Consider the following 56,330-nt stretch of genomic DNA (forward strand, 5'->3'; position numbering starts at 1 on the left):
CCTGGCCGGAATTGATGAGGAGCGTGGGTAATTCTGCGGCCCATTTTATTCCCGGCCAACCGCTGTTTGATTGGAGTCGCCCGGGTATTATGCTCTACGGTGGATCGCCGATCGTCGGCAAGACAGGCCCGGAGCTGGGTCTGGAGCCCGTTATGAGTCTGGAGGCGCCGCTCATTACAACGCGGGTAGTGAAGGCCGGTGAGACCGTTGGTTACGGTGGTGCCTGGGTTGCTGATCAAGACACGCCTATGGGCATGGTTGCCGTTGGCTACGGAGACGGTTATCCCCGTCACGCCGGCACTGACACGCCCGCGGCAATTGGCGGGCGAAGAATTCGACTGATTGGACGTGTCTCTATGGATATGCTGGCGGTGGATCTGAGTGATGCTCCAGCCGCCAGGGCCGGCGATAACGTTGAGCTGTGGGGGAGGACGGTGGGCGTGGATGAAGTGGCTTCCTGTGCAGGTACAATCTCTTATGAGCTACTAACGGGCATTACCCGCCGGGTGCCACGTAACTATCTGAAGGCGTTAGCATGAATTATTTCCGGGGGTATTGAACTCTAGTGCATGTACTTGTTGTTCACGATTACGGTCCATTGGGGAAAATTCTTCTTGAGCGGCTCAGGGAGACTTCTCTGGATGTCAGCCCCCTGCTGGTCAGCGATCTTGTCAGCGCTAACCTCAGTGCGCTGGAGAGCTGGATTCCGGAAGACATCGATCTCATCGTCAATGCATTGTGGCTGGCAGATCCCGAAGTTGCAGAACGAGATCCGGAGGGCACACATAAAGCGGCATTCTCCCTGCCATTAGCCATTGCGGAGTTTGCCCGCGACAGACGCATGGCGTTGTTCCAGTTATCGTCGTGCTATGTGTTTGATGGTCGTAAGCAGAGCGGTTACATCACGTCAAACCCCGGCCATCCCGTCAATGAGTTAGGCAACTGGCAGTGGGAGTGTGAACAGGCGTTGCGCACGCTTTTACCCAGGCACATCATTTTGCGTACCGGCTGGAGCCTGAGTCGTTTTATCCGGAAGGTTCAGGCCAGCACAGCCTTCGATGAAGCCCTGTCACTGCCCGGACGGGGTGTAGGCCAGCCGGTGTCCATGAAAGACCTTGCACGGGTAATAACCGCCGTTATTCAGCAGTTGGACTGTGGCACCGAGGTGTGGGGTACATTTCAGTATGCCGGCGCAGAAGAGATCAGTCTGTATGAGCTGGGTCTGGCCATTGTCGGCTTACCGGGTATTCCGGAAGATCTTCACGTGGTGGACGACATGCCGTCATGGGGCGCGTTGGAGCCGCCAAATACCACGCTGAACTGCACGAAAATCCGCAATACGTTTGGTATCAAGCAGTTCCCCTGGCGTTCCGGGCTGGTCGACGAGCTGGCCATGCTGAGGAACGAGGTGAAACATACCGAATCCGAAGTGCCGACAGAGTAGTGCCGACCGCCTAGTACCGGACGAATAGTGCCGACCGAATAGCGGCAACCGGTTTTGCAACGAACAGACGGGGCCTCACTATCGGGCCCCGTTTGCCTTGTCGTTAAACTGGCAGTCTTTCAAACACCAGAGAAGCGTTTGTTCCGCCAAAGCCAAAGCTGTTGGACATCACCGTGTTCAGCGTTGCCTCCCGGCCTTCAGGTCCCACGATCGGCATATTGCCAATGGCCTCATCCACCAAGGTCAGATTTGCGGTGCCAGCAATGAAACCGTGCTGCAGCATCAGCAGGGAATAAATCGCTTCATGAACGCCTGCAGCGCCAAGGGAGTGCCCCGAGAGCGATTTGGTCGATGAAATGGCGGGAATATCCGAGCCGAAAGTGTTCTTCACGGCGCCCATCTCGGCGGCATCGCCTACCGGTGTGCTGGTTCCGTGGGCGTTGATGTAGTCAATTTTTCCGCGAACGGTCGCCATGGCCTGCTGCATGCAGCGTTGGGCGCCTTCGCCGGAGGGCGCTACCATGTCGTAGCCATCGGAAGTGGCACCGTAGCCGGTGAGCTCAGCAATAATGTTGGCGCCGCGCTTTTTCGCGTGTTCCAGTTCTTCAAGCACCACCATGCCACCACCGCCGGCGATAACAAACCCGTCGCGCCCCGAATCGAATGGGCGAGATGCGGTGTCGGGCGCATCGTTGTATTTTGTGGAAAGCGCGCCCATGGCATCAAACATCATGGTGAGGCTCCAATCTTCCTCCTCGCCGCCGCCGGCAAACACAACATCCTGTTTGCCATACTGGATCTGTTCCATGGCGTGGCCAATGCAGTGCGCGCTGGTGGCACAAGCAGAGGACATGGAGTAGTTTACGCCGCGGATCTTGTAAGCCGTGGCAAGGCACGCAGAAACGGTACTCGTCATGATGCGCGGCACCATGTAGGGCCCAATGCGCTTCACACCTTTTGCTCGCATGATGTCGGTTGCTTCTACCTGACTTGAGCAGGACGAACCGCCGGAACCGGCAATCAGCCCCGTTCGATCATTGGAGATCTGGTCTTCCGTCAGCCCGGCCTGGGCAATGGCCTGCTCCATGGCAAGATAACTATACATGGCAGACGGCCCCATAAAGCGCCGCGCCTTGCGGTCGATGACCGTGGTATCCACGATGGGGGAGCCCGAAACCAGGCTGCGAAACCCGTTTTCTTTGTATGCTTCGTTGAAGCGTATGCCGGATGTTCCGTTTTTTAGGCTTGCGTGTACCTCATCCAGCGAATTTCCAAGACAGGAAACGATACCCATACCGGTGATGACAACTCGTCTCATAGTGTTCTCCTCTAAATACGGCGGCCAGAATGTCTTGCTTTGGAAGCGGCCTTCTTGACTGCAAGTTTAGACTCTTTTTCAGCTTCGGTCGCGGCGGACTCCTGAATTTCCCGCTCAACCATCTCTGGCGTCTCCAGAGAAATGCGCCCCAGAGTGCCGGCGCGAAACTCATTGAGCAATACTTCAGACACTTTGTTCAGGTCGGGCACGCCACCGCGCCCCAGGAATCGGCGCCTGGCAGCGATTCCATCCATGACGGCCAGGCCATCCACGGGTATGTCATCAAAACCGTAACGGGCTTTCAGCAATTCCGGGTAGGCCTCTCGCAAATAATCTGCCTCAAACAGGGCGATGTCTTCGAAATCCAGAACCGCGCTGCGAATGGCCCCGGTGATCGCCAAACGGTAGCCGCAGGCTTCCGGTGAGAGCTTCGGCCAGAGGAATCCCGGCGTGTCGTAAAGAAGAATGTTGTCCGGCAGTTTAATGGTTTGCTGGGACTTGGTTACAGCAGGCTCGTTACCGGTTTTTGCAGCTGGACGCCCAGCCAGAGTATTGATCAGAGTTGATTTTCCGACGTTAGGGATGCCGAGAATCATTACCCGAAGCGCACTTTTCTGGCGATCGTGGTTTGGTGTCATTTCACCGGCTAACCGGAGAATATCCAAGGCTTCACCGCGCTGATTCTGGGTGAGGGTGATGGTCCTTACACCGCGCTCTTTCTCCAGCCATACCTGCCATTTTGCAGTGACTTCCGGATCGGCCAGATCGCGTTTGTTAAGAACCCTGATCAAGGGCGTTTCCCCACGCAGGGCGGGCACCAGCGGATTTTCGCTGCTGAATGGGATGCGCGCGTCCAGTACCTCGATGATGAGATCCATCTGAGGCATAATCTGTTTGATCTCCTTGCGGGCTTTGTGCATGTGCCCTGGAAACCAGTTAATAGCCATTTTTTACTCCGGCGGTGGATGAACCGCGCCATTATGAAGGGGAATGACTAAACTTTCACATTTGTTTCGATTCGCTCATGCGGCGGGTTGGAGGCGGGAATGACGCGCAATGTGTACAAAAAAAAGGGATACCGGGGTGAAAAACGGAGTCAGGATGCTTTAGGGTATTGCGTTAGCTCGTTCTCACAATCAAATCGGTAATGGAGACTTCTATGAAACTTGCAAAACTGTTCGGTACCGCTCTTATCGCAGCGAGCCTGTCAGCACCCGCTTTCGCCCAACAAGCTGCGGGCGGTAAACCGGATCAGGTTGGCCAGTTGGCACAGATGGTCGGGCTCTCAGAAGATCAGCAGGAAGAGATTCGCGGCATTCTCGAGGACATGCAGGGTGAGATTGGTATGTTGCGCGAAGAAGCTCGCGCTTTGCAAAAGCATATGCAGGATGAAATCAAAGCGGACTACGATGAAGACGCCATTCGCGGACACGGTGAAGAGTTGGGTGATGTGACCGGAGAGATGGCCGTGCTTTCAACTCTGATGCAGGCAAAAGTAGACGGAGTATTTACTCAAGAGCAGCGCGACAAGCTGAAGCAGAAAATGCAGCAGATGCGTCAGCAAATACAGCAGCAACAGCAGATGCAGCAACAGCAGCAGAGTCAGTAATTGCCAGAATCTGAGTTAATTTGACAAAACGCCGCCTTCTGGACAATCCAAGAGGCGGCGTTTTGGTAAGGGCTGACAGGTTTTGCCTGATCAGTCCAGAGCTTTTACTGGAATCTGCATGGCGTCAGGCGCAGGTACTTTGTGCACTGCGGGGGGAACCGCGAGCCCCAGATTATTCCTGTCGAACACTTTATCTGCGCGGTAACTGGAACGTACCATCGGCCCGGAGGGTACCTCCATAAAGCCTTTCTCAAGGCCAATATCGCGGTACCGGTTGAACGCTTCCGGCGTTACGTATTGCTCTACGGGTAAATGATTGGGTGTTGGGCGCAGGTATTGGCCCAAAGTCAGGATGTCTACGCCAATGGCGCGCAGGTCGTCCATAGTGGCGAGTATTTCTTCCTCGGTCTCGCCCAGGCCCAGCATCAGGCTGGTTTTGGTAAGCACGTCGGGCCGATACTGTTTGGCATGCTCCAACACGCTGAGCGTTTTATGGTATCCGGCACGTGGGTCACGTACACGGCGCGTCAACCGCTCCACGGTTTCCACATTTTGCGCAAACACCTCAAGACCCGAATCCAGCACTTTCTCAACATTGGACATCACCGCATCAAAGTCTGGCGTCAAAGCTTCTACCGCGACCTGGGGCGTTCGTTGTTTGATGGCCGATACGCAGGCGGCATAATGGGCGGCACCGCCATCCTCAAGGTCGTCCCGATCTACTGAGGTCAATACGATGTAACGCAGGCCCATGAGCTCAACGGATTTTGCCGTGTTTTCCGGCTCTTCTTTATCCAGCCAGCCGTTGGGATTTCCCGTATCCACCGCACAGAAACGGCAGGCGCGGGTGCACACCGAGCCTAACACCATGATGGTTGCGGTGCCGGCGGTCCAGCATTCACCTATATTGGGGCAGTGGGATTCCTGGCACACCGTGCTCACCCTGTGTTCGCTGACGTTTTTACGAACCGCTTCGTATCGTTCGCCGCCGGGCATCCGTGCTCTCAACCATTTGGGCTTGCGCTCAACCGGAACTGACTCCTGATTTGCCGAACGCTTTACGCCATCCTTGATAGCCGAAAAACCATGCTCGTTGCGGAATTTGGAACCACTGGTGACGCGGGGCTTTGCGCTTTCGCTCATTGCAACCGGACTCTCGTTAAGACTTGGGTAGCCCTAAAGAATAATAGGCTGGCGGGGTAGTTACAAGGCAGGTAAGGGCAATCACGAGGATACCGGGCACGATTTTGGTCGCGCCCGGTAAACGGCGATCAAGCCTGGGCTTTTTCCAGGGCCTGAGTGATGTCTGCAAGTATGTCGTCCACGTGTTCAATACCAATCGACAGGCGCACGAGATCGTCGCTGACGCCGGCACTCTTCAGTTCTTCCGGGTTCAACTGGCGGTGAGTGGTGGTTGCCGGGTGACAGGCAAGGGATTTGGCATCGCCAATGTTTACCAGGCGTAAAATCAGATTCAGCGCATCGATGAACTTTGCACCTGCGTCACGCCCGCCCTTGATGCCAAAACTCAGAATGCCCGATGCCTTGCCGCCGCATATTTTTTCGCAGGTAGCCTTGAACGGACTGTTTGCCAGCGTTGCATAGTTCACCCAGCTCACGGCGGGGTGATTTTGCAGAAAATCAGCAACTTTCTCGGCGTTCTCACAGTGGCGTTCCATGCGCAGCCCCAAGGTCTCCAGGCCCTGCATAATCAGAAACGAGTTGAATGGCGAGAGCGCAGCACCGGTATTGCGCAGAGGCACAACGCGACAGCGCCCAATAAACGCCGCAGCGCCCAGAGCCTCTGTGTAGACCACGCCGTGATAGGACGGGTCAGGCTCACTCATCATCGGGAATTTGCCAGCGTTGGCTTTCCAGTCGAATTTGCCGGAATCTACCACAGCGCCGGCCAGGGTGGTTCCGTGGCCGCCAATGTACTTGGTCAGAGCGTGAACAACGATATCGGCGCCGTGTTCGAATGGGCGGCAGAGGTAGGGCGTGGCGACCGTGTTGTCGACAATCAGCGGAATACCGTGCTTGTGGGCAATCTCGGCCCACCGTGTGATATCCACAACGTTGCCAGCCGGGTTACCAATAGACTCGCAGAACAGCGCGCGGGTCTGATCATCGATGGCCTCTTCGATAGCGTCGAAATCGTCGTGTTGAGCCATGCGACACTCTATGCCCTGGTTGGGCAGTGAGTGCGCGAACAGGTTGTATGTGCCGCCATAGAGCTGGCTGGTGCTCACAATGTTATTCCCGACCCGGCAAATGGTTTGTAACGCGTAGGTAATCGCAGACATGCCAGAGGCAACGGCCAAAGCGCCTATGCCGCCTTCAAGTGCGGCCATACGCTCTTCCAGAACAGAATTGGTCGGGTTGGTGATTCGGGTATAAATGTTGCCTGCAACCTTCAGATCGAACAGATCTGCACCGTGTTGGGTGTCGTCAAACGTGTAGGACGTGGTCTGGTAGATGGGTGTGGTAGCGGCTTTGGTGGTCGGGTCGCTTTTGAAGCCGGCGTGGAGGGCTAACGTGTCGAATTTCATGCTAACGTCCTTGCGAATGCATAGTCGGTGTTGTCAGGTTAGGGCAACATTATGGCATAGAGATTTGGCGGGGCTTATAAGGTATGCAATCGTGACATGACTAAAGATAATATGCTTTCTGAGCAATCGGTTAGTGACCTGGATGGGGGCGTGTATCCGTATCCGGGAAAATAGAGTCGTAGCACCATGTGAATACAAAGGCGTACACCAGATAGAACAGCGCAAACGAAACGTCAACCAGTAGCGCCTCCAGCAACTCGATGTTCATCCACCACGCAATGATCGGAAGGAAGACGATTAACAACCCTGACTCGAAGCTGATTGCGTGCAGGAAGCGGATTTTTATGGATTTGCGAGTGGAGCCCGTAAAGCGCTTCAGGGCGTGATCGAAGCCCAAATTGAAGATATAGTTCCAGAGTGTGGCAAGGCTAGCGCCAATCAGTCCCAGCACACCGGTTTTTTCCAGAGAATAGCCGAACGCCAAGGCTGCGAGGGGAACAGAAATCAGTAACCCGATAACTTCAAAAGAAATCGCTTGCCGGATTCTGTCGCCAGTGGTTCTCATGAGATGTCTCCGCAGAGGCAGGGTATGGTGCTTTTTTCTGCCCGGAGAAATAAAAAAGGCCGCGACCTGAATCGCGACCTTTTTCGAATAATGGTAGCAAGGGGCGGAGTTGAACCGCCGACCCCAGCATTATGAGTGCTGTGCTCTAACCAACTGAGCTACCTTGCCATCGCTCACCAAAGGAAGCGGCGCGTATATTATGTACGGAGGGTAAAAGTGTCAAGTGGCGACCGGTCATTCTCGCCTGAAAATCGCATTATTGGAGATGTATTTTTTACAAAAATGCTTTTAAAACATAACCTTGAATATATTTTGAGAGTGAAAAAAACTGTTCCGGTTTCGTGAACGATTGTCCCGTTTTTATAGGTATGCTGTTGACAGGGTTAACACGAACGCCCCGGAGGGTTGTTGTGAATGTTGAAGAAATCGGTTAATTTTCAGGGAGAAAGACAATAAAATTCCTATGAGTCAGCTATGACGCTGGCACTTGTGGGGACAATTTTTTCACTGGTTCTGCTGTCCCGATATCACGATCGGCAAATCAGAATTGTAACGAGCGAGTCAAAATAATGTGCGAAGAGATGCGACAATGATCGGAACGGTCGCAAAACTTTGCCTCGAATACATCTTCCAAGGAGACGATTTTTTTGCCTGAACTGAAGGCGGTTGGCCTTTTCATTATCACTGCGTTAGCGGAAATTGTGGGCTGCTACCTGCCCTATCTCTGGCTCCGGGAGGGCAAGACAATCTGGCTGCTGGTGCCAGGCGCTCTGAGCTTGGTTGCTTTCGTGTGGTTGCTGTCGCTGCATCCAACTGCGGCAGGCCGGGTGTATGCGGCTTATGGCGGTGTTTATATCTTCATGGCTATTTTATGGCTATGGGCCGTCAACGGCATTCGGCCGACAACATGGGACCTGGTGGGGTCCTCAGTGGCGCTTCTCGGCATGGCCATTATCATGTTTGCGCCGCGCACGGCTTAGCCGCGGGCCATACAATGACGACAAACCGAAAAATTCACGACAACGACCATTGAAATGTCCAGCCGTCTCGATCGCTTCATTAGCCAAAACAGTGTTTTTTCGCTTTCAGATACGCGCCTTCTGATTGCACAAAAGCGAATTGTTTTAGACGGGCACCTGGCGCATTCAATTCAACAAAAAGTGACGAAATTCACGCAGGTTGTATTGGATGGTAAGTGTCTGACATATAAAACCCCCGTTTATCTCATGCTGAATAAGCCTCGGGGGGTGGTCAGTGCGACCAAGGATCTCAAGCACCCAACGGTTTTGGATCTTATTCAGCATCCGCAGAAAAACGAACTGCACATCGCCGGACGCCTGGATTTCAATACGACCGGATTGATGTTGTTGACCAACGATGGAGCCTGGTCGCGCAAAATGAGTTTGCCCGAGACAAAGCTCGAGAAAACCTATGAGGTTACACTGTCCAAGCCTTTAAATGATGACTATGTGGCTGTCTTTCGAGAGGGTATCTATTTCAGTTATGAAAACATTACAACCCGGCCCGCAGGCTTGGAGATTCTATCCGAGTACACTGCCAGGCTATCGTTGGTTGAAGGTAAGTATCATCAAGTGAAGCGGATGTTCGGTTTTTTTCAAAACCAGGTGTTATCACTGCATCGGGCCTCTGTCGGGAATCTTTCCCTCGAGGCGCTTGAGGTGGGGAAAAGTCGTGCGCTTACAGAAGAAGAACTGGACCTTACATGCGAAGGGGCAGCGCAGTAAAAAACTGCGCTGCCTTGCTCTGCTGCCTAAACGTTAAAGCGGAAGTGGATGACGTCGCCATCTTTAACAATGTATTCCTTGCCTTCCAATCGCCATTTTCCGGCATCTTTGGACCCGGCTTCGCCATTGTATTTCACAAAATCGTCATACCCCACAATTTCGGCGCGAATAAAGCCGCGTTCGAAGTCGGTATGGATGACAGCGGCCGCCTGAGGCGCAGTAGCGCCGGTTTTAACCGTCCAGGCGCGCACTTCTTTTACCCCTGCCGTAAAGTAGGTTTGCAGGCCCAGCAAGCTGTATCCGGCGCGAATGACCCGATCAAGGCCTGGCTCGTCCATGCCCATTTCACCCAGGAACATGCTCTTCTCGTCGTCTTCCAGTTCGGAGATTTCAGATTCAATTTTGTTGCAGATCGGAACGACGATCGCGTTCTCGGCGTTCGCAATGTCGCGCACAGTGTCCAGGTACGGATTGTTTTCAAAGCCGTCCTCGCTGACGTTTGCGATGTACATGGTTGGCTTGATGGTGAGAAGGCACAATTCACGGATCAGCAACAGCTCGTCTTTGTCCAACCCCATACTGCGCACCGGCTTGCCTTCGTTCAGAACGGGCAGCAGGCGCTCAAAGATTTCGATCTGGGCCTTGGCTTCTTTATCGCCGCCCTTGGCAATCCGTTGCACACGCTTGATGGATTTTTCAACGGTATCCATGTCTGCCAGTGCAAGTTCGGTATTGATGATCTCGATATCGGCTGCCGGATCTATTTTGTTGGCAACGTGAATCACATTGGGGTCGTCAAAGCAGCGCACTACGTGTGCGATGGCTTCGGTCTGGCGGATGTTGGCCAGAAACTGATTGCCCAGGCCTTCGCCTTTGGATGCGCCTGCGACCAGGCCGGCAATGTCTACGAATTCCATGGTCGTGGGCACGATGCGCTGCGGTTTGACGATATCGGCCAGCTTATCAAGCCGTGGGTCCGGCATGGCCACCACGCCGGCATTGGGCTCGATTGTGCAGAACGGGAAGTTTTCGGCACCGATGCCGGCTTTGGTCAATGCGTTGAACAGGGTGGACTTGCCGACGTTAGGTAGGCCGACGATGCCGCAGTTAAAACCCATGGAATGCCTCTGCTGGTACTGGGAAATTTGGCAGGATTATACCGGTGTCCGCCAGCGTGTGCGAGTAAGGGATATCTGGGGTGGCCGATTGGCGGGGAGTATTGTCTTGCAGGTTCAGGCGATGGTGGGTTTGAAGCTGTGCAAACGATTCATTGCGGCGGCAAGATTGCCCGAAGCTGCATCGGGCAAAACCCGCATGGTTTCGTCAAATACCGCATTCAGATCTTCAGCTTCTCTCTTGCCCAGGCGGCCCAGCACGTAGCCGGTAACCTTACGGCTGTCTCCGGGGTGGCCGATGCCAATGCGAAGTCTCTGAAATTCGTTGGTGCCCAGATGAGCGATCGTGTCCCTCAGGCCATTGTGCCCGCCGTGTCCTCCGCCTTTTTTCAGCTTTGCGGTACCGGGGGGAAGGTCGAGCTCGTCGTGAGCGATCAGGATCTGGTTGGGCAGTATTTTGAAAAAGTCTGCGAGGGCTTTAACCGATATGCCGCTGCGATTCATGAAGGTGGCGGGGTTCAGCAGATGAAGCTCAAGGCCTTGCCACTGAATGCGGGCGTAGTGCCCGTGGTATTTCTTTTCGGGGCGGAGCGGCTGGCCCGCATCGCGGGCCAGTGCTTCGACGAACAGAGCGCCGGCATTGTGGCGGGTATTCTCGTAGTCGGCACCGGGATTACCCAGTCCAACCACCATGACAATATCCTGTGCCATTTGCCAACGCCTCCGGAGTTGTTACTCCTTGCTTTCGCCTTCTTCGTCTTCAGCTTCGTCTTCGGCTACGTCTGCCTTGACGCCTTTCGGTTTGCTGACAGACACAACAGCTTGGTCGTGCTCGCCGTCGTGCTGCAACGCAGGAATACGAACGCCTTTCGGAAGTTTCAGGTCGCTCATGTGAACGATCTGATCCATCTCTACATCAATCATATCGATTTCGATGTACTCAGGCAGATTGCGCGGCAGACACGCTACTTCAACTTCGGTCATCAAACGGAATGCAACGCCACCAAAGGTCTTGATCGCAGGAGCTGAGTCTTCGTTAACCAGGTGCAGTGGAACGTGAACAAAGATTTCCTGGTCTTTCTCAACGCGCTGGAAGTCAGCGTGCGTCAGCAGCAGCTTGTACGGGTGCCGCTGAAGGTCCTTCATGATAACGCTTTCTTTTTTGCCATTCAGATCTATGGTCAGAATGTGTGAAAAGAACGCTTCGTTTTCCAGAGCTTTTTTCAGCTCGTTGTGCCAAATGGAAATCGGAGTGGCTTCTTTGCCGGCACCGTAAATGATGGCCGGAATTTTACGTTCTTCGCGACGCAGGCGGCGGCTCGCACCTCTCCCCTTGTCGTCACGAGGAAATGCTTCAATAACAAAGTCCTGAGACATGGTTTTTACCTCAATCGTCACCTGAGCTGCCCGCGACCAGGCGTTGGAACAGGTGATGTTTCCGAAAAGCCGGATTTTTCCGGCTGACTAAAAGAGTCGGGAGCCTGATTAGGCTCCCGACTCGGTGTTTTTTCAACAGCGTCCAACGTCCTGTTTTTTCTGATATTAAGGCTTTCCGCCTATTCAGACATTCTCAAACAGGGCACTGATGGACTCTTCGTTGCTGACGCGACGAATGGATTCTGCGAGCAGTCCAGCCATACTGAGGGGGCGGATTCTAGCACAGTTCTTCGCTTTGTCACCCAATGGAATGGTGTCACATACCACGAGCTCATCCAGGTCCGAGGCATTGATATTCTCAATCGCAGGGCCGGAGAGGACGGGGTGGGTGATGTATGCCACGACCCGGGACGCGCCACGCTCTTTGAGCGCATTGGCTGCTTTGCACAAGGTGCCAGCAGTATCCACAATGTCGTCGACCAGAATGCAGGTCTTGTTTTCCACGTCACCAATGATGTGCATTACTTGGGATACGTTTGCTTTCGGCCGGCGCTTGTCGATGATTGCCAGATCGGCATCGTCCAGTCGCTTGGCAACAGCGCGGGCGCGCACCACGCCGCCAACATCTGGTGAAACCACAACAAAATTTTCAAATCTCTGCTTTTCGATATCTTCAAGCAGAACAGGCGTGGCGTAAATGTTGTCTACCGGCACGTCGAAAAAACCCTGAATCTGGTCTGCGTGAAGGTCTACGGTTAATACGCGGTCAACGCCAATACTGGAGATCATGTCCGCAACAACTTTGGCGCTTATGGCAACCCGGCTTGAGCGCACACGGCGATCCTGCCGAGCATAGCCGTAATAGGGTATGACGGCGGTGATACGCGATGCAGAAGCGCGGCGCAGGGCGTCGGCCATCACGATCAGTTCCATCAGATTGTCGTTGGTGGGGTAGCACGTGGGCTGGATGATGAAAACATCGTGGCCGCGCACATTTTCGTTGATTTCGACGGTCGTCTCGCCATCGCTGAATCGGCCTACAGTGGCCTCGCCCATCGGGATGTGCAGTTTTTTAGCGATTGCGTGGGCAAGCTCTGGATTTGCGTTGCCTGTGAAAATCATCAATTTGGACACGACGGCATCCTTCTCTTTTTCGGCGTTTGAGTCAGAGGAAGCGGGAGGAAGGTGGCTGGGGTGGCAGGATTCGAACCTGCGCATGACGGGATCAAAACCCGTTGCCTTACCACTTGGCGACACCCCAGTATCGTGCTTTTTTGGCATCATTCCAGCTCTGTCAGCTTTTGGTGAAGAGGTGATACGTTCACCCCTTTAGCGACGAACCCGATGATGCCGGAGGGTTTGCTTTCCCAGATAATCCGGGCTGCGGATTCTGTAGGGAAACGTCCAAATATGCAAGCCCCGGTCCCGGTTAATCTTGCAGGTCCGAATTTTTTGAGCCATTCCATGCTCTGATCGACTTCAGGATACAGTCTTCTTACGACGTCCTCGCAGTCATTTCGGTACCTCGAGGCGTCTCCCTCAAAAGCGGGCGCTATTCTGATTCTCGAGGTGTTTCTTGTCAACCCTTGCTCTGAAAATATCTTACCTGTGTTGATGTTGCAGGCAGGTTTCAGAACCAGGAACCAGTCTTCCGGTGGGAAAGCGGGCGTCAGTTTTTCGCCTACGCCTTCGCCAAAAGCGGCATGGCCGCGCACGAACACCGGCACATCTGCGCCGAGTGTGAGCCCTGTTTCCGCCAGTTCGTCCAGCCCGAGCCCGAGCTGCCAGAGATGATTGAGCCCGATCAGGCTGGTAGCCGCATTGGAGCTGCCGCCCCCAAGCCCTCCGCCCAAAGGCAAGCGCTTGTTGATGGCAATGCTTACGCCAGGCAGATCCCCTGAGGCCTTTGCGGCAAGAGCGCGGGCGGCCCTGACGATCAGGTTGTCTTCCTCCGAAACCCCCGGGATGGGGGTTGCAAGCCGGATGCCCGGCTGATCAGGGGTTAGTGTCAGCGAGATGTCGTCGCCGTAGTCAAGAAACTGGAACAGGGTCTGAAGTTCATGGTAGCCATCCGGACGCCTGCCTACAATGTGCAAGAAAAGGTTCAGTTTGGCAGGCGAGGGCAGAGTAATTGAGGCTGTCACGGATTAAGATTCTGCCAGTTGCCCACGACAACTCTTACTCGTTTATCGTCCTTCAAAGCGGTGATTCTGGCAGGTAGTGCAGGGATATCTCCCTGTGACTCATGCCATCGATCGTAGCGGATTTCCCAGCCGGCTTGTCGGATCATCGCCAGCTCACCCCGGTCATCAAATAGCAGCCGAAAGTCGCCGCCGGGCGCCTGTACTCCGCGTATCCACCACGTCAGGCTTTCCAGAGGTAGCTGCCAGCCCGTAGCGGCTTCCAACAGTGCTTCCGGATCTCCGGAGCGATAGGTGTCGCCGTTTGACAGCGTCAGCTCAATGAACCCTGGCGTGCCTTTAAGGTTGGTGCTGCCCATTCCAAGAAATGATGACGACAATGCGAGGTCATAGGCTTCGCCCGCCTGTATCCAGTGGTTGATGATGGCCGTGCCACTGTCGGAAGGCTGGCGCACGGCGAGTTTTCCGGACAGTTGCCAGTGGTCAAACTGGCTGAGCTTGGCGGAGCGCGCTTGCCAGTCGGCCGGTGGCTGATCGGTCATGCCTTCCGGTAGCGGCTCCAGTGCGATAGTGGTGCACGCGCTCAGGCTGACAATCATGAGTGTGGCAGCCCAGGTGCGAAAAAGCTGACGCATCACAGGTTACCTTTGTTGGTCAGCCGTTCAATGGTTTCGCGTAATACTTCGTGATCCGGATTTTTATCAAGCCCCTCTTTCCAGATAATCTCGGCCTGCTCTTCGGCGCCGCTCATCCACAGTGCCTCGCCGTAATGAGCCGCGACCTCCGGATCAGGGTAGGCCTCCCAGGCGCGGGACAGGAAATCCAGCGCCGGCTCAATCTGACCTTCCTGGAACAGAATCCACCCCATGCTGTCGAGAATGGCGGGGTTGTCCGGATCCAGTCTCAGGGCTTGTTCGACATAGCCGCGAGCTTCATTCAAGCGGTCCGTGCGAGTCGCCAGTATGTATCCAAGAGCGTTAAGTGCAACGGCGTTTTCGGGATTCTGTTCAACAATCTGCTTGAGGTCTTGTTCGGCTTTGCCGGGCTGGTCGAGCGCATCGAACAGCATGGCTCGGGCATAACGGATCTGCGGGTTTTCGGGGTAGTCTTCAAGCGCGCTGGAGGCGGCGTCAAGAGCTTCCTGCTGCTGTCCCTGGTCGAGTAGCAAATTCACCTCAAGCAACCAGAAGTTTTCAGCCTGTTCGGAATGGTCGCTGCGCAACGAACGGATGTTGGCCAGCGCGTCGTCTAGCTTCCCTTCTGATGCCAACAGAGTGCTCGCCCGGGCAAGAGATGGAAGAAAATAGTTGCCTTTTTCCACACTCTGATAGTACCCGATTGCCTGCTCGGTGTTGCCAGCCTCATCTGCAATCCGGCCAAGGTAATAGCTGGCTTCGCTGATTTGGTAACCCTGTTCCGTGAGTTTTATGAGCTCTTCCTTTGCGAGCTCAAGTTGCCCGTTTTCCAGAGCAACAAGCGCGTGTGAAAGGCGCAGGCCAGGATTGTCAGGGTAGCGCTGCACCAGGCGATTGAACTCATCCTGGGCGGCCTGTAAATCACCTTCGCTGATCAGCATGCGCCCGTAGAGCGTTCCCATCTGGCGGTTTTCCGGGAAGCGCCGGGTGTTTATCAGCAAATGATCGAGGGCTTCGTTTTCTTTGCCGACCTGAAACAGAAGATCGCCCTTGAGAATAATGGCGGGTTGGAATTTGGGCTGTTGCGCAAGCAGTGGTTCCAGACGGAGAAGGGCGGCCTCGGGATCCCCCGTTATTTTTAGCAACAAGGCGATGCTGTACTCCAGATCCGGCGTGTCCGGGTGGCGGCGTGCCATCTTTTCATACAACGCGAGCAATTCTTGCTGCTGCTCTGGGGGAAGATTGCCTGCCATGACCGCAAGGCTGTCAAAATCGGCGTCACCGCCTTGGTTGAGAATCTGCTCCATATAACCCAGGGCAGCTTCCATTTCATTTCGTTTGACCGCCTGAATGGCCGAAACCCGAAGGGCCTGGAGATTGCCGGGATCTACGTCCAGCCATAATTTTGCAAGTCTTTTCTGGGCGTTGTCGCTATTCAGCGACTGAGCAATGAGCATGGCCCGCTCGATAACATTTTTATCCCGGGACTGCTGTGCGGCTTTGAGGTAGTTAACCAGCGTGACGTCATATCGGCCACGTTGTGCGGCGATTTCCGCCGAGAGAAGCAGGTAAAGAGTTTCGGGCTCGAAATCTGCGTATTCGATGGGTGTCGTGCTGCCCGGTTGCCCGATGCCTTCTTGTTTAATCGCGTTAGTTGTCTCGTCGACGGCGGGTGTGCTCGCTGAACCGGTTATACTGGCACAGCCTGTCAGTGAGAGTCCCAGCAGGCAGGTAAACAAAAGCGGTGCGGATTTGTGCATACAACGTCCCGTGAATTGTCGACTACGCATCGTGAATAACCCGGATTCTCTCTTTTTAGAGCTGAGTCGGGCACCGGCGGCCGCCGGCTCCCTATAATGGCATAAGGTCCTGTTCTTGCCCAACCTGTGCGCACTTCCCGAACTGTAGGCGGTTTTGGGTGGCAGACAAGGCCTCTGGTCGTTAAAATGGCGTTAAACCAAGATTCGCTTACACAGTTCACCGGTAGAGGATTGCAAAACCAGGAAATGGCACTGCTAACGATGGGAATCAACCATCGCACGGCTCCTGTTGAGTTACGGGAGCGAGTTGCGTTTACGCCCGAGCGTATGTCGGAGGCGTTCGCAGAGTTGCGGGCGGCGTCTGGTGCCAGTGAAGCCGCTATTCTGTCGACTTGCAATCGTACCGAGCTGTATCTTGCCGGTGACGACGACTGCGCGCCGCTGGTGCTGCGTTGGCTGGCCGGTTTCCACGACATGGATGTTGCCGAGCTCGAAGAGGTGCTTTACGTGCACCGTGACGCCGATGCGGTGCGACACATGATGCGGGTTGCGGCCGGGCTGGACTCAATGGTTCTCGGTGAGCCGCAAATATTTGGCCAGTTGAAGGACGCCTATGCGCTGGCCAGGGAGCACGGCGGAAGCGGGTCTTTTCTCTCTCGTATGTTTGAGCAAACCTTTTCGGTTGCCAAGCGTGTTCGTTCTCAGACGGCTATCGGCGAAAATCCGGTGTCTGTCGCTTATGCCGCGGTGAGTATGGCGCATCGCATTTTTGCTGATATGTCACACAACACAGTGCTGCTGATAGGCGCAGGCAAAACCATCGAACTGGTCGCGCGTCACCTTGCTGACGCGGGTGTAAAGAACTTCATTGTTGCCAACCGTACATTAGAGCGGGCGCAAGCGTTGGCAGAATCCAGGGGCGGCCGGGGCATTCTGCTTTCGGAAATTCCAGATTATCTGGGCGATGTCGATATCATTATTTCATCCACGGCCAGCCCGCTTCCCATACTCGGCAAAGGCGCGGTAGAGCGCTCCCTGAAAAAGCGCAAGCACCGGCCGTTTTTCATGGTGGACATTGCGGTACCCCGGGACATCGAACCCGAAGTGGGTTCTCTGGCGGATGTATACCTTTACACCGTTGATGATCTGCGCCAGGTAATCGAAGAAAATATACGCACCCGTGAAGGTGCGGCCCGTGAAGCAGAAAATCTCATTGCAGACGGGGTACAAGAGTTCCTTAGCCAGCTCCGGGCACTGGATGCGGTTTCCACGTTAAAGCAGTTCCGACAGCGTGCGGAAGTGTTACGAGACGTGGAAACAGAAAAAGCCCTGCGCGTTTTACGCAACGGCGGAGACCCCGAAACCGCCTTGCGTAGCCTGGCGCGGGGCCTGACAAATAAACTCCTCCACGAACCGTCGATACAGGTTCGCAAGGCCACCACCGAAGGGCGCACCGAGGTGACTGAATGGCTGAGAGAGCTTCATCAGCTCGATGTGTTGAACGCAGACGCGACGACCACCCCGGAAAAACTATGAAATCATCAATACAGTCCCGCCTCGAGCAGCTCGTTGAACGCTTCGAGGAGGTGAGTGCTTTGCTTAGCGATCCAGACACCATTGCCCGTCAGGACAGGTTTCGGGAATTGTCCCGGGAGTTTGCCGAGATTGAGCCGGTTGTACAGTGCTTTCAGGCCTGGAGAAAGTCGCTGGACGATGTCAGTGAGGCAAAAGAACTGGCCAAAGACGGCGATGTCGATATGCGCGAAATGGCCGCGGAAGAGCTTGGAATTGCGGAACAGAAAACCGAAGATCTGGATGAAGAACTGCAGCGGTTGATGCTGCCAAAAGATCCGAACGATGGCAAAAACGTGTTCCTGGAAATTCGAGCGGGCACGGGCGGTGATGAGGCCGCAATTTTTGCGGGGGATCTGTTTCGCATGTACAGCCGTTACGCCGAACGTCGTCGCTGGCAGATGGAAGTGCTGAGCGAGAACGAAGGCGAACACGGCGGTTACAAGGAAATTATTGCCAGAGTTGCCGGTGACGCTGTGTATGGTGCACTGAAATTTGAATCCGGCGCGCACAGGGTGCAACGGGTTCCGGAAACCGAATCCCAGGGTCGTATTCATACGTCGGCCTGCACCGTTGCCATTATGCCAGAGGCGGATGAAGCCGAGGCCATTGAAATCAGCAAGGCGGACTTGCGCGTGGATACGTTCCGCTCCTCCGGCGCGGGCGGCCAGCACGTGAACAAAACGGATTCTGCCATTCGGATTACCCACCTTCCAACCGGTATTGTGGTGGAATGTCAGGAGGAGCGTTCGCAGCATAAAAACCGGGCCAAGGCGATGAGTTTTCTCGCCTCACGCCTGCAGAATGCGGAAACTGAACGCCAGCAGAAATCCATGGCCGAAACCCGCAAAAGCTTGGTGGGCAGCGGTGACCGTTCTGAACGTATTCGCACCTATAATTTTCCCCAGGGCCGGGTAACCGATCACCGGATTAACCTCACACTCTATAAGCTTGACGATGTGATTGCCGGCGATCTGGGCTCCGTAATTTTACCCCTGCAACAGGAGCACCAAGCGGAGCTTCTGTCTTCGTTGTCAGATGACGAGTAAGCGTTCAATGACCTGCCAGGCATTGTTGAACAACGCGGTTCGCCGGATTGCCAGTGAGACGCCCCGTCTGGATGCGGAGTTACTTCTTGCCCACGTAAGCGGCCTGAGCCGCTCCAGCTTTCGTGCTTTTCCTGAGCGCGAAGTGGATGCCCAACCGGCAGCGGAATTCGAAAGCCTGGTGGCGCAGCGCGCCCTGGGGATGCCTGTTGCCTATCTGTTAGGCCATCAAGAGTTCTGGTCACTGCCTCTCACGGTAAGCAGTAGCACACTGATTCCCCGGCCTGATACCGAATGCCTGGTAGAGCAGGCGCTGGAATTGCTTCTGCCGGATACGGCCCGGGTTGTCGACCTGGGCACCGGCACCGGAGCCATAGCTCTGGCGTTGGCCAGCGAGCGGCCGAGCTGGGTGATCAGCGCGTGCGATCTGTTGGACGATGCGGTGGCGCTGGCTCAGCTAAACGCTCGTCAACTGCGGTTGCCAGTGAACGTTTACCAGAGTAGCTGGTTTGCCGGATTGCCCTCTGCCAGCTTCGATCTGATTGTTTCCAATCCGCCTTACGTCGCATCGGATGACCACCATCTCAAGGAAGGTGATGTTCGCTTTGAGCCCTCGTCGGCTTTGGTGTCTGGAGCTGATGGCCTTGATGATATTCGCAGGATTGTGGACGAAGCCCCTGCCTGGCTGAGCGCGGAAGGCTGGTTGCTTCTGGAACACGGATTTGATCAGGCAAAGGCGGTTCGGGAGCTGTTCGTCGACCGTGGCTTTGCTATGGTAGAAAGCCGACAAGACTATGGCGGCAACGACCGCATGACTCTGGGGCAATGGCCCCGGAAAAAGGGAGCCCTCCATGCTGAATGATGACGAACTCCTGCGCTTCAGCCGCCAGATCCTGATGCCCCGCTTTGACATCGCGGGCCAGGAGGCGTTGAAATCCGCCCGTGTCCTGGTGGTTGGCGCCGGGGGCCTGGGTTGCCCGGTTGCGCTTTATTTGGGTGCCGCCGGCGTTGGTCACCTAACGCTGGTGGATGATGACGTGATCGAGCTGGCCAATCTGCAGCGTCAGATAGCGTTTGAAACCGCCCAGATTGGTGAGTCCAAGGCAGAAACCTTGGCCGCGCGGGTGCGCAGTATCAATCCGGCGGTGTCTGTTTCTGTGGTTAACCGCCGCCTTGAGCCGGACGATTTTGCCCGCGAAGTAGCCGAAGCCAGCCTGGCGCTGGACTGCTCTGATAACTTCAGTACACGCTTTGCGCTGAACCGCGCCTGTGTCGCGGCCGGCGTGCCGTTGATCTCCGGCGCCGCTATTCGGGGGGAAGGCCAGCTCAGCGTTTATGACAGTCGGAATCCGGAATCGCCTTGTTATCATTGTCTTTATCCGGAGCAGGGCAATGAGGATCTGACTTGTTCTGAGGCCGGGGTGATTGCGCCGTTGGTTGGTATGATTGGTTCTGCTCAGGCCATGGAGGCTATCAAGGTGATTTCTGGCGTTGGCAGACCGCTTGTGGGTCGGCTGCTGATTCTGGATGCCTGGGAAATGCAGTGGCGCGAAATGAAACTGACTAAAGATCCTGATTGTCCGGTTTGTGGATCGGGGTAAGTTTTACCTGACCGAAGCGGGCGTGAGTGCACTCACGCCCGCTTCTACATTGGTTCCCCGGTCTAGTCTTTTAGAGCCTGAAATCTGGCGATAGCTTCCTTTCTGCTTTCCTTCAAATTAACGATTGGCCTTGGGTATCCGCCGGGGATTACGCCGCTTTTTGACGGATCGTGGATGCGTTTGTTATCCAGTTTTGCCAGCTCAGGCATCCATTCACGGATAAACTCGCCCTTCGGATCAAAACGCTCGCTTTGGGTAACCGGGTTGAACACTCGGAAGTAGGGGGCTGCGTCTGTTCCTGTGGAGGCGCTCCATTGCCAGCCGCCGTTGTTGGATGCCAAAAAGCCATCCACCAGTTTTGACATGAAGTAGGCTTCGCCCAGCCGCCAGTCGATGAACAGGTTTTTGGTCAGGAACATCGCCGTGACCATTCTTAGTCGGTTGTGCATCCAGCCGGTCTGGTTGAGCTGGCGCATGGCGGCGTCAACCAGGGGGATGCCGGTGTTGCCGGATTTCCATGCCTCAAAGTGCTGACCGGGGTCGTTCCATTGCAGCGCTTCGGTTTCCGGTTTGAAGGCGCGGTGCATGCTGACTCGCGGGCAGTGATAAAGCGTATTGATGTAGAAGTCTCGCCAGGCGATTTCGGTTATCCAGGTTGTCAGGCCTTCCTGGTTACCACCCATGCCTTGCGCTTGCCTCGCTGCAATCAGGCACTGGCGGCCGGACAGTACGCCGTTGGCCAGATACGGTGAGAGCGTGCTGGTGCTGTCGAGCGCGGGGAAGTTTCGTTGGTCTTTGTAGGCACCTGCGTGCTCTGCGAGAAAGCGCTCCAGTTGGGAATGCGCGGCATCTTCTCCGGTTTCTACCAGTGCTGGCGGAGCATCGCTAAAGCCTTCGGGAATGCGCGCTATGCGTTCGGGTTTCAGGGCGTCGCCTCTGGCCTCGGGAATGGGAAAGAGCGCCGGCTGGTTGTCGTCAATCCAGCTGCGCCAGCGTCGAGAGAACGGGGTGAATACGGAGTAGGGCTCGCCTTGGCCGGTTAGTATTTCGCCCACTGGTGCTACGGTCTGGTCGCGGTACTTGCGCGCTGTGATGTTCCGTTCGTCGCACCGGTGTTTCACGGCCTTGTCGCGTTTGCGCTCGTTAACGCCATACTCTTCGTTGAAGTGGAGCTTGCGGATGCCGTGTTCCCGGCAATGAGCTTCAAGCGCTGTAATACTGTCGCTGAAGCGTTCAGCATGGATAAAACAAAGCGGTATACCGAGCTTTGCCAGTGTTTCTGCCAGAGCATTCGCGTGGGCGATCACAAACCAAACCCGCGCCGGCGACCAGTCGTGCTCCTGCCATTGTGCGGGCGTAAGGATGAAGCAGGCGCGCACGTCAGAATGGCCTCCCGCTTCACCAGCGTCTTTGCAGGCGGCGGTCAGGGCGGGGTTGTCGGCTATGCGCAGGTCGTTTCTAAACCATACCAGGTGTGTCATTGGCTATTCCATATCGGGTTGCGGCGCGGAATGTAAGGGTAATTACATCGCACTGTGGCAATAAAATCACAGAGTTAGATATTCGCCCAAAGTATCTGATTGGATTATAGTTGTCGCAACTTTACCCGCCGTATTCGTGGGAGATTCACAACGTTTATGAACAATGAAACCGAAAGCCGGCGCGATGGTGCGTGGGCCCAGCCATACGAGCTCGAGTCCGGCCAAACACAACATCACAAGCTTGGGCATGTGCGGCTGTGGATTACGTTGCTCGACAAGGAATGGCAGGTTCGCTCCGACATCCGTGAGTCTGATTCTGATCTGGTGGGCTGGACCGAATCTGTTGGGCACAAGCTGCCAGCGGCCAGTGTATCTCTGCAACGTTTTATCCGAGAAGGGGGTGAGTCAACCGTAACCTTTATACCTGCCGTTGCGAATCTCCCCACAGTGATACGCCCCTATCAGCCGCTGACTATTCCGGCGGGCGGGCGATGCACAATTTACGTGGGCACGGTTGTGTGGATGAAAATCTGTTCCGGGCCAAAGCAAACGGTGCTGTCAGAGCTTCCGCTTGCCGAGCCGTCGTTAACCTGGGTGGGGCGCAACACCATGGAGGGCGAGCTGTGCTATTCGTCGTCCAGCTTTGCGCGCCTGGTGCTGGAAGCGGTTCCCAAGCGACCGTGGCGCGCGGTAACACCGGTTACCATCATCAATCGCCGGCCTCAACCTTTGCTGCTGGAGCGTTTCAGTCTCCCCACACCGCTGCTGTCGTTGCACCAGAACGAGCGGGGGCAGTTGTGGACTCCGGGCGTGGTTGTAGAAGTGGAAACCGATATGAATTCGGCGAGCCTGCACGTGGATGAGACGTTGCTCGTTGCCGCGGGTCCTTGTAAGCAGGTAGCGCCGGCCCGGGAAAAACCGGCCAGAGGGCGTTTTGTGCGAGCCTTCGATCGGGTATTTGGCTGATGCAGATTTTGCGGAGTAACGATTGTGATTGTTGAGTTGAAAACGGGTGCCGCTCAGGTGTTTAACGCGATAGCGTGGGGGCAATGGATCAGCTCTGGCTTTTTGCTGGTGCTGGGCGCTGTGCTCGCGTCGCTGGCGGCGCGCAGCGTGTCAAAGGTGATGGCCAAACGCAGCTCTCGGCACCATACGGTGATGGTTCGGCGCCTGGTGTTTTACGTAATTTTTGTGTTGTTTGGTGTGGCAGCACTTCGGGAAGCCGGCTTTTCACTGGATGTTGTGTTGGGCGCGGCCGGCATCCTGACCGTCGCGATCGGTTTTGCGTCTCAGACCTCTGCGTCCAATATGATCAGCGGGCTATTCCTGCTTGTTGAAAAGCCTTTTGAAATCGGTGACTCCATCGAAGTCGAAACGATCGCGGGCGAAGTGGTGGGAATCGACATGCTCAGCGTTAAGCTGCGCACCCGGGACAATCTTTATGTGCGCATCCCGAACGAAACGTTGATCAAGACACCCGTGGTCAACCGTTCCCGGTTTCCGATTCGTCGCATCGACCTTAATGTGGGGATTGCCTATGCTGAAGATGCAGGGAAAGTAGAAGCACTGTTGATGGAGTTGGCCGAAAAGAATCCCGCCTGCCTGGAAGAGCCAAAAGCGTTTGTATTGGTCACCGCGTTTGGCCCATCCTCGGTGGAGCTGCAATTTTCTTTCTGGGTGCCGAAAGACAAGGTGCTTGAAGGTAAAAGCGTTATGCTTGTTGCCATCAAGAAGACCCTCGACAGGGCCGGTGTGGAAATACCCTTTCCGCACACAAGTATCTACGCTGGCAGTCATTCTGAGCCCTTCCGCGTGCAGTTGATGGCGCCGGAGAAAGCCACTGAAAAGGAACAGTTGGATGTCTACAAAGACAGCTGAAGCCATTAAAACCGTTGCGGTAACACCGGCTGAAAACAAAATTAGCCTGGGTTGGCGTGAGTGGGTGGCGCTGCCTGATTTGGATATTAACCGCATCAAGACAAAAGTGGATACTGGGGCGCGTACGTCTTGTCTGCACACGTTCCGAACGGAGCCCTACACAAAGGACGGCGAGCGCCGGGTTCGGTTTTGGGTGCACCCGGTTCAGAACGATATGCATCAGATGGTGGAGTGTGATGCCCGCGTTCTTGATGAGCGTGATGTATCCGATTCCGGTGGTCACACGGAACTGCGGCTGGTGATTGAAACCACTTTGGTCGTCGGTAGTGAAAGCTGGCCGATTGAAGTAACGCTCACGAACCGGGATACCATGCGATTTCGCATGCTGCTCGGGCGCACCGCAATGGCAGGCCGCTCGATGATTTATCCCGAAGCTTCTTATCTCGCCGGAGAGCCGGCTTTAAGGCCTGAAAAATGAAAATTGCAGTTCTGTCGCGCAACCGGCATTTGTATTCAACCCGCCGTCTGGTAGAAGAAGGGGTTAACCGTGGGCATGAAGTGAAGGTCATCGACTGCCTGCACTGTTCGATGAACATCACGTCGGCTAATCCCCGGATTCACTACCACGAAGATGTGCTGGAAAATTTTGACGTTGTCATTCCGCGTATCGGTGCGTCTGTTACCTTCTATGGCACGGCTGTTTTGCGCCAGTTTGAAATGATGGGAACCTTCCCGGTGAACGAGTCTGTTGCCATCACCCGCTCCCGGGACAAGCTGCGATCTTTGCAGTTGCTTGCGCGCAAAGGCGTTGGCATGCCGATCACCGGTTTTGCCAACAAACCCGATAACGTGCCGGAGCTGCTGAAAATGGTGGGTGGGGCACCGGTTGTTATCAAACTGCTGCAAGGCACTCAGGGCATTGGCGTGGTGCTGGCGGAAACCCGCACGGCCGCCGAAAGCGTGATCGAGGCCTTTATGGGGCTTAAGGCCGACATACTGGTGCAGGAATTCATCAAGGAAGCCGGCGGTGCTGATATTCGTTGCTTTGTGATTGGCGACAAAGTGATTGCCGCTATGAAGCGACAGGGAGCGGAGGGTGAGTTCCGGTCTAATCTGCACCGCGGTGGCAGTGCGTCACTGGTGCGTATTACGCCGGAGGAGCGCAAAACAGCCATTACCGCAGCCAAGTCCATGGGCTTGAACGTGGCGGGTGTCGACTTACTTCGCTCCAGTCGCGGCCCGCTGGTCATGGAAGTTAACTCCTCGCCCGGCCTCGAAGGTATTGAAAACGCCACCGGCAAAAATGTTGCAGGCATGATCGTAAACTGGATCGAGAAAAATCAGGCGCCTTGGCGCACCAAAACCAAAGGCAGGGGTTAGTCGATGGCGCGCGCGCCTTTTGAAATGGCGGGAGTCAAGGTTCAGCCTGGCACCCGGCAAACCGTAGAAATTCCAGTGGCAAAGTTGTACACCCATACCCCTTTGCACATACCCGTTGAAATTGTGCATGGGCGCCGGGATGGCCCGGTTTTGATGGTGTGTGGCGCCATACACGGTGATGAAATTGCCGGTGTGGAAATTGTTCGTCGGGTGCTTAAAAACTCGACGCTTCGTAATTTGCGCGGCACGTTAATAGCCGTGCCCATCGTGAACATCTTCGGGTTTGTGCATCGCACGCGCTATCTGCCTGACAGGCGGGATCTTAATCGCTGCTTTCCTGGCAGCGAACGGGGCTCTCTTGGCGGGCGCATTGCCTATCTTTTGCGTACCCAGATAATGGAGCACGTGACCCACATCATCGATTTACACACCGGCGCCATTCATCGATTTAACCTGCCGCAGGTTCGGGCGGAGCTGAAAAACCCTGAAACCGCGCGAATGGCCGAAGCGTTTGCCGCACCGGTGATTATTGATGCAGGCCTGCGGGAAGGCAGTCTGCGCGCCTACGCAGACTCTCTGGACATCCCCGTCATCACCTATGAAGGTGGCGAGGCATTGCGGTTTGACGATGTTGTTATCGGCAGCGGCGTGAAAGGTGTGATGCGAGTGATGCGAGAGCTGGAAATGGTTCCTCCGCGAAAAGGTCGCAATGTCGCGAAAAAACGCTCGGAAATCGCTGCCAGTTCCCAGTGGGTGAGAGCCGAGATTGATGGCATCATGCGCCCCGTTGCGCAGCTCGGGCAGAAAGTGCGCAAAGGCCAGAAAATTGCCATGGTTGCGGATCCTTTTGGCGAGTCTGAAACCGCTATTCTCTCGCCCTGCTCCGGCATTGTGATTTGCGTCAACAATCTCCCTTTGGTAAACGAGGGCGAGGCGATTTATCACATCGCCCGGTTCGACGAACTGGACGAAGCGGAAAAGGCCATGGATTATTTCCGCAGCTCCTTTGAAGCCGAAGTAAGCGAGGCCGTTGTACCCATGCACCCCTGGGACGAACTCCAGAAATAAACCACAGGAGCAATCATGATTTGGGATCAGACGTTTGTTGATTTGGCGCCGCTGCCCCGGGGATTTCACCTGCTAACCAATGAAATCCTTGCTCAGGCGCCGGAGATGAACAACTGTGAGGTCGGGTTGCTGCACCTGTTTATACAGCACACGTCGGCTTCGCTGGCGGTGAACGAAAACGCTGATCCGGACGTGCGCGGTGATCTTGAACGCCACTTTAACGTGATAGTGCCCGAGAGGGCGCCGCACTATGAGCATGTGATGGAAGGGCCAGACGACATGCCCGCCCACCTCAAAAGCGTTCTCATCGGCCCGTCACTCATGTTGCCCGTTCGCCAAGGGCACCTTGCGCTGGGAACATGGCAGGGCATTTACTTGTGTGAACACCGGGATCGGGCGGATGGCCGGCGGATTGTGGCTACGTTGCAGGGGCGTTGGTGAGCATTAGCTCGCGGGATAATACCAAACCTCTGCTATCTGCTCAGCATAGTCTTGCCAGGAAAAAGAATTTTCCGACCGCAGAATCTTTTTCAGTTTTTGCAGTGCATCCGGCTGCCCGACCACCGAGGCGGGTAAGTAGACGAGACCTTGCAACAGTTGCTGTCGAATAGTCGCTGGCAAACTGTGATCCGAGTCAGCGTGCCCTACAAGAGCAGCAGGAGCCATCACTGGATCTGCCTGCTTACCGGGGTTTGTTTGCTGCCCAAGACGGACTGTTTTTGTCGTTTCCCGAAAATCGGCAAAGCCATGTTGCCAGGCTTTTTCCCCGGGCCAGTGATACGCCATGGTTCCACTCAATGGTTTGTAAACAGCGGTGTAAACCGTGCCGAACTGTTGCGTATAGTTGCCAGAGAGCAGTGGCGGGGCTAAAAATGCGTTGCGAAGTGGCTGCTCACTCATCGTGTCGCCTGTCAGCAATTCATCCAGAAACTGTTTACGCTCGAGCGTTTTAGAAAACACGGCCTGCTGTGGCCAGGTTACTTTGGTCTGATGGTTGGTAATACAGCGCTCGCGGGTAACAATCGCGGGCTGATCAGGGGCTAACATCACGGTGGCAAAATCTCCCTGTCTGTCGACAAGGGTGACGTTGTACGCCATGTGTGACGGTATCCTTTGCAGTACCTTTATCGCCTGCTTGACGTTCTCGCAGGTTTGCAGCACATAGCACATTATGAACGGAATGCCGAAACCCTTTCCCACCTTGTTGCTGCCGCCAAAGGTCAGCGAAGCCACAAGGCCGGATTTGTTCATGCCATCATTCAGTCCCCAAAGGCACTCATTGGTACCAATAACCTCTTGCCCCAACCAGTTCGATTGGGACAGCAAGTTCTCGGATATATCCGGACTGAGGTCATAATTGCGTATCAGCAACGGCTCGTCATTCAGCAACACCGCTTGCGAGCAGCTCACCAGATAAGCCGGTGGCTGATACCCCGTCAAAAACTGGGCCGCGACAGGGCAATCATTAGTGGCCTCCAGGAAACGCTCGTAGAGCGGCTGCATTTCCGGCATCACCGCCGCGAGCTGCCGCTGCCCCTGTTTGAGCGCACTCGGGTTAATATCGTCACGCTTTTTTTGACCATACCAGACTTTATAAGCCGGCCAGTAGTCGTTAAAAGCAGCCTGCCATTGCGTATCGATCTTCTCGATTTTACGGGCGCGAAAAGTAGTCGGTAGCATTTTCTTCTCCTGGAAATTGCGTGACAGGTTGGTTGTCACTATGATGCATACTGTGATCACTTGCGGAAAGGTTGTCAACACTATGGATCATATTGATTTCCAGGCCTTGTCATTACAACGGGTAAAGTCGACCGATATTGCGGGTCTATTCAGTTTGTGGCGCATCCAGAACATCGCCACGGTTTACCGTGCCCAACGCGAGCACCAAAGCGGCGGCTTTGGTAATCCGGAAAAGCATCCCTACGTCTGGGCTGTCGCCTTAATGGTCGATGGCCTATGGGCGCGCGTGCACAATGCCCGTGGCCAGGGCCGAGAATGGAGTAATCTAGACCGGCTGGAAATATGGTTGCGCGAGCAGGGTATCTCGCGCTGGCAAGTCGTGAATGATTTGGAAGAAACCGGCGTCAAAAGGCTGGGTGAAGCTTATTACAAGGCACCAAAGTAACGTTTGAAAGAGAAGCGGGGACCGGAATCCCCACATTTCCGTGTCAACAAGATCGAGAACAATCCGGTTGCTTAAAAATCGACCCCGAGTCAGCCGGGAATCTCACAGCTTCGCCAGCGCGGCGTCGTAGTCCGGTTCCTGAGCAATTTCGGGCACCTGTTCGGTGTGAATAACAGTGCCGGTCTCATCCAGAATAACAATAGCGCGGGACAGCAGGCCCCTGAGTGAGCCGTCCGTCATCTCGACGCCGTAGTCCGTGCCGAACTCCCGGTTGCGAAACGTGGAGACCGGCATTACCCGATCCAGGCCCTCGGCCCCACAAAATTGGGCCTGAGCAAAGGGCAGGTCCGCCGAAATGCACAGCACCACGGTATTATCCAACTGTGCTGCCGCTTCGTTAAAGCGCCTCACTGACTTGGCGCAGGTGGGGGTGTCGATGCTGGGAAATATGTTGAGGAGAACACGCTGGCCCGACAAATCCGCCAGCGTTAACGTTGTCAGGTCGGTTTTAGCAAACTGCGCCGCCGGAGCTTTGCTGCCAGGGGCCGGTAACTCACCGATTGTTTCTATGGTAACGCCGCGCCGGGTAATGGAAGCCATGGTGATTCCTTCTATATTGGTTTGGATCTGACTGGACAACCATTACAAGAGTTGAGCGCAAAGCACAAACGAAAACTATCCGAGAGGCTGACCGAGGTGTTGTCTTGACCGGTTGAATGCGCCCCCGGAGTAATTGGAAAACGAGAACCGTCAGGCACAGCGGTATAGTCGGTGGAGTACCAATAAGTTAAAGTAACTCGTTGAACCGACTCGTAACCGGATTGCTTAGCGATGGAAGATGCCCTGCAAAAAGTGACGCTGCGCCAATTACAGATTTTTCTGGTCGCCGCGCAAACGCTGAGCTTTATACGTGCGGCGGAAATCCTGCGGCTGACACCCCCGGCGGTGTCGATGCAAATGAGCAGTCTGGGTGAGGAGCTGGGCGCACCTCTGTTCGAGAAGAAGGGGCGCAACCTAGTGTTGACGGTGGCCGGTGAAACCCTCATTCCCTACGCCGAACGGATCACCCAAACGTTGCAGGATGCCAACAGCGCCATCGCGGCGCTCAAGGGCGTCCAGCGCAGCACGGTCAAGGTTGGCATGGTGACCACATCGCGTAATTTCGGGCCGCATCTGGTGGCGAGGTTTCAGGCGGAACACCGTGACACCAAGCTCGACATTATTATTGCCAATCGCCGTAGCATTATCGAAAAGCTCGAGCATCAGCAGGTGGATGTTGCCTTGATGGGGCGTTCGCCCCGACGTATTCAGGTGGATTCTGCGCCCTTTGCCGATCACCCCTACGTGGTAATTGCGAACCCGAACCACCCGCTGGCAAAGCAATCCAGGATTGATCCTCTGGAGTTGAGCAACGAGACTTTTCTGGTGCGGGAGAAGGGCTCGGGCACTCGCATGGTGCTTGAGCGGTTTCTTGAGGACAGCGGGCTTGCAGTGCCACGAATTCAGGAAATCGGCGGTACGGAGAACATCAAACAGGCGGTGATGGCGAATATGGGCGTGGCGGTGATTTCAGGCCACACCATTCATCTGGAGCGCCAGTTGGGGCTGCTGAGCGTGTTGGACGTGCAGGGCATGCCGCAAATCCGCACCTGGTTTGCGGTGCATCTCAAAGGGCGCGAGCTTAGTGAAGCCGCCGTCAGATTCGAGCAGTTTGTGAAGGAACAAGGGCCTCAGTTTATGGCTGAGTTTTTTGGCGAACCTGCGACAACACCGCGCGGGCCCGGGTAACCACCGGCAAGTCCACCATTTTACCGTCCAGAACCACTGCTCCCCGTTGTGCTGCAATCGCCGCGTCAAAGGCTTCAATCACGCGTGTTGCGTGGGCGATGTCTTGTTCATTAGGTTCAAAGGCCTGGTTCAGGATTGCGACCTGGCTGGGGTGAATGCACAGGGCGCCGTCAAAGCCCATGGCCCGCCCCTGGTTTACGGAAGCCGCAAAGCGTTCAAGATCACCATACTCGGCAATGCTTCCGGGAAAACCAAATGCCTGAATGCCCGCCGCCCGGGCTGCGAACACTACCTGCTGGCAGGGGTGGAACAGCATATCCGGTGTGGGTTCAAAGTGGCCGTCAGCGCTGAGATCTTCGCTGCCGATGGCTAAGCCGGTGAGTCGGGTGCAGGCCTTGGCCAGCTCGTTGGCTTGAGCCAGGCCGGCAACGGTTTCTACCAGTGCCATCAGTTGAATATCGCCCACGCCGAGCCCGCGTTCCATTTCAAGCTCGGTGATGAGCTCGTCGATAAGCTGAAGGTGTCCGGCACTCGACGCCTTGGGCACCAGAACGGTCCGAACCCCCTGCGCAACGGCTGCTTCCAGGTCCTGCACGGTGTTTCGCAGGTCGCGATTGATACGAACGCCTACTCCAATCCCGTGTGAGTTGATCTGGTTTACCGCACTCTCAAGGGTGAGCCTTGCGGAGGCTTTGAGATGCGCGGGTACGCTGTCTTCCAGATCAAGAATGATCGCATCCGCACCGCGGGTATGGGCGCTGGATACAAATCGCTCGATGTGCGCCGGGACGAACAGCAGTGAGCGGTAGTTTGGAAGAGGTGTTTTCATCACGTTAGCGCCTGGTGAGGTCTGATGACTGAGGAGCGAATTCCGCGCGAATCGACTGCGTATGCTCACCGGCGCCGGGAATGCGTCCGTACTGTGCGTCGCCGGGTTCGCCGGAATGCCGGATTGGCGGCGCCACCAGTTCGGCGCTTTCACCGCCCGGCAGGGTAACCGCCCGGCGTCTCAGCTGTGGATGCTTTGCAAAGGTTTCCATCGAATTGACGGCCCCGTAGGCAATGTCTGCGGCTTTGAGTCTGTCTTCAAGAACGAGCCTCAGGCAAGAGGAAAATACCTGATCGATGTAAACGTCCAGCGCCTCCCGGTTGCGAACGCGAGCTTCGCCACTGCTGAAGCGCGGGTCTGCGGCGAGCGCCGTATCGCCGAGTATGTCGCTGCAAAATCTTGCCCACTCGCGCTCATTTTGCACCGAGATGGCGAGAATTTCTCCGTCTTTGGTGTCGTAACCACCGTAGGGCGCGATAGAAGGGTGGTGCAAACCCACCCGTTGGGGCGCTTTGCCGCCGTAGGTTGTGTGCATCAAGGGCACGGTCATCCAGTCGGCGGCGGTATCAAACAGCGAGACTTTCACGCCGCTGCCTTTGCCGGTGCGCTCCCGCAAGAACAGCGCTTGTTGAATACCGATCACCGCGTTCATGCCCGCGCCTATGTCGCACACCGAGACGCCGATGCGGCCGTGGCCTTTGGGTGAACCATTAATGGCGACCAGACCACTTTCACACTGCACTAAAAAATCGTATGCCTTCATATCGCGATACTGGCCGTCTTCTCCGTAGCCGCTGATATCGCAGGTAATCAGCTTGGGGTAGCGGGCGCGCAGATCATCGGTGTTGAAGCCGGCGCGGCCCACGGCGCCGGGCGCCAGGTTCTGGATAAACACGTCTGCCCCGGAAAGAATGCTGTGCAAAAGCTTTGAGTCTTCGGCGTCTTTAATATTCAGCTCAAGGGATTCCTTGCCGTGGTTGGCCCAGACGAAATAGGAGGATTCACCTTTCACCACGGTGTCGTACTGGCGGGCAAAATCGCCGCCGCCGTTGCGTTCAATCTTGATCACCCGGGCGCCGCCCTCTGCAAAGTGACAGGAGCACAGAGGGGCCGCTACCGCTTGCTCAAGGGTGACAACCCGCAGGCCTTCATAGGGTTTAGTTGTGGCGTTTGCGCCGTGTGTATTACTGTTCATTGGTTGCTCCGGCTGTTAATGCAAGCATCGCAATGCTGCGCCGCATTTCGTTGCTGACGACATTCATGCCCTCATCGAAGCCCATGCCGGGCTTGACCAGCATCCGCATAGGGCGTGCGGCGAGTGCGAGGTGAACGCAGGTGCGGGCGGAAATGTCGGTCTCGTTGCAGGTGCCGCCCTGATAGGCGAGCACCCCATTGTTATTACAATACCGGATAGCGTCCACAACGTTGTGGATGCTGCCCAGGTCCGGGGTTTTGATCTGCACCATATGGCAGCATTGGGCGTCGGTGAACTCCACCACGTCCTGATACGTGTTGCACCATTCGTCTGCCACGATGCCAACGTTTGAACCAAGCGTTTCCAGCCTGTGCGAGATGGCGCTGAGGGCCTCGATTTGAGGGTTTTTGCCACCGGCATCAACGGGTCCCTCAATTTGCAGGGAGAACTCTCCGGCGGCCGCACCCAGTTGCGCCAGATACTCCGCGATGCGGTCGGTGTTGTGGTCGAAGATCAGGCCGATGGTTCCGTACACATCAATATGCAGGTCCGGTCTGTATTCCGGGATCTGGCGCACCGAACGGATACGTTCGGCCAGCCAGGCCACGTATTCAAACAGTTTTTCGCCGCGCCGGCCAAGTTTGTCGGCCACGTTGTTGATCAGCCCGTGGGGCAGGGCACCTACCTGTTTGAGGATCATCTTGTCGACCGCACGATAACGGTCGTCGCCGCTCTGACCGAACAGGGGCACAGCCTTCGGTATGACCGGCAGTTCGTATTCCCGGCAGATAACCTCCATTTTCAGGCATCGACCAGCCAGGGCAGTGGCTTCCAGCAAGGCCTGGGAAATGCCATACCGGATGGCGGTATGCAGGCGCCGGCCGTCAATCTCGAGGTTGTCGAAAAACCGGGCATTCTGAAGAAAGCTGTCTACCGTTAACCCTTCCAGCAGCGGGCGCAAATGGGCGTTCATAAACGCAATGAAATGATCGGCGGTAAACAGGGCGTCGCGCCCGGCGGCGCCGGAGTACTGCACAGCCGCGCAATCGCCCACGGCAACGCTGCCGTCTTCAAGGGTCAGAATAACCGACACGCATTCGCCAGCTTGGCGAACAGAGCGGAAGCCAGGTGTCATGGGGTCGCCCTGATAGGTGAAACCGTCCTGTGTGGCGCCTTGCTTGATGGCTTGCTGATCGTCGAAATAGAAGGCGGACAAACCACCCACAAATACGGTACGTGTAATTATCATGAGCTTGCTCTGCTTTCTGAAATTTAAGTGATCAGATGTCTACAAAGGCCGCCCGATCAGGCGGCTGTTCGAGATTGCGTTCACGTCGTCAATGACCATCTGGAAAGACGGTTCGCGGCCTTCGCTTGCGGCCCGTTCGGCGATCCTGTCACGGTGAAAGGCGAGCACGTCATCGGGCAGGGGCGAGTTGCCTTTATCGAGCACTCGCAAGGCGCCGTTGTCATCACGCACAGGCATCAGGACGCCGGCGTTGGCCCGTGCGGGCGCAAAGGGAATGTCCATCACGCCTGACTCGAACGCCCGAATGGTGCCCTCTGCGATATTACCCTCGCCCAGGGCGAATACCCGCGACAGTACGGCGCGTACTTCCCGCTTGATCATGTCGGTTTCAAGGGCAACGTCGTCGCCCGCAGGCTTTTGCTGTTCACCCAGCATGTTGATCATCTGGCGGGTAGCGCGAAGACCATCCCGGTTGGCCGCCATGGTCGGTACGCCACTGGCTTCGTGGGGTGTTTTGACGATAACTTTGGTGGCGCCGGCCAATGAAGCTGCCGCGGCGCCCAGGCAAATCACCCCGTAAGCCGAGGACTCTTCATCCGGAAACCCGCCCATCCACTGGTGGAACACCGTGCTGAGCTGATAGCCGGAATACCCGGCCGCGCTAAAGTACTCCTCACCGAGTTCCCGGAGCGAGCGGATTGCGGCTATGTCCTGCACCAGATTGCCGCCTTGGCCATACCCCAGGGTGATGCATTTCACCCCCTGTTCCAGCGCCAGCAAGCCTTCAAGAATCATCACGCAATGGGACACAAACGGTGGCACCAGGGTGCCGGTGAGCGGCCCGAACGGTTCGCGATTAATACGCACGCCTTCTTCTTCATAGCGCCCCACAAGCCGATCGCAATACTGCCAGTGCCGAATGCTGTCGCGCAGCTTCACACTCTTTGCATAAGGAATGTTGTAGGAGATGCCACCGCCTTCGTAGCTGGTGAAGCCTGCCGCCAGCGTAATTTCGGCCAGCAGGCGGGCATCGGGCGTGCCGTGGCGAACCTGAACCGGCTTATCCAGCGCTTCCACCAGTTCCCGGCAACCCTGAAGGCCATGATTAACCGCGGGGAAACCGTTCATCAGAGAGCGCCCTGCTTCCCGTGAGCGGGCGATACCGTTGGCGCACTTGTCGTAACGGTTGTGGCGGGTATAGGCGTCAATCGTGGTTGGCAACACATCGCAATAAGGCTGTAAATCGGTTAGCAGGGCGATTTGCTCCTGCAGCAGAGCCACGCCCGCTCTTGGCTGCAGCAAGGTTCGGCCAGCGTCGTCGGCGGCTTTCATAACGGCAGAGAACTGCTTCTCCACCGGCAGATCGAGCTGGTAGCGAACGCCCTCCCGGAAGTTGACGTCGGCACCCGTCGGCCAGGTGTTCAACACGGCGTTGCGTTCTGTTTCAAATACCTTGTCAGCCAGGCGCTGGTTTACAAGCGTTTCTGTTGAATCCGGATGCATGATTGAGTGCCCTCAGGCTGCGATTGCAATAGAAAGTTGTAACTGCGCAGTGCCAGCACGCGCGGCGGCCTCCGGGTAGCCCCGGGCGATGTTGGCCAATAGCGGAAACAGGTAATGTTCGTCGCGATAGAACGCCACATATTTTGGTGCCAGTATCTGTTTACTGTGCTCGTCAACCGAGAGACTCGCCAGCCAGGGATTGGGGTCAAACCGCGTGACGTTTGAGAGGTAGCCCCCGGAACCGATGACGCGCCGAACGCACGACAGGTCTCGCCCGGTTTGCACGTTCACCACGCCATCTACCGTGCTGACCTGATGAACTCGCCCTGCGTGCCGGCTGCAGGCGTTCACCACGCAACTGCCGGCAAGCGCTTCATCAAACGCCCGCCCTGCTGCGTTATCTGGAATGGTGTCGGGGCTTTTGGATACGCAGTTCAGGTGAGCCCGGAAGGCTTTTTCGGCGAGCCCCAATTGCTGCAAACCGTCCTGAATAAGGTGTTTACCAGCCGCCGCAGCACTGTTTGCTGAAATTCGCATGCCCAGATCGCCCTCAACAGTGCGTTTTACCAGGGGTTCGGGTAAGCCCCGGCGCACGGTGCCGTTGACCGGCTGCTCGCCGTGACAGGAGTAGACGTCCGTTGTGGCGCCACCCAGGTCAATCAGCATGAATTCTTCCCAGCCAGGCGCATAGTGGCGGATGTGCTGGCAGTACTCATAGATAGCATAGGGCGTGGGCGTTGGCTCTTCACCGGTCGCGTCAACGATGATATCCAGGCCCTTGCCTTTAACAATGCTCGCCAGGAAAACCTCGCGCAGAGCCAGGCGCGCGGGTTCGGGGTTGGGCTGCTCAAGTGAAGGCAGCAAATTGTCCACAAAGGTTACGTCTCGTGCGGCCAGTAATTCCGCAACTTCGTCCCGAACCGACCGGTTGCCCGCATACACAATGGGGCAGGTCAGGCTGGATTTGGCAATGGCGGCTGCGTTTTTCAAAACACAGTCGGTATGGCCACCATCGGTGCCGCCGGCAAACAGCAGAATGTCGGGCGGGGTTTCTTCAAGGGCCAGAATGTCAGAGCGGGTCAGCCGGTAGGAATAAACCTGGCTTATTTTCGCGCCTGCCGAATAGGCAGCGATGCGTGCCATCTCGGAAGTGACTTCAGGCACAATGCCCAGCGCCGCCACGCAAAGGCCACCCTTGGCCGAAGAAGAATAGAACAACCGATCCGACTTGCCGTGCTTTTCAAGATCACGGCACACGCCAAAAAAACTTTCCGACAAGTTGTCGACCGAAGTAGGGCGAGTTTCCCGCGCCAGCAAGCGCAAGGTCCCGGACGCGCTCATTTCGAAGGCCGCCCCCTTGGTCCACGTAGAGCCTATGTCTATCGAGGTGATAATCATGCGGATTTGGTCAACGGCTCGCGGGCGAAACGCTGCTCGATGATGTCATCTTTAAGCCACTTGACCAGATCGTGAAGATCAACGCGCGGTGAGCAAACGCGGTCAAAACCCATTTTCAGAAACAACGTTTCGATGTCCTGAAAATCGGACTTGCCGATCACAAGATTGCCGCCCACGTACAACAAAACGTCGTCCAGACCACGTTCAAAACAGCGCCCACGCAGGCCATGACAGTCAATTTCCCCGTGCCCATAAATGGACGACACCAGAATGGCGTCTGCGCCGGTTTCGATCGCCGCATCGATAAACTCATCCTGGCTGACCATAACGCCCAGATTGATAACGTCGATTCCGGCCTGGCCCAATACGCTGGCCAGAATCTTGTTACCCACGGCGTGACAATCAGAGCCGATAACACCCAGAACAACCTTGTATTCATGCTTGTTCGACATAGATTTCATGACATTAATCCTTAACGTGCGGCCCATCGGAGCGTAAAAATCGGGCGAAGAATGATAAGACAATGTCATCATAATAGGTAAGTAAAAGTTATTTACAAGTATTTATAGGTAAATAATTATGACCAATTGGTGGTAGATGGATATTGTTCGACTCCGCTAATTTTGTTTTTGGGCCGGACTAACGGGGTTCGATTGCGTTGGCGGGATTCAACCCATAGCTCGGTTTTTATGGGTGAAACATCACCCATTTTTCTGTATTCAGTGCCGTCGAATTTTTAAATAGTGTTGTTTTATAAACGGTTTTTAATTCTGGCCTACTCCTTGCTGGTTAGTTGTTATCGTGGCCCCTACGGGCTTCGTCGAGCACCCAATAAACAAATCGAATCAGGGAGCATTCTCTATGAAGACCCAAGCCATTATGGCGGCGGCATTCGCCTCTACTCTTGTTGTTGCTAATCCAGTTGCCGCCCAGGACCGGGCCGGATGGCCGGAAAACTTTACGGTGGGCACGGCCAGCCAGGGCGGTACTTACTTTGCCTATGGCTCCGGTTGGGCTAACTTTGTTGCAGAAAGTCTGGGCGTTTCCGGCGGTGCTGAAATTACCGGCGGCCCTATGCAGAACATGGCACTGGTGCACACCGGCGATCTCAAGTTTGGTCTGACCACCATGGGCCCGGCTCGGGAATCCATGGAGGGCAACAGCCCAATTGCCCCGGGGATGAAAATGGACAACGTGTGCGCCATGTTCCCCATGTATGAAACACCTTTCTCGGTGACGGCACTTTCCAGCTCTGGTATCACGTCCATTTCCGATATTCCGGATGGCGCCACTATTGGCTTCGGCCCGGCTGGCTCAACGTCAGACACCTATTTCCCACGCATGATGGAAAGCCTGGGTGTGAACTTCGAGCGCCGCAACGGCAGTTGGTCTGATCTTGGTAGTCAGCTTCAGGATGGCTTGATCGATGTGGTGGCCTTTGCCGCAGGCATTCCCATCCCGGCTGTTAGCCAGTTGGAAGTTCAGACCGATGTAAACATCATTGGCATGACCGATGCGGAAGCGAAGAAAATCACGGATAACTTCCCGGTGTCTGAATTCACGATTCCTGCGAACACGTACCAGTCGCTTGACAAGCCGTCGCGAGTGGTTTCCATGTGGAACTTTGCCATGGTGAACTGCGATATGCCTGAGAGCTTTGTGTATGAAATCACCAAGCTGACCATGGAGCAAAACGACAGAATGGTGTCTATCCATAAGGCGGCCAGCAACTCCATTCCCGAGAACTATAGCAAGAACAACGTTCTGCCTTGGCATCCTGGCGCAGCGCGCTGGTTCAACGAAAACGGTTACACCATCGAAGAAAGCAAGATCAAGTAGCACTGTTGATCTGAGTAACTGATTGAAAGGGGTCGGGAGGCCCCTGAACAACAGCCGGCAGAGTCTGTCGGCTCCGATTTGCCTGCTTCCGGGAATGCCCCAATGACACTCGAACGACATTCCAAAGACTTTTCCGATGTGGAGGTGGGCGAAAACCATGTGCTTGCCCACGACGTGGATGAAGAGCCTGTAGAGACCAACCGCCGATTGTTTGTAGGCGGCATGATGAAGTTTGTTTCTTTGCTTGCGATCGCTTACTCCTCATTCCATCTTTATTCACTGAACATTGCACCGCTGGAGACCTGGTCGTTCCGGATTGTGCACATTGCCGGAACGCTTGTTCTGGGCTTTGTTCTGTTTGCCGGCGCACGATTTGTGTCATCCGAAGAGGGCCCTGCGCGCCATCGCTGGACCACGTGGATAGGCGCTATTGCGCTCATACCCGCATTTTATGTGCTGTATCAAGCCTTTTCGTTTTGGCAGATGGTTCGGAATGGCGCCATGCGAATTCCCGTTGAGCTGGAAACCTGGCATTTTGGCTGGCCCTTACTGGCGGCAACGAGCACGGGTATTGTGATTAGCTGGTTCCATCAGCGCGAGCGTTCGCGTTTTAGCGTGCCGGATCTGGTGCTGATTGTGTGTTCCGTGGCCGTTGCCACGTATTTTCTCGTGGTTTATAACACCCCCATGCGCATGTCTACGGGCACCTCGTTTGCGCCGATAGGCATCTCCTTTGCCGCTGTGGCAGGCACCGCGCTGATTATGGAGCTTACTCGCCGGGTTGCCGGCCTTGCCTTGGTGGTTATCGGGCTGATATTCCTCTTGTATGTATTTGCCGGCCCCTATCTGCCGGGCTTTCTTGGCTATCCCGGGCTGTCGGTGCAGCGCTTTTTCAGCCAGGTATACACGGACGCCGGTATTCTTGGGCCCACCACGGCTGTATCGTCTACCTACATTATTTTGTTCATTATTTTTGCCGCGTTTTTGCAGTCATCAAAAGTCGGTGACTACTTCGTGAACTTCGCGTTTGCGGTCGCTGGGCGCTCGCGGGGTGGCCCCGCCAAAGTGGCAATTTTCGCATCAGGCCTGATGGGCATGATTAACGGCACCAGCGCCGGCAATGTGGTGTCCACCGGGTCACTGACGATCCCGCTGATGAAAAAAGTGGGTTACAGCAAAAAATCGGCTGGTGCTGTAGAGGCTGCTGCGTCCACAGGCGGCCAGATCATGCCCCCGATTATGGGCGCCGGCGCTTTCATCATGGCCGAGATCACCGGTATTCCTTACACCGAGATTGCCATTGCCGCCATCATTCCCGCGATTCTGTACTTCGCGTCTGTTTACTTCATGGTTGATTTTGAAGCTGCAAAATTAGGCATGCGAGGCATGCGCGAAGATGAGCTGCCAAAGCTGCGCGCCATGGCGAAGCAGTGCTACCTGTTTTTACCGATCATCATTCTGGTGGTGGCGTTGTTCATGGGTTATTCGGTTATACGTGCCGGTACGTTGGCCATGATTTCTGCGGCGGTTGTGAGCTGGTTTTCACCCAACAAAATGGGCATTCGCCAGATTCTGGAAGCGTTGGAAACTGCCTCTTATATGGCAATACAGATTGTTGCGGTGTGTGCGGCGGCGGGTGTTATCGTCGGCGTTATTTCCCTGACAGGTGTTGGCGCTCGCTTCTCGGTGCTGCTGCTTGATGTGGCCGAGGCCAGTCAGTTGCTTGCGTTGATCTTCGCGATGTTTATATCCATCCTTCTGGGTATGGGCATGCCGACAACAGCCGCCTACGCGGTTGCCGCATCGGTGGTCGCGCCCGGGCTTGTGCAGCTTGGGATTGAGCCGCTGACGGCGCACTTCTTCGTGTTCTACTTTGCGGTTGTTTCTGCTATTACTCCGCCGGTTGCCTTGGCTTCCTATGCTGCAGCTGCAATTTCAGGTGCCAAAGCCATGGAAACCTCAGTGGCGTCGTTCCGGATTGGTATTGCCGCCTTTATCGTGCCGTTCATGTTTTTCTACAACGGCGCTTTGCTGATGGAGGCCGGATGGTTCGAAATTGCCCGCGCACTGATTACCGCGCTATTTGGTGTTTACATGCTGTCGGGCGGGGTGCTTGGTTGGTTTGCCAATGTATCGGCTTCCTGGGTAGCTCGCCTTATGCTGGTGGGTGCTGCCCTGTTGATGATTGAAGGCGGCCTGATAACCGACCTGACGGGCATCACTCTGGCCGCGTTGGTGTTCCTGATGCAGCGGCAACGCCGGGGGCGCCTGGCAGCCGCTTGAGTTCGGGAGTTTTGCCGGCCCTTGTCCTCGACGGGGCCTGGCTATACTCTGGCGCTCTTTAACGGTTTTGCAGGAACCGGGTATGTCCTATCGGATAGGCGCTTTTATTGTTTTTGTGTTCACCCTCATAGCGGCCTGGATGTTGGGTGGCTGGGTTGGTTATCGACAGGTTGAGCAAGACAGCCTGGAGGAGTCTTTCCGCTACCGCCAGCTCGTTGGGAACGAACTTAACCGTTACCTGCCCATTCCTGAATTGATGGCCGAACATCCGTTGCTGGAGAAGGCTCTGAGTTCTCCCGGCAATCCTGCGATCATTCATCAAGCTAACGAAGAAATGCAGCGGATGGCCACCATCGTTGGCAGTTCTGACGTTTATCTGATGGACACAACCGGTCTGACCATTGCCGCCAACAACTACCAGCAAACCGGGAGCTTTGTGGGGCGTAATTTCAGCTTTCGGCCCTACTTTTACGAGGCTCTGGACACCGGCGAATCCGCCATTTATTTTGCCCTTGGTTCCACCTCCGGCGTGCGTGGCTTGTATTATTCCCATCCGGTGCGAGGTGCGAACGGGCAACCGGTGGGTGTGGTGGCGGTAAAAGTACTCGTGCATGAGTTGGAGTCACAGTGGCACCGGCCTGCTTCAGCGCGTGAAGCGGAGATGGTGGTGCTGGATGAGGCAGGCGTCAGCTTTTTGGCCAGCAAGCCTGAATGGCTGTATCGCGATTTTACTGGCAATGCCGCTGACGCTCCTGGTGAAGCGTCACGTCAGCGTTATCCTGGCCGGGATCTGAAACCGGTGTCCCTGAAGTATCTTGGTAAGCCCTCCGGCCCGTCCGGCTCCTCCGAAACCTTGCGCATTCGCGAGAACGGCGGTGGGCGGGAGTATCTGAGCGTGCGGACACCGCTGCCGAGGCTGGACTGGGCGCTGCAGGTTATGATGAGCACTCGCCCGGTTGTCTGGACCCGGCTTGGGTTTGTGATGGGTGACATCGCGATCTTTTTCGGGGGCCTTCTGGCCTGGCTGTACCTGCGTGAACGCTACCGTCGTGAAGCGGAACTGGCACTCAGAGGCGAGCAACTTGAGCTCAGTGTCGCAGATCGCACCGCAGATCTGGAACGCTCTAATCTGAAACTGCTTGATGAGATACGAGAGCGCGAGCGCACCCAGGGCGAGCTGCGAGAGGCTCAACAAGAGCTGATTCAGGCAGCCAAGCTTGCGGTGTTAGGCCAGATGTCTGCAGGTCTCAACCATGAGATGAGCCAGCCGCTCACGGCCATACAGACTTACGCAAGAAACAGTCGTCGCTTTCTTGAGAAAGGGGCTGGCGATATGGTTGATGCTAACCTCAGTGAAATCGTGCTCCTGTGTGACAAAATGTCAGAGCTCACCCGCCAGTTCAAGGTGTTTGCTCGCAAGTCTGAAGGGCCGCCAACGATCGTGGATTTTCGATTGTCAGTGGATGCGTCCCTGAAAATTATAGCGGCACAGAAAAGCAGTGTAGTTAACGATATTCGATGGAACCGCCCCGAACAGCCGGTGCTATGCCACGGCGATCTGATCCGCATTGAACAGGTGATGGTCAACCTTCTTGCTAACGCGATACAGGCCGTTGAAGACCAGAAAAACCCGCTAATCTGCATTGAGGTTGAGAAGCAAGAGGGAACCTGGTGCTGTTTCGTACGCGATAACGGGCCCGGGCTGCCCGCGAATACGGAGCAGATTTTCGAACCTTTCTTCACCACCAAATCAGTCAAGCAGGGGCTTGGGCTTGGGCTATCAATCTCAAGGCAGATTGCGGATGCGCTGGGTGGCCGGCTTACCGGGCGCAATCGCAGCGAGGCACCGGGTGCGGAATTTGAATTTACCCTGATAAAGCGGGAGGCTCCTGAATGACAGACCCCTCAGTAATTTTTGTGGATGATGATCCACACATTCGCCAGGCCATCGCCCAGGCGCTCAACCTGGAGGATCTGCCGGTGCGCTGTTTTGAGGCGGCGGAGCAGGGACTCAGGTGCATTACCCCGGAATACAATGGCGTTGTACTGTGCGACTACAACATGCCCGGAATGGATGGGCTTGAAATGTTGAGCGCGGTGCAGGCGCTGGACAAGACCATCCCGGTGATTATTCTGACCGGGCAGGGTGACATCAGCACAGCCGTCTCTGCCATGCAGCAGGGCGCTTATGATTTCATCGAAAAGCCGTTTAATCACGACGGGCTGATTGAACTGCTGCGGCATGCCCTGGAAAAGCGCCACCTCGCGCTGGAGAATCGTCGTCTGAAGGCCCAGTTGCGCCATCTGGCAAGGCCGGGCCCCCGCATTCTGGGTGGCACGCCCAGCATGCAAAAGGTGATGGATACGCTTACGCCGATTCTGGATATTACCGCCAACATCTTACTGTTCGGCGAAACCGGTTCCGGCAAGGATGCTCTGGCCCGTTATATTCACGAGAACAGCCCGCGGGGGGCGCACAACTTTGTTGCGATCAACTGCGGAGCTGTGCCGGAAAACCTGATTGAAAGTGAACTTTTTGGCCATGAGGCGGGGGCATTTACCGGCGCAGATAAACGCCGTATAGGTAAAATCGAGCACGCGAATCGGGGCACGCTGTTCCTGGACGAAGTTGAAAGCATGCCTATGCCGCTGCAGATCAAACTGCTCAGGGTGCTAGAAGAACAAAAGGTCGAACGCCTGGGCAGCAACCAGGTTCAAGAGCTGGATGTGCGTATTGTTGCGGCGACCAAAGCCGACCTTAAAACGCTCAGCGATGAAGGCAGCTTCCGGGCCGATCTCTATTATCGGTTGAACGTGGTGAAAGTGGACATTCCGCCGTTGCGTGACCGTAAGGAAGATATTCCAATGCTGTTCCACCACTTTGTTCTGATTGCTGCGGCGCGTTATGACCGGGAAAGCATTCCTCTGGATGCCAGCCAGGCTGCACGGTTAATGCATCACAGCTGGCCGGGAAATGTGCGTGAGTTGCGCAACCTTGCAGAGCGTTATGTGCTGCTTGGTCCGGCAGCGCTGGAAGAGGGTGAACCGGCCGCCAAGGCCGATGTGAGTGGTCGGCGAACACTCACGGAGACGATGGACAGCTTTGAGCATTCGGTGCTGACCAGCGCCCTCAATGCTTGCCATGGTAGTATCAAGGACACCATGGTGCAGCTTGGCGTTGCCCGCAAAACCCTCTATGACAAAATGAAAAAGCACGGTCTGGATAAGGCTGAGTTCAAGGACTGAACCTGGCCTCTCACAGCAAAAGGCACGAGTCTTTACATTTTGTATATAAAGTACGCAGTACTCTCATTATAAATCTCCCGGCTATTGTGTAACCTCGCAGTTCTATGCGGCGGGCGCGGGTTTCTGCTCGCCCCCTTTACGAGGCAGAAGACATTTCCGATATGAAAAACCTGACCATTCAAACAAGAGTGCTGTTGCTGGCACTAATGCCCGTGATCGTGCTCACTGTGTTTCTGACCACCTACAATTTGAATCAGGCCCGCGTTATTGGTGAAGGCGCGGTAGCGGGTTTTTCTTCGGACATGGGGGCAAGTAAGCGTCAGGAATTGAAGAATTACCTGGAGTTGGCCCGCACCGCAATAGCTCATCTTTACAACCAGCCAGGATCCGCGAACGATCCTGAAGTGCGTAAGCAAGCTTGGGACATCCTCCGCCAGATGCGCTTTGATGATTCCGGCAGCCCGGGTTACATCTTCGCTTACGACACGGACGGCGTGAATGTCATGCATGGTGCAAACCCGGCTCTGGAAGGTAAAAATCTGTGGGATTTTCAGGACCCCAATGGCACCTACCTGATTCGCGAAATATTAAAAGTGGCCCGCAGTGGCGGCGGCTATGTGCCCTATGAATGGAAGAATGGCGATGCCGGCCAGGTCGCCCCTAAGCTGGGTTACGCCATCATGCTGCCGAAATGGAACATCATGATTGGCACCGGTTTCTGGGTGAATGGCCTGGAGAATCAGGTCGCTGCCATGAACGAGAAGGTTGGGGGCGCCTTGAAAGGTGCGATTATTGGTTCAGTGACGACGTCTTTGATTGCACTGGCAATTATCGTGTTCCTGGCCCTGATCGTTGTCCGCAGTATTATCCGGCCTTTGAAGTCGGCGGTGTCGGCGATGAACGATATCGCCAGCGGTGATGGCGACTTGACTCGCCGATTGGAGGTGGCAGGCAACGACGAACTGAGCCAGTTGGCGAGGGCGTTCAACAGTTTTGCTGATCAGGTGCACGGATTGGTGGAGCGTGTTTTATCATCCACCCGCACGCTGAATGAAGCCTCTGAGGAGCTGAATCAGGTGATGGGTCAGGCAGAACAGGGAGTTGAGCGTCAAAAATCCGAAAGTGATCAAGTGGCAACCGCCATGAATGAGATGACGGCCGCGGCACAGGAAGTCGCGAATAACGCCAGCGAAGCTTCTGACGCGGCAGACCACGCCAATGCTCAGGTATGTGATGCTCAGGGTCTGGTGCATCAGACCATCGGTGTCATCAGCGGCTTGTCCGAGCAGGTTGAAGAAGGCGTTACCGTGATCGAAAAGCTGGGTGCAGACTCGCACAAAATCGACAGCGTTCTTGAGGTAATCCGTGACATTGCCGGTCAGACGAATCTACTGGCTTTGAATGCGGCCATTGAGGCTGCCCGCGCCGGTGAGGCCGGTCGAGGCTTTGCAGTGGTCGCCGATGAAGTGCGAACGCTTGCGAGCAGAACTCAAAAGAGCACTCAGGAAATTCAGGAGACGATCGAGCGGCTGCAAATTGGCGCCGGTAATGCAGTGAAGTTGATTGGTGCAATCAGTGAGCGCAGTGAGGCCACCGTTGCTGAAACGCGCAAGGTGAGTGACGCGTTGCAGAGAATTAACCAAGCCGTGGGCGTGATCAACGAGATGAACACTCAGATTGCCAGCGCCGCCGAGGAGCAGACCAGCGTCTCTGAAACCATTAACCAGAATGTTCATGAGATTGTTGCGATCACGGAACAAACTGCCCAGGGAACGCATCGGGCGGGATTGGCAACACAGCGACTCAAAGCCTTGGCTGCCGATATGTCAGACCAGGTCAGCCGCTATCGTGTGTAACGAATAACGCGCCCCAAAACCAGGTTTTGATTCTGGCCTTTGGGGGCGCTTGGGTTAGAGATTGGCTTCCGCGAACTCCGCCAGTATTGATCGCGGCACGCCCTGCAGGTGAATGTGGCCACCGTGGCTGAAGCTCTTGAAGCGTTCAGTCATGTAGGTCAGGCCGGAGCTCAGGGCGCTCAGGTAGGGCGTATCAATTTGCGCCAGATTGCCAAGGCAGATCACCTTGGAGCCGGTGCCCGACCGCGTGATGATGGTTTTGATCTGATGCGGCGTCAAATTCTGGGACTCGTCAATAATAATAAGGCTGTGCTGGAAGCTGCGGCCACGAATGTAGTTCATGGATTTGAAGTGCAACGGCACCTTGCTGAGGATGTAATCCACGCTGGCGGTCATGTTTTCGTCGTCTTCGTGCAGTGCTTCCAGATTATCCACAATGGCTCCCAGCCAGGGCGCCATTTTTTCCGCCTCGGTGCCCGGCAAAAAGCCGATGTCTTCATCAAGGCCTTGGGTTGAGCGTGTGGCAATAATCCGTTTGTAGAGCTTGCTGGCAACGGTCATCTCTATGCACGCCGCCAGCGCCAGAATGGTTTTGCCAGACCCGGCCGACCCGGTGAGGTTAACCAGATGAACCTCCGGGTCAAGCAGCAGGTTCAGGGCCATAGCCTGATAGATATCCCGCGGTACCAGGCCCCAGACTTCTTCGTTCATCAGGTCGTGCTGATGCAGATCCCGGATAACCACTTGGGTGTCGGTGATGTTGACGGCTTTGCCGATGAACCCCTGCTCATCAAGCACAAACTCATTGATATTAAGCTTGGCCAGTTCGCCCTCACGCTTGAGAATATGCTCGGTTACGCCGTCGCGCTGCACCGTTTCCACTTTGGCAATGGTGTCCCAGAACGAGTTCGGGAACTCGCGGTAGCCTTTGGGCAGTAGATCGATGTCGTCCAGTAACTGGTCGTTGTGGTAATCCTGGGCTTCAACACCGAAACCACGGGCTTTCAGCCGCATGTTGATGTCTTTGCTGACCAGTATGATATCCCGGGAAGTGTGCCGCGCCTGAAGCGCCGCCAGCGTGTTGATGATCTTGTTGTCGTTCAGGTGCTCTGGCAGCGAATGATTACCCGTGTGTTCCGTGCTCATCAAAATAGAGAGAGAGCCCAGAGGCGCAGCCTTTTTGGCCCGTACGATGGGCACACCTTTTTCTATGTCTTTCGGGCTGGCATCGCCAAGCAACTTGTCGATGGTGCGGATCGCCTGGCGACAATCAGCGGCTACACTCTGTTTGCCGGATTTGAGGCCATCGAGCTCCTCAAGCACGGTCATCGGAATGATGACGTCGTGTTCTTCGAAATTAAGGAGGGCGTTGGGATCGTGAATCAGAACATTGGTATCGAGGACGTACATTTTTCTTCGAGCTTGCGGTGCTCTTTTTGGTTCTCTTTTTGATGCTCTTTTTGGGGCTTTTTCCGGTGCTCTTTCCGGCGTTCTGGGCATAGGGGCGCTACCTCTATAACGGTTTGATGTCTGCCCGCTTGTTGTGCGGACAGACAATTCGGCTTCAGCGTTCCGGCAGGGTTACGTTCAACTCCAGAACGGAGCAGCTGCCGTTGCGATCCACCTCTACCTGAACCATATCATCACTGATCTGGACATACTTGCGTATCACCGCCAGCAGTTCCTGTTGCAATTGTGGCAGATAATCTGGCTGATCGCGCTGACCACGCTCGTGGGCCACGATAATCTGCAGCCGCTCTTTTGCCACGTTCGCGGAGCCAGCGGTTTTCTTGCTTCTGAAATAATCGAGGAAACTCATCCGTCAGCCCCCTTTGAACATCCGTGAGAAAAAGCCCTTTTTCTGGTTGGTCATGAAGCGTTGTTCACGCTCCTCACCCAGAAGGCGCGCAACTGCGTCATCGTAAGCCTGGCCGGCGTCGCTTTCGGTTTCGAGAATCACCGGCAACCCCTGGTTCGAAGAGTTGAGAACAACCTGGCTTTCAGGAATAACACCCAGCAACGGAATGGCAAGAATCTCTTCGACGTCTGCCACCGAGAGCATTTCACCCCGATTAACCCGGTCGGGGTTATAGCGCGTCAGCAGAAGATGCTCCTTAACCGGATCCTGCCCCATTTCGGCGCGCCGGGATTTGCTCTGCAGGATGCCAAGAATGCGGTCGGAATCCCGCACTGAGGAGACCTCAGGGTTCGTGACAACAATGGCCTCATCTGCGTAGTACAACGCCATCATGGCGCCGTGCTCGATGCCGGCCGGTGAGTCGCAGATAATGTAATCGAAGGTTTCAGAGAGCTCATTGATAACTTTTTCAACGCCTTCTTTGGTCAGCGCCTCTTTTTCCCGGGTCTGCGAGGTCGGGAGGATATAGAGCGTGTCCACACGTTTGTCGCGGATCAGAGCCTGGTTCAGCGAAGCTTCGCCCTGTATGACATTGACAAAATCATACACCACCCGGCGTTCGCAGTTCATGATCAGGTCAAGATTGCGCAGGCCCACGTCGAAGTCGATTACGACGGTTTTGTGGCCGCGCCTGGCAAGGCCGGTGCTGATGGAAGCGCTGGTGGTTGTTTTACCAACGCCGCCCTTTCCTGAGGTAACGACAATGATTCTAGCCAAGGTTCAGTTCCTGTGTCTCGGTGGATTCGTCGTGTCTGCCGGATAAACCGGTCACATTGTTCTGTTCGATTTCCCTGCCCGATTCATCTGTCAGGCCTTGTCCAGCGGTGTCACCACCAGCAGGTCGTCCTTGAGCTGGATTTGCACCGCGCTCCTCCAACCATTGTCCTGAAGATCTTCAGAGATTTTATAGTGTCCGGCGATGGACACAAGCTCTGCTTCAAGTGATTGGCAGAAGATTCTCGCGGACTCAGCGCCGTGGATGCCGGCCAGAGCGCGGCCCCGCAGTGGTCCATAGATGTGAATATTGCCGGCTGCCAGTACTTCTGCGCCTGCCTGAACCGGCGCCAGAATGATCAAGTCGCCTTCTGGCGCATGAATTTGCTGCCCTGAACGAACCGGGTGGCTGATGATTCTGGCCGGGGGCGCGTCAGTCGTAGTTTTGGATGCGGCCGTTGGTGTGGGTGAAACGGGCAATTCCACGGCTTTTTCAGGCGCCGCATCGGCGTCATGAGCCCGGTCTCGCTGACCGGTTCCCGGCATCAGGGCCAGTGCGGCTCCTCGTGCCAGGCGTCGCTGGTCGTCATTGCCCCCGCGAACACCAATCACGTGAATGTTGTTACGGCGGCACGTGCCGATAATTTTGAAGAAATCCAGTTCGGTGCTAAGCCCTTCGTACTTTTCCAGGCTGATGATGAGCGGAATGTCTCGGAAGAAACCGGGTGCCTGGTTGATTTTTTGCCGAAGTGTTTCTTCGAACTCATCGTCATCGAAATAATAGAGCTCCAGTGCGGTCATGGAAACGCTGGCGCTTCTTAGTTGGAACCCATGTTTTACCCCGGAGGTAGCGGTGTCGCTCATGAATGATTCTCTTCCCTGGTGTCTGGCTCGGATGGCGTTTTACGCGGGCGCAGCGGTGGGTTTTCAAAACGAATGCCGGACCAACCTGTACTAATGAACTGCCGGATATTACCGTGGCTTTCTCCGGCAGGGTCGTCCAGAACCTGCTGATAATGCTGCGCAAACAGTCTAAGAGTGTCTGCTTCGTTCAGGCTGCAACACTGAGCAATACCAAACACCCGACAGGCCCCCGTGTTTTCACCGGTGGCATTGAATTCCGCCCCGTTATAAAAACCCGTGGGTTGGTAATCAAAATGCCGGTCTATCAACGCCAGCGTGTCATCAAAATCCGCATGGCCACCGTCCAGCGATGCCAGATGAATGCGCAGTGCTTCGTTTACGTTCATTGTTTGTGATCCTGCCTGGGGCCGCTCTGGTGAAGCGCTTTCCACTCTTCATAAGGCATGCCGTAGATGGCTTCTCTGGCGGCAGGATCAGAAATTTCAAGGCCGCGTTCACTTGCTTCTGCCCGGTACCATTTGGAAAGGCAGTTGCGACAGAACCCGGCCAGATTCATCAGGTCAATGTTCTGAACGTCCGGGTTGTTCCGGAAATGCTCGACCAGGCGACGAAACGCCGCTGCTTCTATTTCGGTGCGCTCAGAATCTGGGATGGGGTTTGTCATACGGCCTCGTGTCGGTATCCGGTAGTTGTCAGATCGTTATCGTGTGGGTTCCTGACATTCTCAGCATCTTACTTTAAGATACAAGGCTGTATAAATGTACAGAAACCCGACGCGAGCGCCGTGATTATGCCTCAACGCAAGATCATCCACGTGGATTGCGACTGTTTTTATGCGGCTGTCGAGATGCGTGATGACCCCACACTGCGGGATGTTCCGTTAGCGGTAGGCGGTGCCGGTGGTCGCGGCGTTGTGACCACTTGCAACTACAAAGCTCGTGCTTTTGGGGTGCGGTCTGCCATGCCAGGCGGTGAAGCCCGGCGTTTGTGTCCTGGCCTGGTCACGGTGCCAACGGATATCCCGCGCTATCGGGCCGTGTCGCAACAGATCATGGGTATTCTCCGTGAACTGACGGATTTTGTTGAGCCCTTGTCTCTGGATGAGGCCTTTCTGGACGTTTCGGATATTACCGATCATCGGGGCAGTGCCACATTGATGGCTCGCTACCTGCGGGAACGGGTAAAAAAAGAAGTGGGCATCACCATTTCTGCCGGGGTGGCACCCAATAAATTTCTTGCCAAGATAGCCAGCGACTGGCAAAAGCCAGACGGCCTGTTTGTTTTAAGGCCTGAAGACGTGGATGGTTTTGTTCAGAGCCTGAAAGTTGAAAAGCTGTTCGGAGTGGGCCAGGTAACCGCTGATAAGCTACACGCGCTTGGTGTACAAACGTGTGGCGATTTGCAGGCGTTGGGTGCTGACGAGCTCATCGATCGTTTTGGTAAGCGAGGCTATCAATTGCATGAGATGGCCCATGGTCGCGATGACCGGCCTGTTGTGGTCTCCCGGATTGCCAAATCTGTAAGCGTAGAGCGCACCTTCTCACAAGATTTACCGGACATGGCGGCCTGTGAGACCGTATTGGCATCGCTGGTGGCTGATCTTAGCCTTCGGCTCACCCGCAAGGGGCGGGAAAAGCCCATACATAAGCTGTTTGTCAAAATACGGTATAGCGATTTTTCTACCCACACTCTGGAGCGCGCGCGGGACAACATAAAGACGCCTGTCTTTGAAGACTATTTGCCGCTTCTCAATGAACTGGTCACCAATCGCGAGCGACCGGTTCGCCTGTTGGGTCTGGGCGTGCGGTTTCGCAATGACGATGCGCCGGTTACCCAGCTACGTTTATTTGATTAAAATCAACCGGAAAACAGGGCGAGAAAACCGCAGAGCAAGTGCAAGGTTGAAAGATACCCCATCAGCCCTCCTATTAATGCACCCGCCAGAACGTCAGTGGGATAGTGCAGGCCCAGCACGATTCGGGATGTTGCCACGCTTACGGTAAACGGGAAAACAGTCAGCGCTAATTCCGGTGTTGTCAGGAACAACATGGTTTGAAAGCAGGCAGCATGGAGCGTATGTCCGGATGGAAAGCTGTAACGGTCTAACGGGGGTGTGCCGCAGTCAATGGACGGGAAGGATATAAACGGCCGCTCGCGGATCAGCCAGCGTTTAAGGAATTTGTAGGTCAGAGTGCAGGTTAGCCCCGTCAACGTCATCAACAGCGCCAGCCCAATGCCGGCCTCGGGCCGGATGAACGGAATGGACAAAATGAGCGCGTACCAGAGCCATCCGTTACCCAGCCAACTGACCAGCTGGAAGTAACGGCGTACCGGCCGGAACCTGACCATCCGGTTTATGCACTGACAGAGAGCGTATTCACGTTGGTCCGCCGATTCAAAGAAGCGGGACGCTTTGCTTATTGCTGGCCTTGTTGGTGGCCTTATGGGTGCCATAGCATCGGGCCTTTGGGTTTTGGTTTAGCACGAGTTGCTCGAATTGTTCGATTTGCGAATGCCAACTCAGTTTGAGGGCATCCAGCCGGGCCTGAGCGCGGATACGGTTGAGTAGCGTTGGCTGGTTTGCCAACCGGAGCGCTCCGCTGATAAAACGCTCATTCAGGGTCAGCGGAGCCTTCATGCCATTTTCCTCGTGGCGGATGTGTTCGCTGGCGGCAGCGTCGTCGTAGGCAATAACGGCGAGCCCGCTAGCCATAGCTTCAAGCACGACGTTCCCAAACGTGTCGGTTTTGCTGGGGAACAGAAACAGATCACCGGATGCATAATGGCGGGCAAGATCACCGCCACGTTGGATGCCGCAAAAAATATAGTACGGTTATGGAACCAGCGACCATAGGCGCAAAGTAGCGTTTCCAGAGCCCTGAAGCCGTAGTATTGGCTGTACTGGTGAAAGTTGGTGTGAAAGCCGGAACTGACAGGCAACCCCGTTGATTTCTGGCGGAAAGGTTTCGGAAACGATGGTAATGTGTTGTTTTCGCGGGCTGGCCTGTTCGATCTTGTTCACGACGTGTCCCGGGGTTGCTTCAACATACCCTGACTATGGGGGCTATGAGTGACAGTAATGCGACGCTCCTGTGACATTCTCTTTACTCATTTACTCATTTACTCATTTACTCATTTACTCACTTAATCATTTGACGCGGAGACGCTATGCAAACCCGAAAGCTCGGCAATACCGACATCGACGTAAGCCTGATATGCCTTGGAACCATGACCTGGGGCGAGCAGAACACTGAGCAGGAAGCTTTTGAACAACTGGATTACGCGACATCTGAGGGCATAAATTTTATTGATGCCGCAGAAATGTACCCGGTGCCGCCGCGAGCAGAAACCCAGGGCTTGACCGAGACCTACCTGGGCAACTGGCTGGCGCAGCGCGGTCGCCGTGACGATTTGGTGATTGCCTCGAAAGTCGCCGGGCCAGGGAACGGTTTGAGCTATTTGCGCAATGGCCCGCGCCTGACTCGCGATCACATTGTTGCGGCCTGTGATGCCAGCCTGCAGCGCCTGCAGACGGACTATATCGACCTGTATCAGGTGCATTGGCCTGACCGTAACACCAATTTTTTCGGCAAGTTGGGTTATGAGCATGATTTGAATGAGAAATCGACACCGATTGAAGAAACCCTCGAAGCCCTAAATGAACTTATTAAGGCTGGAAAGGTGCGGCACATCGGGCTTTCCAATGAAACGCCCTGGGGCGCCATGGAGTTCCTGCGTTTGGCTCGCGAAAAAAACTGGCCACGAATTGCCAGCATCCAGAACCCCTACAATCTGCTGAACCGGTCTTTCGAAGTGGGCATGGCCGAAATAGCCCACCGGGAACAAACGGGGTTACTGGCGTATTCACCATTGGCCTTCGGTATGTTGTCGGGCAAGTACATGGGCGGCAAGTGGCCTGAAAAGGCTCGGTTGACTCTGTACGAGCGTTTCAGCCGCTATACCAACGGAAGCGGAGCAGATGCAACGCGCGCCTACGTTGAGCTTGCCCGGCACATCGGCGTGTCTCCGGTTCAACTGGCCCTGGCTTATGTAAACAGCCGGAGTTTTTTGATCAGTAATATTATTGGCGCAACCACCATGGAACAACTTCGGGAAAATCTGAGTTCGCTCAGCGTCAATCTCAGCCCAGAGACACTGGATGCGATCGAGACGATTCATCAGGAATTCACGTATCCGTGCCCTTGACATCAGGATTTATTCAACGGTACGTAAGGTTATGATATAAATGAATTTATTAAATTCTGGCAAGGTGAGTGTTACAGTTGGCAATATTAAGGATCATTTTTTGACAAAACACGAGTAATACGGTGACAAAAATGCGACTCAATTGTGGCGAATTTCACATCTTTTCGCTGCTCAGGGGTTAGACTTTGGCCTAGGGTGTCAGTAAACTTCTGATTCGTTTAAAAGGTCGTCGTAAGTGTCATGATTATTCGCATCTTTGTCGCATTGCTTGTTCTCAATATCGCTGCGTTTGTGGTTCGCGCCGAGGCGTCCGAGCGCGCGTTTAGTAAACCGAACCAAATCATTACAACGGACGACATTTACAAGCTGCAACAACGCATGGCGGGTGATATTGATGACGACAACGATGCGTTTGCTGAAATCGGCTCCCGGTTGCTGAGTCTTTCATTGGTGCGCACGGTGAATACGGGCAAGCATTACGCATCCCAGCCGCTTCAAGCCGATCACGGTATTGCCCTTTTGAATGAAGGCGCTTGTCTGAATTTTAAGTGGATATTTTGATTGCCTTTTAAATAACACTTTTCTAGCTCACAGCCTTCTGACTCGTCATTAGCCGCCAGATTTTAACCTTTCCGTCACTCTTTTCTGCCTCCTTCCGGGCATTCGTTACTCTTGTTCTGCAACATCCTGATTTTAACTTCTCCACCGCTCAGCGCCTTGGTTTATAGCGTGGTTCATACTCTGGTTTACGGGCTGGTGCAGTGGCCAGTAAACAGCCAGATGCATTGTCTGCGGCCACAGGTCATGTGATGATCTCCTGCTATTGGCAGGCTGATTGATCAACAAGGAGCTTTGTATGGCGGTAAACAACAGACAACGCTTGAATGACATAGAGCTCTGTGTGGATGAAGTCATCCGCCGCGTTGGCAAGAATATAATGTTGGGTTTGCCCTTGGGATTGGGGAAGCCCATTCGTTTCCTCAACGCACTTTACCAGAGGGCCAAGGACGACCCTGAGATAAAACTGCATATCTTTACGGCTCTTTCGCTGTTGGCGCCCACTGGAAGCTCGTCTTTGGAAAAGCGCTTCATGGGGCCGTTCGCAGAGCGGCTTTATGGCAATATCCCGGAGCTGGAATATGCTCTGGCTGTTAACAAACATTGTTTGCCCCCCAACGTTCAGGTTTCCGAGTTTTTCTTCAAGGCCGGCAGCTACCTCAACAATCGTGAGCAGCAGCGGCACTACGTATCCAGTAACTATACCCACGCCGTTCGCGACCTGATGGATATGGGGGTCAACGTGGTCGCTCAACTGGTATCGCCCGGTGAACTGAATGATTCCCCGGGCATGGTCAGCCTGAGCTGCAACCCGGATCTGAGCCTCGATCTGCTGCCGCTATTGCGAGAGAGAGAGGCCGCGGGCACTCCCGTTGCTATCGTGGGGGAAATTAATCGCCAGCTACCCTGGCTCGGTCGTGATGCCGTTGTCGCTGAAGATCGATTTGATATCGTGTTTGAGCATCAGGTCTCGGAGTACCCGTTGTTTTCTGCTCCTCAAATGGCGATAGGCCCGGAAGATCATCTGATTGGATTTTACGCCAGCAGTTTGCTGAAGGATGGTGGCACCCTCCAGGTGGGCATTGGTTCCCTGGGGGCGGCGCTGGTGCACAGCGCTATTTTGCGGCACAAAAATAATCCTGTGTGGCGGGCCGTTTTTGATCGTCTGAACATCGCAGAACGCTTCCCTCTGGCGGAAAAGATCGGGGGGGTGGAGCCCTTTGAAAAAGGTCTCTATGGCTGCAGTGAAATGATGGTAGACGGCTTTTTGTATCTTATGGAAGCGGGTATTCTCCGGCGCGAGGTGCACGATCACGCTGACCTGCAAACCCTGATCAATGCCGGCGAGTTGGATGAACACGTCTCTCTGGGTACGTTGGACGTGTTGCGTCGGGAAGGTCTGATTGATTCACCGCTGTGTGCCGGCGATGTGACCTGGCTCAAGCGCCACGGGATTTTTCACAGCGCGGTTGAGTTCAAGGACGGGCGACTGAGCATTGCGGAGCACTCACTGAGCGCTGATCTGGATGACCCGGGCGCCAGAGAAGCGATGGCGACTTTGGCGCTTGGCGCACAGCTCAGTGGCGGTGTGGTGATGCACGGCGGTTTTTATATAGGCCCAGAGCAGTTCTACCAGTCACTGCGCGAGCTGTCAGATGAAGATCGCAATCGTATCTGTATGACCAGTGTCAGTTTTATCAATCATCTGTACGATCACCGGTTTGGCAATCAGCGCCTCAAAGCGGCTCAGCGAGCACACGGGCGGTTTATAAACACCGCTATGATGCATACCCTGAGCGGTGCGGCGATTTCTGACGGGCTTGAAGATGGCCGGGTAGTCAGCGGCGTGGGTGGCCAGTATAATTTTGTCGCCATGGCCCATGAACTGCCTGGCGCCCGCTCCATTATTGCTCTGCGCAGCACCCGAAAAACCCGGGGCACCGTGGTGTCGAACATTGTGTTCAACTACGGCCACTGTACGATTCCGCGCCACTTGCGGGATGTTGTGATCACCGAATACGGTATTGCGGATCTGCGAGGAAAATCCGATGAACAGGTCTACCTGCGCTTGATTCGAATTGCAGATTCCCGTTTTCAGAAGGAATTGCTTGGCCGGGCCCAGAAAGCCGGCAAGATAGATGCAGCGTTTCGGTTGCCGGAAAGTTGGCTGAACAATACGCCAGATGCGATCAAAAAAGTGTTTGCCGACGCGGGTGCCAAAGACGAGTTTCCGGCGTTCCCTTTCGGGCGGGATTTTACCGATGAGGAAATCGTGCTGGGTAAGGCGCTCGGTAAACTGAAGTCTGAAACGGCGACCCGCCGTGGTAAACTGCTGACACTTTGGCAGGCTTTCCGAGCCCGGGATGAACAGGGCAATTATACGACGTTGCTGCAACGAATGGGTCTGCACCAGCCTTCAGGGCTGCGTGAAAGACTCGATCAACGTCTTGTGATTCATGGTCTGCAACTGACAGA

The 56,330-nt window shown here is 55.2% G+C and carries 55 protein-coding genes and 2 tRNA genes (1 of these 57 running past the window's edge); 26 read left to right on the forward strand and 31 right to left on the reverse strand.

Going from position 1 to position 56,330, the window contains the following annotated elements:
- Both alr and ENI00_RS03290 read left to right on the forward strand, forming a co-directional pair.
- Window positions 1-539: alanine racemase (alr, locus tag ENI00_RS03285; RefSeq protein ID WP_304098775.1), on the forward strand; the 539-nt coding region annotated here is incomplete at its 5' end.
- 26 nt (window positions 540-565) lie between these two features.
- Window positions 566-1,444, forward strand: a complete 879-nt coding sequence (locus ENI00_RS03290; RefSeq protein ID WP_304098778.1) for an SDR family oxidoreductase — start codon at window positions 566-568, stop codon at window positions 1,442-1,444.
- A gap of 103 nt (window positions 1,445-1,547) precedes the next feature.
- On the opposite strand, the gene fabB is transcribed toward ENI00_RS03290, so the two are convergent.
- Entirely contained in the window at window positions 1,548-2,762 is a 1,215-nt protein-coding gene (gene fabB, locus ENI00_RS03295) for a beta-ketoacyl-ACP synthase I (RefSeq protein ID WP_304098781.1), read from the reverse strand.
- 11 nt (window positions 2,763-2,773) lie between these two features.
- Window positions 2,774-3,709: a ribosome biogenesis GTPase YlqF gene (ylqF, locus tag ENI00_RS03300; RefSeq protein ID WP_304098783.1), complete on the reverse strand. Its 936-nt coding sequence runs from the start codon at window positions 3,707-3,709 to the stop codon at window positions 2,774-2,776.
- 212 nt (window positions 3,710-3,921) lie between these two features.
- On the opposite strand from ylqF, the gene ENI00_RS03305 reads away from it, so the two are divergent.
- Entirely contained in the window at window positions 3,922-4,371 is a 450-nt protein-coding gene (locus tag ENI00_RS03305) for a Spy/CpxP family protein refolding chaperone (protein WP_304098786.1), read from the forward strand.
- Window positions 4,372-4,461: 90 nt separating this feature from the next.
- Here ENI00_RS03305 and lipA read toward each other — a convergent pair whose 3' ends face one another.
- The 4 genes from lipA to ENI00_RS03325 form a co-directional block, all read right to left on the reverse strand.
- Window positions 4,462-5,514, reverse strand: coding sequence for a lipoyl synthase (gene lipA / locus ENI00_RS03310; protein WP_304098790.1), 1,053 nt, complete (start codon window positions 5,512-5,514; stop codon window positions 4,462-4,464).
- A 128-nt stretch (window positions 5,515-5,642) separates the two neighbouring features.
- On the reverse strand, window positions 5,643-6,920 hold the full coding sequence (locus ENI00_RS03315) for an O-acetylhomoserine aminocarboxypropyltransferase/cysteine synthase family protein (RefSeq protein ID WP_304098792.1): 1,278 nt from the start codon (window positions 6,918-6,920) through the stop codon (window positions 5,643-5,645).
- A gap of 130 nt (window positions 6,921-7,050) precedes the next feature.
- Window positions 7,051-7,485: a PACE efflux transporter gene (locus ENI00_RS03320; RefSeq protein ID WP_304098794.1), complete on the reverse strand. Its 435-nt coding sequence runs from the start codon at window positions 7,483-7,485 to the stop codon at window positions 7,051-7,053.
- Between the two features lie 91 nt (window positions 7,486-7,576).
- Window positions 7,577-7,653, reverse strand: a tRNA-Met gene (locus ENI00_RS03325).
- Between the two features lie 479 nt (window positions 7,654-8,132).
- On the opposite strand from ENI00_RS03325, the gene ENI00_RS03330 reads away from it, so the two are divergent.
- Window positions 8,133-8,465: a YnfA family protein gene (locus ENI00_RS03330; RefSeq protein ID WP_304098795.1), complete on the forward strand. Its 333-nt coding sequence runs from the start codon at window positions 8,133-8,135 to the stop codon at window positions 8,463-8,465.
- Window positions 8,466-8,519: 54 nt separating this feature from the next.
- A complete protein-coding gene (locus ENI00_RS03335; RefSeq protein WP_304098798.1) occupies window positions 8,520-9,230 on the forward strand; it encodes a pseudouridine synthase in 711 nt (236 codons plus the stop codon).
- A gap of 26 nt (window positions 9,231-9,256) precedes the next feature.
- Here the strand turns inward: ENI00_RS03335 and ychF are convergent, their stop codons facing one another.
- From ychF to ENI00_RS03375, 8 genes are all read right to left on the reverse strand, one after another.
- On the reverse strand, window positions 9,257-10,348 hold the full coding sequence (gene ychF, locus ENI00_RS03340) for a redox-regulated ATPase YchF (RefSeq protein ID WP_304098800.1): 1,092 nt from the start codon (window positions 10,346-10,348) through the stop codon (window positions 9,257-9,259).
- A gap of 114 nt (window positions 10,349-10,462) precedes the next feature.
- Entirely contained in the window at window positions 10,463-11,056 is a 594-nt protein-coding gene (pth, locus tag ENI00_RS03345; RefSeq protein ID WP_304098802.1) for an aminoacyl-tRNA hydrolase, read from the reverse strand.
- A 21-nt stretch (window positions 11,057-11,077) separates the two neighbouring features.
- Window positions 11,078-11,722, reverse strand: a complete 645-nt coding sequence (locus tag ENI00_RS03350; RefSeq protein ID WP_304098805.1) for a 50S ribosomal protein L25/general stress protein Ctc — start codon at window positions 11,720-11,722, stop codon at window positions 11,078-11,080.
- Between the two features lie 183 nt (window positions 11,723-11,905).
- On the reverse strand, window positions 11,906-12,856 hold the full coding sequence (locus tag ENI00_RS03355) for a ribose-phosphate diphosphokinase (protein WP_304098807.1): 951 nt from the start codon (window positions 12,854-12,856) through the stop codon (window positions 11,906-11,908).
- A gap of 52 nt (window positions 12,857-12,908) precedes the next feature.
- Window positions 12,909-12,983: transfer RNA gene (locus ENI00_RS03360), tRNA-Gln, on the reverse strand.
- Window positions 12,984-13,002: 19 nt separating this feature from the next.
- Complete coding sequence (ispE, locus tag ENI00_RS03365) at window positions 13,003-13,866, reverse strand: 4-(cytidine 5'-diphospho)-2-C-methyl-D-erythritol kinase (protein WP_304098809.1); 864 nt, start codon at window positions 13,864-13,866, stop codon at window positions 13,003-13,005.
- A complete protein-coding gene (gene lolB, locus ENI00_RS03370; RefSeq protein WP_304098811.1) occupies window positions 13,863-14,498 on the reverse strand; it encodes a lipoprotein insertase outer membrane protein LolB in 636 nt (211 codons plus the stop codon). The genes ispE and lolB overlap by 4 nt, the downstream gene beginning before the upstream one ends.
- On the reverse strand, window positions 14,498-16,258 hold the full coding sequence (locus tag ENI00_RS03375; protein ID WP_304098813.1) for a tetratricopeptide repeat protein: 1,761 nt from the start codon (window positions 16,256-16,258) through the stop codon (window positions 14,498-14,500). The genes lolB and ENI00_RS03375 overlap by 1 nt, the downstream gene beginning before the upstream one ends.
- A 246-nt stretch (window positions 16,259-16,504) precedes the next feature.
- On the opposite strand from ENI00_RS03375, the gene hemA reads away from it, so the two are divergent.
- From hemA to ENI00_RS03395, 4 genes are read left to right on the forward strand one after another with little or no spacing between them, the layout of a single operon-like run.
- On the forward strand, window positions 16,505-17,794 hold the full coding sequence (gene hemA / locus ENI00_RS03380) for a glutamyl-tRNA reductase (RefSeq protein WP_304098922.1): 1,290 nt from the start codon (window positions 16,505-16,507) through the stop codon (window positions 17,792-17,794).
- The gene (gene prfA, locus ENI00_RS03385; RefSeq protein WP_304098816.1) at window positions 17,791-18,879 is read left to right on the forward strand and encodes a peptide chain release factor 1; all 1,089 of its coding nucleotides are present in this window, start codon (window positions 17,791-17,793) and stop codon (window positions 18,877-18,879) included. Before hemA ends, prfA begins: the two co-directional genes overlap by 4 nt.
- A complete protein-coding gene (gene prmC, locus ENI00_RS03390) occupies window positions 18,869-19,738 on the forward strand; it encodes a peptide chain release factor N(5)-glutamine methyltransferase (protein ID WP_304098817.1) in 870 nt (289 codons plus the stop codon). Before prfA ends, prmC begins: the two co-directional genes overlap by 11 nt.
- Window positions 19,728-20,477, forward strand: a complete 750-nt coding sequence (locus tag ENI00_RS03395; RefSeq protein WP_304098820.1) for a HesA/MoeB/ThiF family protein — start codon at window positions 19,728-19,730, stop codon at window positions 20,475-20,477. The genes prmC and ENI00_RS03395 overlap by 11 nt, the downstream gene beginning before the upstream one ends.
- A 62-nt stretch (window positions 20,478-20,539) precedes the next feature.
- On the opposite strand, the gene phrB is transcribed toward ENI00_RS03395, so the two are convergent.
- Window positions 20,540-21,958, reverse strand: coding sequence for a deoxyribodipyrimidine photo-lyase (gene phrB, locus ENI00_RS03400; RefSeq protein WP_304098822.1), 1,419 nt, complete (start codon window positions 21,956-21,958; stop codon window positions 20,540-20,542).
- Window positions 21,959-22,114: 156 nt separating this feature from the next.
- On the opposite strand from phrB, the gene ENI00_RS03405 reads away from it, so the two are divergent.
- From ENI00_RS03405 to ENI00_RS03430, 6 genes are read left to right on the forward strand one after another with little or no spacing between them, the layout of a single operon-like run.
- A complete protein-coding gene (locus ENI00_RS03405) occupies window positions 22,115-22,924 on the forward strand; it encodes a hypothetical protein (RefSeq protein ID WP_304098824.1) in 810 nt (269 codons plus the stop codon).
- A gap of 24 nt (window positions 22,925-22,948) precedes the next feature.
- Complete coding sequence (locus ENI00_RS03410) at window positions 22,949-23,836, forward strand: mechanosensitive ion channel family protein (protein WP_304098826.1); 888 nt, start codon at window positions 22,949-22,951, stop codon at window positions 23,834-23,836.
- Window positions 23,817-24,314 carry an ATP-dependent zinc protease gene (locus ENI00_RS03415; protein WP_304098828.1) on the forward strand — a complete coding sequence of 166 codons (498 nt, stop codon included), beginning with the start codon at window positions 23,817-23,819 and terminating at the stop codon, window positions 24,312-24,314. The genes ENI00_RS03410 and ENI00_RS03415 overlap by 20 nt, the downstream gene beginning before the upstream one ends.
- Window positions 24,311-25,216 carry a 30S ribosomal protein S6--L-glutamate ligase gene (rimK, locus tag ENI00_RS03420; RefSeq protein ID WP_304098829.1) on the forward strand — a complete coding sequence of 302 codons (906 nt, stop codon included), beginning with the start codon at window positions 24,311-24,313 and terminating at the stop codon, window positions 25,214-25,216. Before ENI00_RS03415 ends, rimK begins: the two co-directional genes overlap by 4 nt.
- Window positions 25,217-25,219: 3 nt before the next feature.
- On the forward strand, window positions 25,220-26,284 hold the full coding sequence (locus ENI00_RS03425) for a succinylglutamate desuccinylase/aspartoacylase family protein (protein ID WP_304098832.1): 1,065 nt from the start codon (window positions 25,220-25,222) through the stop codon (window positions 26,282-26,284).
- A 15-nt stretch (window positions 26,285-26,299) separates the two neighbouring features.
- Window positions 26,300-26,725, forward strand: coding sequence for a secondary thiamine-phosphate synthase enzyme YjbQ (locus tag ENI00_RS03430; RefSeq protein ID WP_304098836.1), 426 nt, complete (start codon window positions 26,300-26,302; stop codon window positions 26,723-26,725).
- 3 nt (window positions 26,726-26,728) lie between these two features.
- Here the strand turns inward: ENI00_RS03430 and ENI00_RS03435 are convergent, their stop codons facing one another.
- On the reverse strand, window positions 26,729-27,964 hold the full coding sequence (locus ENI00_RS03435) for a C45 family autoproteolytic acyltransferase/hydolase (protein WP_304098838.1): 1,236 nt from the start codon (window positions 27,962-27,964) through the stop codon (window positions 26,729-26,731).
- Window positions 27,965-28,046: 82 nt separating this feature from the next.
- Here ENI00_RS03435 and ENI00_RS03440 point away from each other — a divergent pair, with 82 nt between their 5' ends.
- Entirely contained in the window at window positions 28,047-28,409 is a 363-nt protein-coding gene (locus ENI00_RS03440) for a hypothetical protein (RefSeq protein ID WP_304098841.1), read from the forward strand.
- A gap of 102 nt (window positions 28,410-28,511) precedes the next feature.
- Here the strand turns inward: ENI00_RS03440 and tpx are convergent, their stop codons facing one another.
- Window positions 28,512-29,009, reverse strand: coding sequence for a thiol peroxidase (gene tpx, locus ENI00_RS03445; protein ID WP_304098844.1), 498 nt, complete (start codon window positions 29,007-29,009; stop codon window positions 28,512-28,514).
- A 231-nt stretch (window positions 29,010-29,240) separates the two neighbouring features.
- On the opposite strand from tpx, the gene ENI00_RS03450 reads away from it, so the two are divergent.
- Entirely contained in the window at window positions 29,241-30,197 is a 957-nt protein-coding gene (locus ENI00_RS03450) for a LysR family transcriptional regulator (RefSeq protein WP_304098846.1), read from the forward strand.
- Here the strand turns inward: ENI00_RS03450 and ENI00_RS03455 are convergent.
- From ENI00_RS03455 to glmS, 6 genes are read right to left on the reverse strand one after another with little or no spacing between them, the layout of a single operon-like run.
- Window positions 30,145-31,026 (reverse strand): HpcH/HpaI aldolase/citrate lyase family protein, encoded by an 882-nt coding sequence (locus ENI00_RS03455; RefSeq protein WP_304098848.1) that lies wholly within the window; start codon window positions 31,024-31,026, stop codon window positions 30,145-30,147. The genes ENI00_RS03450 and ENI00_RS03455 overlap by 53 nt on opposite strands.
- Window positions 31,027-31,030: 4 nt before the next feature.
- Window positions 31,031-32,221, reverse strand: coding sequence for a CaiB/BaiF CoA transferase family protein (locus ENI00_RS03460; RefSeq protein ID WP_304098851.1), 1,191 nt, complete (start codon window positions 32,219-32,221; stop codon window positions 31,031-31,033).
- Window positions 32,211-33,470 (reverse strand): methylaspartate ammonia-lyase, encoded by a 1,260-nt coding sequence (locus ENI00_RS03465; protein ID WP_304098853.1) that lies wholly within the window; start codon window positions 33,468-33,470, stop codon window positions 32,211-32,213. Before ENI00_RS03465 ends, ENI00_RS03460 begins: the two co-directional genes overlap by 11 nt.
- 39 nt (window positions 33,471-33,509) lie before the next feature.
- Window positions 33,510-34,973: a methylaspartate mutase subunit E gene (locus tag ENI00_RS03470; protein WP_304098856.1), complete on the reverse strand. Its 1,464-nt coding sequence runs from the start codon at window positions 34,971-34,973 to the stop codon at window positions 33,510-33,512.
- A gap of 12 nt (window positions 34,974-34,985) precedes the next feature.
- Window positions 34,986-36,371 carry a glutamate mutase L gene (locus ENI00_RS03475; protein ID WP_304098858.1) on the reverse strand — a complete coding sequence of 462 codons (1,386 nt, stop codon included), beginning with the start codon at window positions 36,369-36,371 and terminating at the stop codon, window positions 34,986-34,988.
- On the reverse strand, window positions 36,368-36,832 hold the full coding sequence (glmS, locus tag ENI00_RS03480) for a methylaspartate mutase subunit S (RefSeq protein WP_304098859.1): 465 nt from the start codon (window positions 36,830-36,832) through the stop codon (window positions 36,368-36,370). Before glmS ends, ENI00_RS03475 begins: the two co-directional genes overlap by 4 nt.
- Before the next feature lie 400 nt (window positions 36,833-37,232).
- Here glmS and ENI00_RS03485 point away from each other — a divergent pair, with 400 nt between their 5' ends.
- The 5 genes from ENI00_RS03485 to ENI00_RS03505 all read left to right on the forward strand — a co-directional run bounded on the left by ENI00_RS03485 (window position 37,233) and on the right by ENI00_RS03505 (window position 45,595).
- Window positions 37,233-38,210, forward strand: coding sequence for a TAXI family TRAP transporter solute-binding subunit (locus tag ENI00_RS03485; protein WP_304098861.1), 978 nt, complete (start codon window positions 37,233-37,235; stop codon window positions 38,208-38,210).
- Window positions 38,211-38,312: 102 nt separating this feature from the next.
- Window positions 38,313-40,493, forward strand: coding sequence for a TRAP transporter permease (locus ENI00_RS03490; RefSeq protein ID WP_304098863.1), 2,181 nt, complete (start codon window positions 38,313-38,315; stop codon window positions 40,491-40,493).
- An 82-nt stretch (window positions 40,494-40,575) separates the two neighbouring features.
- On the forward strand, window positions 40,576-42,390 hold the full coding sequence (locus ENI00_RS03495) for a sensor histidine kinase (protein WP_304098866.1): 1,815 nt from the start codon (window positions 40,576-40,578) through the stop codon (window positions 42,388-42,390).
- On the forward strand, window positions 42,387-43,739 hold the full coding sequence (locus ENI00_RS03500; protein WP_304098869.1) for a sigma-54-dependent transcriptional regulator: 1,353 nt from the start codon (window positions 42,387-42,389) through the stop codon (window positions 43,737-43,739). The genes ENI00_RS03495 and ENI00_RS03500 overlap by 4 nt, the downstream gene beginning before the upstream one ends.
- A gap of 161 nt (window positions 43,740-43,900) precedes the next feature.
- Complete coding sequence (locus ENI00_RS03505) at window positions 43,901-45,595, forward strand: methyl-accepting chemotaxis protein (protein WP_304098871.1); 1,695 nt, start codon at window positions 43,901-43,903, stop codon at window positions 45,593-45,595.
- A gap of 54 nt (window positions 45,596-45,649) precedes the next feature.
- Here ENI00_RS03505 and ENI00_RS03510 read toward each other — a convergent pair whose 3' ends face one another.
- The 6 genes from ENI00_RS03510 to ENI00_RS03535 form a co-directional block, all read right to left on the reverse strand.
- Window positions 45,650-47,005 carry a PhoH family protein gene (locus ENI00_RS03510; RefSeq protein ID WP_304098875.1) on the reverse strand — a complete coding sequence of 452 codons (1,356 nt, stop codon included), beginning with the start codon at window positions 47,003-47,005 and terminating at the stop codon, window positions 45,650-45,652.
- Between the two features lie 154 nt (window positions 47,006-47,159).
- Window positions 47,160-47,414: a cell division topological specificity factor MinE gene (gene minE / locus ENI00_RS03515; protein ID WP_304098879.1), complete on the reverse strand. Its 255-nt coding sequence runs from the start codon at window positions 47,412-47,414 to the stop codon at window positions 47,160-47,162.
- A gap of 3 nt (window positions 47,415-47,417) precedes the next feature.
- Window positions 47,418-48,230: a septum site-determining protein MinD gene (minD, locus tag ENI00_RS03520; RefSeq protein WP_304098881.1), complete on the reverse strand. Its 813-nt coding sequence runs from the start codon at window positions 48,228-48,230 to the stop codon at window positions 47,418-47,420.
- Between the two features lie 90 nt (window positions 48,231-48,320).
- Window positions 48,321-49,091, reverse strand: a complete 771-nt coding sequence (minC, locus tag ENI00_RS03525; RefSeq protein WP_304098884.1) for a septum site-determining protein MinC — start codon at window positions 49,089-49,091, stop codon at window positions 48,321-48,323.
- Entirely contained in the window at window positions 49,088-49,477 is a 390-nt protein-coding gene (locus tag ENI00_RS03530) for a HopJ type III effector protein (protein ID WP_304098888.1), read from the reverse strand. The genes minC and ENI00_RS03530 overlap by 4 nt, the downstream gene beginning before the upstream one ends.
- Entirely contained in the window at window positions 49,474-49,755 is a 282-nt protein-coding gene (locus tag ENI00_RS03535) for a DUF1244 domain-containing protein (protein WP_304098891.1), read from the reverse strand. The genes ENI00_RS03530 and ENI00_RS03535 overlap by 4 nt, the downstream gene beginning before the upstream one ends.
- Window positions 49,756-49,881: 126 nt before the next feature.
- Here ENI00_RS03535 and dinB point away from each other — a divergent pair, with 126 nt between their 5' ends.
- On the forward strand, window positions 49,882-50,946 hold the full coding sequence (dinB, locus tag ENI00_RS03540) for a DNA polymerase IV (RefSeq protein WP_304098893.1): 1,065 nt from the start codon (window positions 49,882-49,884) through the stop codon (window positions 50,944-50,946).
- A gap of 2 nt (window positions 50,947-50,948) precedes the next feature.
- On the opposite strand, the gene ENI00_RS03545 is transcribed toward dinB, so the two are convergent.
- Window positions 50,949-51,440, reverse strand: coding sequence for a phosphatase PAP2 family protein (locus tag ENI00_RS03545; RefSeq protein ID WP_304098894.1), 492 nt, complete (start codon window positions 51,438-51,440; stop codon window positions 50,949-50,951).
- A gap of 46 nt (window positions 51,441-51,486) precedes the next feature.
- Window positions 51,487-51,915 (reverse strand): glycosyltransferase, encoded by a 429-nt coding sequence (locus tag ENI00_RS03550; RefSeq protein ID WP_414674208.1) that lies wholly within the window; start codon window positions 51,913-51,915, stop codon window positions 51,487-51,489.
- A gap of 344 nt (window positions 51,916-52,259) precedes the next feature.
- Here ENI00_RS03550 and ENI00_RS03555 point away from each other — a divergent pair, with 344 nt between their 5' ends.
- The 3 genes from ENI00_RS03555 to ENI00_RS03565 form a co-directional block, all read left to right on the forward strand.
- Complete coding sequence (locus ENI00_RS03555) at window positions 52,260-53,297, forward strand: NADP(H)-dependent aldo-keto reductase (protein ID WP_304098897.1); 1,038 nt, start codon at window positions 52,260-52,262, stop codon at window positions 53,295-53,297.
- 240 nt (window positions 53,298-53,537) lie between these two features.
- Window positions 53,538-53,858, forward strand: coding sequence for a hypothetical protein (locus ENI00_RS03560; protein WP_304098898.1), 321 nt, complete (start codon window positions 53,538-53,540; stop codon window positions 53,856-53,858).
- A 295-nt stretch (window positions 53,859-54,153) separates the two neighbouring features.
- On the forward strand, window positions 54,154-56,330 hold the 5' portion of the coding sequence (locus ENI00_RS03565; protein ID WP_304098900.1) for an acetyl-CoA hydrolase/transferase C-terminal domain-containing protein. It continues 34 nt past the right edge of the window; 2,177 of the gene's 2,211 nt are visible here — the first part of the coding sequence; it begins with the start codon at window positions 54,154-54,156; its stop codon lies beyond the right edge, outside the window.

Source organism: Marinobacter antarcticus (assembly GCF_011049865.1).
Classification (GTDB): domain Bacteria; phylum Pseudomonadota; class Gammaproteobacteria; order Pseudomonadales; family Oleiphilaceae; genus Marinobacter; species Marinobacter antarcticus_A.

Coding starts and splice junctions, on each gene's coding strand:
- fabB (WP_304098781.1), bottom strand. CDS start 2,762: ATGAGACGAGTTGTCATCACCGGTATGGGTATCGTTTCCTGTCTTGGA.
- ylqF (WP_304098783.1), bottom strand. CDS start 3,709: ATGGCTATTAACTGGTTTCCAGGGCACATGCACAAAGCCCGCAAGGAG.
- ENI00_RS03305 (WP_304098786.1), top strand. CDS start 3,922: ATGAAACTTGCAAAACTGTTCGGTACCGCTCTTATCGCAGCGAGCCTG.
- lipA (WP_304098790.1), bottom strand. CDS start 5,514: ATGAGCGAAAGCGCAAAGCCCCGCGTCACCAGTGGTTCCAAATTCCGC.
- ENI00_RS03315 (WP_304098792.1), bottom strand. CDS start 6,920: ATGAAATTCGACACGTTAGCCCTCCACGCCGGCTTCAAAAGCGACCCG.
- ENI00_RS03320 (WP_304098794.1), bottom strand. CDS start 7,485: ATGAGAACCACTGGCGACAGAATCCGGCAAGCGATTTCTTTTGAAGTT.
- ENI00_RS03335 (WP_304098798.1), top strand. CDS start 8,520: ATGTCCAGCCGTCTCGATCGCTTCATTAGCCAAAACAGTGTTTTTTCG.
- ychF (WP_304098800.1), bottom strand. CDS start 10,348: ATGGGTTTTAACTGCGGCATCGTCGGCCTACCTAACGTCGGCAAGTCC.
- pth (WP_304098802.1), bottom strand. CDS start 11,056: ATGGCACAGGATATTGTCATGGTGGTTGGACTGGGTAATCCCGGTGCC.
- ENI00_RS03350 (WP_304098805.1), bottom strand. CDS start 11,722: ATGTCTCAGGACTTTGTTATTGAAGCATTTCCTCGTGACGACAAGGGG.
- lolB (WP_304098811.1), bottom strand. CDS start 14,498: ATGCGTCAGCTTTTTCGCACCTGGGCTGCCACACTCATGATTGTCAGC.
- ENI00_RS03375 (WP_304098813.1), bottom strand. CDS start 16,258: ATGCACAAATCCGCACCGCTTTTGTTTACCTGCCTGCTGGGACTCTCA.
- hemA (WP_304098922.1), top strand. CDS start 16,505: ATGGCACTGCTAACGATGGGAATCAACCATCGCACGGCTCCTGTTGAG.
- prfA (WP_304098816.1), top strand. CDS start 17,791: ATGAAATCATCAATACAGTCCCGCCTCGAGCAGCTCGTTGAACGCTTC.
- prmC (WP_304098817.1), top strand. CDS start 18,869: ATGACGAGTAAGCGTTCAATGACCTGCCAGGCATTGTTGAACAACGCG.
- ENI00_RS03395 (WP_304098820.1), top strand. CDS start 19,728: ATGCTGAATGATGACGAACTCCTGCGCTTCAGCCGCCAGATCCTGATG.
- phrB (WP_304098822.1), bottom strand. CDS start 21,958: ATGACACACCTGGTATGGTTTAGAAACGACCTGCGCATAGCCGACAAC.
- ENI00_RS03405 (WP_304098824.1), top strand. CDS start 22,115: ATGAACAATGAAACCGAAAGCCGGCGCGATGGTGCGTGGGCCCAGCCA.
- ENI00_RS03415 (WP_304098828.1), top strand. CDS start 23,817: ATGTCTACAAAGACAGCTGAAGCCATTAAAACCGTTGCGGTAACACCG.
- rimK (WP_304098829.1), top strand. CDS start 24,311: ATGAAAATTGCAGTTCTGTCGCGCAACCGGCATTTGTATTCAACCCGC.
- ENI00_RS03425 (WP_304098832.1), top strand. CDS start 25,220: ATGGCGCGCGCGCCTTTTGAAATGGCGGGAGTCAAGGTTCAGCCTGGC.
- ENI00_RS03430 (WP_304098836.1), top strand. CDS start 26,300: ATGATTTGGGATCAGACGTTTGTTGATTTGGCGCCGCTGCCCCGGGGA.
- ENI00_RS03435 (WP_304098838.1), bottom strand. CDS start 27,964: ATGCTACCGACTACTTTTCGCGCCCGTAAAATCGAGAAGATCGATACG.
- ENI00_RS03440 (WP_304098841.1), top strand. CDS start 28,047: ATGGATCATATTGATTTCCAGGCCTTGTCATTACAACGGGTAAAGTCG.
- tpx (WP_304098844.1), bottom strand. CDS start 29,009: ATGGCTTCCATTACCCGGCGCGGCGTTACCATAGAAACAATCGGTGAG.
- ENI00_RS03450 (WP_304098846.1), top strand. CDS start 29,241: ATGGAAGATGCCCTGCAAAAAGTGACGCTGCGCCAATTACAGATTTTT.
- ENI00_RS03455 (WP_304098848.1), bottom strand. CDS start 31,026: ATGAAAACACCTCTTCCAAACTACCGCTCACTGCTGTTCGTCCCGGCG.
- ENI00_RS03460 (WP_304098851.1), bottom strand. CDS start 32,221: ATGAACAGTAATACACACGGCGCAAACGCCACAACTAAACCCTATGAA.
- ENI00_RS03465 (WP_304098853.1), bottom strand. CDS start 33,470: ATGATAATTACACGTACCGTATTTGTGGGTGGTTTGTCCGCCTTCTAT.
- ENI00_RS03470 (WP_304098856.1), bottom strand. CDS start 34,973: ATGCATCCGGATTCAACAGAAACGCTTGTAAACCAGCGCCTGGCTGAC.
- ENI00_RS03475 (WP_304098858.1), bottom strand. CDS start 36,371: ATGATTATCACCTCGATAGACATAGGCTCTACGTGGACCAAGGGGGCG.
- glmS (WP_304098859.1), bottom strand. CDS start 36,832: ATGAAATCTATGTCGAACAAGCATGAATACAAGGTTGTTCTGGGTGTT.
- ENI00_RS03485 (WP_304098861.1), top strand. CDS start 37,233: ATGAAGACCCAAGCCATTATGGCGGCGGCATTCGCCTCTACTCTTGTT.
- ENI00_RS03490 (WP_304098863.1), top strand. CDS start 38,313: ATGACACTCGAACGACATTCCAAAGACTTTTCCGATGTGGAGGTGGGC.
- ENI00_RS03495 (WP_304098866.1), top strand. CDS start 40,576: ATGTCCTATCGGATAGGCGCTTTTATTGTTTTTGTGTTCACCCTCATA.
- ENI00_RS03500 (WP_304098869.1), top strand. CDS start 42,387: ATGACAGACCCCTCAGTAATTTTTGTGGATGATGATCCACACATTCGC.
- ENI00_RS03505 (WP_304098871.1), top strand. CDS start 43,901: ATGAAAAACCTGACCATTCAAACAAGAGTGCTGTTGCTGGCACTAATG.
- ENI00_RS03510 (WP_304098875.1), bottom strand. CDS start 47,005: ATGTACGTCCTCGATACCAATGTTCTGATTCACGATCCCAACGCCCTC.
- minE (WP_304098879.1), bottom strand. CDS start 47,414: ATGAGTTTCCTCGATTATTTCAGAAGCAAGAAAACCGCTGGCTCCGCG.
- minC (WP_304098884.1), bottom strand. CDS start 49,091: ATGAGCGACACCGCTACCTCCGGGGTAAAACATGGGTTCCAACTAAGA.
- ENI00_RS03530 (WP_304098888.1), bottom strand. CDS start 49,477: ATGAACGTAAACGAAGCACTGCGCATTCATCTGGCATCGCTGGACGGT.
- ENI00_RS03535 (WP_304098891.1), bottom strand. CDS start 49,755: ATGACAAACCCCATCCCAGATTCTGAGCGCACCGAAATAGAAGCAGCG.
- dinB (WP_304098893.1), top strand. CDS start 49,882: ATGCCTCAACGCAAGATCATCCACGTGGATTGCGACTGTTTTTATGCG.
- ENI00_RS03545 (WP_304098894.1), bottom strand. CDS start 51,440: ATGGTCAGGTTCCGGCCGGTACGCCGTTACTTCCAGCTGGTCAGTTGG.
- ENI00_RS03555 (WP_304098897.1), top strand. CDS start 52,260: ATGCAAACCCGAAAGCTCGGCAATACCGACATCGACGTAAGCCTGATA.
- ENI00_RS03560 (WP_304098898.1), top strand. CDS start 53,538: ATGATTATTCGCATCTTTGTCGCATTGCTTGTTCTCAATATCGCTGCG.